Below are 43,353 nucleotides of genomic sequence, written 5' to 3' on the forward strand. Positions count from 1 at the left end.
AAACTGCGCCGGGCCGCGGAGCCTATTCCTCGGTTGGCATGTGCAGATACATCGACTGAATGCCGACCCGGCCCGGTCCGGTGAAGCGATTGACGATGAAATTCATGTTGGCGCCGAAAAACCCACTGGAAAGCCGGTCGATCTTGGTCTCCATCTTCACCGACACGTCCTTGAACAGCCAGCCGCCGGGCTCGATGTCGATGGTTTCGCCGGCGCCGAGCGTTTTCTCGAAGACGTTGCCATAGCCGTGCAGCCAGACGATGCCGTCGCCGGAATCGCCACGAAACCGGTCGATGAAGAAGCCGCTCTGGCCAAACAGCATCGTCGCCAGGCCGCGCACGCGTTCGAACGTGTAATCGACATTGCCGGTCGCCGCGAGAAACTGGTGCTCGCGCACCTGGACCTCCTCGCCGTGCCGAAGATGAATCGGCACGATATGGCCCGGCCCATCGCGGCTGAAGGCAATGATGCCAGCTCCCGACGCCTCGGTGACAAAAATCTGCATGCCGGCCATCATCCGCTTCAGCGCGCCTTTGAGCGACTTCAGACCGATCGTGATGGTGGAGTTCTTCCACAGCAGAATGTGATGCTCGAAATAGACCGGCATTCGCGTCACATCGACCGAAAGCACCGGCACCAGTTCGCCCGCAATATGATAGGTGACGCCACCAAAGGTTTCGTCCGACACTTCTGTCGGCATCAGTTCCGGCAAGCTTGGCATGAAATCCCCCTCGCGCCGTCGCGTCCCATCTCGTCATGCGGGTACGGATCGGCGAAGGCAGCCTTCATCGTCCAGGGGACGCAATCAAATCAAAAACACGCGATGGCCCGAGCGATCCGGAAGCCTATCCGATGGCCTTCTCGAGGATCAGCGCCGGCAGCCCGGAACTGCCGCCGCAATCGGCCGTCTTGCCAGCGGGCAGAAATCCTTGCGAACGATAGAAGGCGATGGCCGCTGCGTTTGCTTCTTCCACCTCAAGGCGCAGCTTTTGCGCCTCCGGAAAGCTGGCCTCGACCTCTTCCAGCAATGCTTGGCCAATGCCTTGCCGCTGGCAGTCGGGATGGACATAGAGCTGGTTCAACAGGACGATCTTCGTATCCGTGGTGGCAGCCGCAAAAGCCATGCCGCCAATGCGCTTGCCGTCGTCAGCCACGAGGAATTCGGAATTCGGCCGAACCAGCCGCGCCTTGAGCGCGGCGATCGAATGCCATTCATCGGTGATTTCGGCGACCCGCTCGACGCCGTAAATCACATCGTAAGTGGCGTGCCATGTCTCGACCAGCAGCGTGCGAATGGCAGCCAGATCGCGTTCCCCGGCGCTGCGGACGAACATCACCCTACTCGATGCCGAGCTTGGCCTTGACCAGATCGTTGACCGCCTGCGGGTTGGCCTTGCCGCCCGTGGCCTTCATCACCTGGCCGACGAACCAGCCGGCCATGGTCGGTTTGGCGCGCGCCTGCTCGACCTTGTCGGGATTGGCGGCGATAACCTCGTCGACAGCCTTCTCGATGGCGCCGGTGTCGGTGACCTGCTTCATGCCACGGCTTTCGACCAGCGCGCGCGGGTCGCCGCCCTCGTTCCAGACGATTTCGAACAGATCCTTGGCGATCTTGCCGGAGATGGTGCCTTCCTTGATCAGGTCGATGACCGCACCCAGCTGATCGGGTGTGACAGGAGCATTTTCAATGTCCTTGCCGGCCTTGTTCAGCTGGCCGAGCAGATCGTTGATGACCCAGTTGGCGGCAAGCTTGCCGTCACGCCCCGCTGCGACTTTTTCGAAATAGTCGGCGATCGGCTTTTCCGAAACCAGGATCGAGGCGTCGTAGACCGACAGGCCGAGCGAGGAGATCAGCCGCGCCTTCTTGTCATCGGGAAGTTCCGGCAGGTTCTTCGCCAGCGCATCGACATAGGCCTGGTCGAATTCCAGCGGTAAAAGGTCAGGATCCGGGAAATAGCGGTAGTCATGCGCCTCTTCCTTGGAACGCATGGAGCGCGTCTCGCCCTTGACGGCATCGAACAGCCGCGTTTCCTGGTCGATCTTGCCGCCATCCTCGAGAATGGCGATCTGCCGGCGCGCCTCGTATTCGATCGCCTGGCCGATGAAGCGGATCGAGTTGACGTTCTTGATCTCGCAGCGCGTGCCGAATTCACCGCCGGGCTTGCGCACCGAGACATTGACGTCGGCGCGCATCGAGCCTTCGTCCATATTGCCGTCACAGGTGCCGAGATAGCGCACGATGGTGCGCAGCTTGGTCACATAGGCCTTGGCCTCATCGGCCGAGCGCATGTCGGGCTTCGACACGATCTCCATCAGCGCCACGCCGGAGCGGTTGAGATCGACATAGGACATGGTCGGATGCTGGTCGTGCATCGACTTGCCGGCATCCTGCTCCAGATGCAGGCGCTCGATACCGACCTCGATGTCCTCGAACTCGCCCTGCCGGTCCGGCCCGACGGAGACGATGACCGTGCCCTCGCCGACGATCGGCTGCTTGAACTGCGAGATCTGATAGCCCTGCGGCAGATCGGGATAGAAGTAGTTTTTCCGGTCGAACACCGACTTGTGGTTGATCTGCGCCTTCAGCCCAAGGCCGGTGCGGATCGCCTGCTTGACGCATTCCTCATTGATGACGGGCAGCATGCCCGGCATTGCCGCGTCGACCAGGCTGACATTGGCGTTGGGCGCGGCACCGAAGGCCGTCGAGGCGCCCGAAAACAGCTTAGCCTCGGAAGTGACCTGCGCGTGCACTTCGAGGCCGATGATGATCTCCCAGTCGCCTGTGGCGCCCGGGATCAGGCGTTTGGCGTCGGGCGTGCGGGTATCGATGAGGGTCATGGCGGCCTGCGAATTGGAACTACGGCATATGCGCGAGCGCATATTTGGTGTGCAACTTCGCTAGTGCAAACCGCCAAAAGAGACAAGCGCCCAAAACATAGACGCAAGGCCGCAGGCCGGCCTTTTCAGCCGCTTGCCTCGAATTCTGGTTTCTCTCGCTCAAGCCGTGGCGATATAGGCTCGGATCTCGTCGGCCTCGCGCTCGACATCCTCGATGCGACGCTTGACCACGTCGCCGATGGAGATGATGCCGTCGAGCAACCCGTTCTTTTCAACCGGCAGATGGCGGAAACGGCCCTTGGTCATGATCTCCATGACCTCATTGACGGTGTGGTTCTCGTTGCAGATCTTCACCTTCGGCGTCATTGCCGAGCGCACGGCGATATCGAGGGCGGCAGCACCTTCCTTGGCGACGACCCGCACGATGTCGCGCTCGGAAAGAATGCCGACGATCTTGTGATCGCCATTGGTGATGACCAGCGCACCGATCTTGTGGTCGGCGAGCATACGAATGGCCTCGCTCAGCTTTTCGTTTGGCCCGAGCGTCAACACGTCGTGGCCTTTTTTCTCGAGAATTGCCTTAACGGTCATGGCGTCCTCCTCAATTTTTTGCTCGCCGGTTCCTGCCCTGGCCGGCTTTCACGTTCTGGTGAACATCGTGCGCCGTGATCGGTCGCATTTCAAGTGCGATGGTCACTGCTCGTGCTCGTGAACCTCCTGCTGTCGCCGATCGAAAAGACGCAGACCGAAGAAGCCGGCGACAAAGCCGCCAATATGCGCTTCCCAGGCGATCTGGCTGTCGACGCCGGGGGCGCCGAACAGGCCGGTGGCGAGATTGATGATCATCCACATGGCGAGGAAGGTCATGACGCTGCGCGAGCGCAGCACGGCTGATATCGACAGCGGCGCACCGGCAAAGGCGGCTTTGCCGGATGAACGGTCGATGCTGAAGCCAAAGCGCGCCGCGGCCCCCATCATGCCTGAAATCGCGCCCGAGGCGCCGACCAGCGGCGCCTGGCCGAGCGGATGCACAGCCCAGAACAGCACCACCGCCGCCAATCCGGTGGCGGCGAAGAACAGCGAAAACCAAAGCGTGCCAAAACGGTTCGCCAGCGGCGAGCCGAAAGCCGCCAGCCACACCATGTTGATGCCCAGATGCGCAAAACCGCCATGCAGGAAAGCATAGGTGAACGGGCTCGAAAACGCATAGAAATCAAGGTCGAACTGGCCGGAATAGCGGATCGGAATGAAGGCCGCGCGCACAAGCAGCGCATAGTCCTGCTCGTCGGTGAGCCCATAGACACGGATCAGGTGAACGATGGCGCAGACGCCGATCACCGCCAGCACCACGGGCGGCAGGTTGAACACCGGCTCGCGGCGCGGCTCCGGAGCAGGTTCCGCCAGCTCGGTTTCCGATGGGCTTACAGGTTCGCTCATACGCCTTGCACTCAGTTCGGGGATTGGACGTCGCGAGCTTTAGAGCAAGGAGGCTCAACTTGGAACAATTCAGTTTCCCGAGAGCCAATGCCCGGCAGGGGTCGCCGGTCATTTGCTAAAAACCAGGCAGGCAACAAGGCGGAAATGCTCCCGGAGTTGAAAAACTCGCAACCAGAGTTCTCGGAAGCGATGAGGCCGGTCCTAGAATGCAGCCGACCGATGTGTTCGTCGATGCCAATGGCATCGTCTACTCGCCGGGTTACGATGCCAAGCTGGCGATCATGGAGTATGAGAGAAGCGATTCCCGTCCACTCCCTTGCGCCGCTTGGCCAGGGAAACCCTGGCCGAACCCTTTCCCAACCTGTAACCGGCTGAAGCCACTTGTCCCTCCCCAGCTCTTCCATCACCGTCTCGGTTGCCGGGATCGAAAAATCCTTTGGGCCGACACGCGCGCTCGCCGGCGCCGATCTTGCCGTGGCGGCTGGCGAGGTCGTGGCGCTGATGGGCGCCAACGGCGCCGGCAAATCGACACTGGTGAAAATCCTTTCGGGTTCGCATACGCCCGACGCCGGGACGATCACGCTGAACGGCAGGGCCGCCACCTTCGCCTCGCCGAGCGCCGCCAAGGCGGCCGGCATCGCCACCGTGCACCAGGCGACCGACCAGGCAGGTGCTGCCGGCCTGACAGTTGCCGAGAACCTTTTGCTCGATGAACTTTGCGGCAGCACCGGGCGCCCGGCCGAACGCCAATTGATCGCCATCGCACGCGCTGTCGCGGCCAAGGCCTCCGTCCTGATCCTCGACGAGCCGACATCGAGCCTGTCGACCACGGAAGCCGACCGGCTGTTCGCCATCATCCGCCGGCTGCGCTCGACCGGCATGGCAATCCTCTACATCTCGCATCGGCTTGGCGACCTTGCCGCGATCGCCGACCGTGCCGTCGTCATGAGCGGCGGCCGCATCGTCGGTGCGTTTGCCAGGCCGATCGATTTCCCGGCCGCCGTTGCCACAATGATTGGCCGGACACTGGAAGCTGTCGTCCATGGCGGCAAGATCTCGACCGCGCCGGTCATCGCGTCCATCAAGGGCGCACAACTGATTGCAGGTGCGCGATCCTTTGACCTCGAGCTCCGCTCCGGCGAAGTCGTGGCCATCACCGGCACCCTCGGTTCGGGCAAGAGCCGGCTGCTGCGGCGCTGTTCGGCCTCGAAACATTGGCGCAAGGCAGCGTCGTGCTCGACGGCAAGCCGTGGCTTTCGAGCGGGCCGGCGCAATCGATCGAAAGCGGCGTGTTCATGGTCGCCGAGGATCGCTGGCAATCGTCGCTGCTGCCGCCCGAAATTCCCGGCGCCTCGATTCCGGCACCATCGCCCTGCCGCATCTGAAGCGCTGGTTTCCAGGCGGGCTGCTGCGAGAGAAGCGGGAGCGCAAGGTCGCCGTCGAGGCGATCGCCCGGCTCGGCATCAAGGCGCGCAGCCCCGACGACACGCTCGACGAGCTTTCCGGCGGCAACCAGCAGAAGGTCGTGCTCGCCCGCTGGCAGGCGGCACCGTGCCGGCTGCTGCTGCTCGACGAGCCGTTCCAGGGCGTCGATGTCGGCGCTCGCGCCGATCTGATCGCCGCGATACGCAGCAGCCAGAGCGGTTCGGCCACGCTGATCGCCACCAGCGACACCGAAGAGGCGCTGGAAGTTGGGGACCGCATCCTCGTCATGCGCAACCATTCACTTCATGAGGCCGCAGACGGCCATGGCTCGCTGACCGACCAGATCGGCAAGGTCGAGAGCGAAGAAGCCGGAGACCATCGATGACCGACCAGACGACAGCGCAGGCCGCGCCGCGCGCATCGCTTTTCCGCGAGATACGCCGCTATGCCCTGTTCGTGCTGCTGGCCCTGCTGGTCGTCGGCTTCTGGCATGTGCAGCCCGCCTTCATCCGCTCGGCCAATCTGTTCTCGATCCTGCAGGCGGTTTCGGTTGTGGCGATCCTCGGCGTCGGGGTTTCGATCACCATGGCGGCAGACGGCTTCGATCTCGGTTGGCAGCATCGCCGCATCGTCGGTGATGGCGGCAAGCTATGCCATGGTCGTCTGGCAATTGAACGCGACCGAGACCATGGTGCTGGTCTTGTTGATGGGCGCCTTCATCGGCCTCGCCAACGGGCTGTTGATCGTGCGCGTCGGCGTCGCCGATCTTCTCGCCACGCTGGCGACAATGTTCCTGCTCGCCGGCGTGCAACTGATCCCGACCGGCGGCCGCTCGATCACCGCCGGCATGGTGCTTCCCGACGGCTCATCGGCTCCTGGTGCTTACGATCCGGCTTTCCTGGTCCTCGGCCGTTCCAGGCTTTTCGACACGATTCCCCTGTCTGTCGTGGTCATGGCCGTCGTCGCCGTTCTCGCCTGGTTCCTGATGGAACGCACGCGCTGGGGGCGCGTCTTCTACGCCATCGGCGGCAATGAAACGGCCGCGCATCTTTCCGGCGCACCGACCAAGGCATACCGGCTCTGGGCCTATGTCCTGTCAGGCACGCTGGCTTCACTGGGAGGGCTGATTGTCGCCTCGCGTGTCGGCCGCGGCGACGTGTCGGCGGGCAATTCGTTGCTGCTCGACGCAGTCGCCGCGTCGCTGATCGGCTTTGCCGTTCTCGACAAGCGCCGCCCGCATGTGATCGGCACGGTGGTCGGCGCGATTTTCGTCGGCGTGCTGCTCAACGGCCTTACCATGCTGAACGCGCCCTATTACACGCAGGACTTCGTCAAAGGCGTCGTGCTGGTTGGCGCGCTGGCGCTGACTTTCGGCCTGGGCAAGAAGCGGTAACTCGAGCAATCCGGAAAAGTGCGTAGCGGTATTCCGCCCGGATCGCGCTCCAGCGCGGCGTCAGGCGATGACAGCACAGATCGCGTTGCCCTCGATGGCAGAGCCTGGGCGGCGACATATCTTCTCATCTTGGCCTCGACGGGTTTAGACTGCAAAAAATTCCTGACCCTTGTCGGCCAGGCCCACGCTCCGCCGTCCTTGATGAAAGGCATACAATCGGGAGGAGAAAATGCCGGAAAAAGTCCTGGTCCTCATCGGCACGAAAAAAGGCGCCTTCATCGCCGAGAGCGATGGCAAGCGCGGGTCGTGGAAGCTGCGGGGTCCGTTCTGCGAGCACTGGCCGATGAACCATGTCGTCGGCGACGCCGCGACCGGCACGATCTACGGCGCCGGCGGCAACGAATGGTTCGGTCCCGCGGTCTGGAAATCGAACGACCTTGGCGAAACCTGGACGCATTCCAGCGAAGGCTTGTCCTATGAGGCTGGCGAGGAGCCGATCAAGGCGGTGTGGAGCCTCGCCAGGCGCAACGGCAGCCTCTATGCCGGCGTGCAGCCGGCCGGCCTGTTTCGCTCCGACGACGACGGCGCCACCTGGAGCCACATCGAGGGCCTGCAGCATCACCCCAGCCGCAAGGACTGGAACCCGGGTGGCGCCGGTCTCATCCTCCATTCGATCGTCACGCACCCTAGAGACGAGGAGCAGATCTGGGTGGGCATCTCGTCCGCAGGCGTGTTCTACACCTGGGACGGCGGCAAGACGTGGGAGCCGCGCAACCGGGGCACCCGCGCAGACTTCCTGCCTGAAGGACAAAACTATCCAGAGTTCGGCCAGTGCGTGCACTGCCTGGTGATGGCACCCGGCAAGCCCGATCGGCTCTACCAGCAGAACCATTGCGGCATGTACCGCTCCGACGACGGCGGCAAGAACTGGCAGAGCATCGAGAAGGGCCTTCCCTCGACCTTCGGTTTTCCTGCGGCCACGCATCCGCGCGACGCCGACACGCTCTTCCTCCTGCCGCTCAACGGCGACAGTGCCGGCCGCTACGTGCCGGACGCGAAGGCGGCTGTCTGGAAGACGCAGGATGCGGGCGCCACCTGGTTGGACGAGCGCAAGGGCCTGCCGCAGGAGAACTGCTATGCGGGCGTGTTGCGGCAGGCCATGGCGACCGATAGCCTCGAGCCGGCCGGCGTCTACTTCGGCACCAGCGGCGGCTCGCTTTTCGCCAGTGCCAACGAAGGCGAAAACTGGTCGGAGATCGCTCAGCATCTGCCCACGATCCTGTCCGTCGAGGCGATGGTGGTGAGCGGGTAGGGCAAATGCCGAACGACACCGCCAGCAGCGTATCCCTCGTCGTCGCCCGGCTCCCGGGCGTGCTCATGGACCTGTTTCCCGGCGCGCCGCGCCGGGTCGAATTGCCGGCCTCGACCGTGAGGGAAATGATCGACGGGCTGGACGCTCTCTGGCCCGGCATGCGGGACCGCATGTGCGATTCCCGCCCGGCGATCCGCCGCCATATGAACGTCTTCGTCGATGGCGAGAAGGCAACCCTGGAAACCAGGCTCGCGCCCGGCACCGAGGTTTTTATCCTGACGGCGATCAGCGGCGGCTAGGCCAGGGAAGAAAAGTAGCCCGAGCCTCCCGCCCCCCTCGGCGTAAGCGAGGGAGGGGAGAAAAAAGGTCAGTTTGACGGGATCCAGCTTGCCGTCGCTGCGTCACTCTGGCCGAAAGCCGGAAGCTTGGCGTCGAGATCTTCGATCGTCTTGATGCGCGCCATTGGCAAATGTCGCTGTTAACTGGCCGCAGCGCGCCTCGATCGCGAATCATCGAGCGCGAATCAAAAAGAAGCCGTCCAAGGTTTCCCTTGAACGGCTGGTCGAGCCCCCTGCTCCCCTAAAACTCTCAACTGAAGTGCTGCCGATCGTCGCGAAACGACCGCTTCTGGAGTGGTTTTTATGTGCCACACACCCTGCCTGCGGGCAACGTAAACCACTTGTTAACCTTAACGGCCCCGACCCGTGAACAAGTGTTAACGCTGCTGGCACGCATCCTGCGACGCACCGCATGTAGGTCATCGGAGAGCGCCCTTTCTGTTCCCCGATGGGACACCAGAAGACAGAATGCGCGGAGCTGCTAGCATGAAACAGAACGGGTCGATCACACTGTTCCAATATTGGAACAGGCTGCGTGATGGGCGCTCTGCCCCGAAGCGTTCGGAAGTAGAGCCCGCTGATATCAAATCGCTGTTGGCCGACACCTTTATCCTGGAAAGGGATACCCGAGGTGAAGCCGTGTTTCGGCTTGCCGGCACCCGGCTTTGCGCCGTCTACGGGCGCGAACTCAAGGGCTTTTCCTTTCCCTCGCTGTGGCGCCAGAAGGACCAGCGGCTTGTCTCCAAGTTGTTCCATGGCGTTCTCGAGCAGAAATCCGTGGTGCTCATCACCTATGAGGGCCTCAGCCAAAACGGCCGTTCCAACCGCTTCGAACTGCTTGCCTTGCCGCTCGACGGCGGGATCGAAAATCCGCGCTGCCTGGGCGTGATCAGCGCCGTCGAAAAGCCCTTCTGGCTGGGGGCGGACCCGATCACCGACGCATTGATCGACGCGATCCGCGTCATCGATCCGGACAAGGACCCGATGTTCCTGAAAAACCGGCCGGAGATCGCCGTTCCCTCGCTTGTGCCGTCCGAATTCGACCCGCCGGAAACGATTTCGGCACTTGGCCGGGCGCGCCGCATCCGCCACCTGGTCGTGTTCGACGGCGGGCGCGAAGAATAACCCCAAATCTTAAAGCAGTGCGGCCGGCTTTTCCCCTTTGTTAACCTGCTTTCCTGTAGTTTTGCGGGTGAAGTTCCTCGCATCGGCGCGCAGGAATGCCAACGGGGTGTAGGCATGATGAGGTCAGCGGCGGTCGAGTCCGCGCCGTCCCGAGCCGAAAGGCGTAACTTTCAGCGCGTCCGTGTGAAGATCTACGGGCGCTTCATGCTGGAGGACCGCACCGAGCATCCGTGCCAGGTGATTGACATGTCGCCGGGCAATGTCGCGCTTCGCACCGATCGCGTCGGCATGCCGGGCGAAAAAGTCATTGCCTATATCGATCATATCGGCCGCATCGAGGGCGTGGTGACGCGCACCTCGCAGGACGGCTTTGCGATGACCGTCATCGCCTCGGACCGCAAGAAGGACAAGCTTGCCGCGCAGCTGACCTGGCTTGCCAACAAGCATGAACTCGATCTTCCAGAAGATCGCCGTCACGAACGCGTGGCGCCGCGTAACCCGACCAGCGTGCTTCAGCTCACCGACGGGCGCCAGTATCAGTGCCGCATCATCGACCTGTCGCTGTCGGGCGCTGCCATTGAGATCGACGTCAAGCCGGCGATCGGCATCCAGGTCATGCTGGGAACCATGCGCGGCCAGGTGGTGCGCCATTTCGAGGATGGCGTCGCCATCGAATTCGCCGTCATCCAGCGACCCGAAACACTCGATTCCGAATTCAACGCCCCGCGCTCCTGAGGCAGCGACATAGCGATCCAGCGAACCGGCCATTTCGGCCGGTTTTTTGTTGACCGGACATCCCGCCAAAGCCTGCCGTCGGCTCCAGCAATCCACACTCACCAGCGCCGTATCGGCGGCGGCGCGGGCACCCGGCTTGGTTAGAAATACCTGAAGAATTTTATACTCAAATAGCTCAAATTTTACGTTTATTCTACTGAGGTTTTACTCAAAATCTACTTCGGGTTTTTGCGTCAAATAAATCCACCCCTGTCATGGTCTTCTCAAACGGGGAGACTGAACAATGAACAAGACGAGGGGCAAGCTGTTGCTTATGGCAATAGCGATGCAGCTTTCCGCTTGGGGAACAGCGGAAGCGGCGCAACCAGCCTTCATGCACACTGGCGGCCGCACCACGCAGCCGGTCGGCCACTATGAGTTCTGCCAGAAGCTTCCGCAGGAATGCACCGAGCGGACGCCGAAGCAGGCGCCGGTCGAACTGACCCGCAAGCTGTGGGCGACGATCGTCAACATCAACAATTCGGTCAACACCCGGATCATCCCGCGCACCGACATGGAGCAGTGGGGCAAGGAAGAGGTCTGGTCCTATCCCGACAATGGCTTCGGCGATTGCGAGGACTATGCGCTGGAGAAGCGCCGCGAGTTGATGAGCGCCGGGGTCCCCGCCGGTAATCTGCTGATGACGGTGGCGCGCCAGCCGAATGGCGACGGCCATGCGGTGCTCACCGTTCGCACCAGCCTCGGCGAGTTCATTCTCGACAACCTGGAACCCAGGGTGCTGTCCTGGACCGACACCGACTACACCTACCTGAAGCGCCAATCGGACCAGAATTCGGGCGTTTGGGTGACGATCAACGACGGCCGCGCCGACGCAGTCGCCAGCGTCCGCTAGCACGCCAATGCAGAGGTCAAGCACGCCGCATAATGCGACGTGCCTAACGAGGAAGCCCGGTCGAGTCCCCACCCTCCCCGTCCCCAACGACCGGGTTTTAAGGAGCCGGCCCCGTCCCCGGGCCGGCTCCACCATTTCTGGCGGATGGCAGCGGTGCATCTAAGACGAGCACTGCCAGGAGTATCCGAAGACGCCTTTCCACGCGCGGGAGATCGAGGCACTATAGACCGTCAGTTTCGCCTTCTGGATCACCGCCATGTTGGAAATCCCGGAAGATCGATGTGAGCGCCATCGGCTGTACAAGGCCATCGACGATGCGTTCAAGGCCGGCGACTTCGAAGCCCTCGGCGCGGCCTTGGGCGGCTCGCCGCGCTGGTTCGAGGAACGCATGCCGTTCGAACTCGGCCTTGGCCATCCCATGGAATATGCCATCTACTGGAGCCCCGTCGGCTTCATCTCGACCTTGCTGGGTGCGGGCTCGGATCCGAACTATCAGGATCACGGCGGGTTTCCGGCGATCATCGCGGCGTTGTCGACCGACCGGGCAGACAGGCTGGAAATCGTCCGGGTGTTGATCGATGGCGGCGCCGATCCCAACATGCGGGGCGTGAACGACTGGACGCCGCTGCACTATGCAGTGGCCATCCGTAGTGTCGATGCAATCCGCCTGCTTTTGGCGGCCGGCGCCGACGCGACGCTCGAAACCCGCATCGATCACTATACGACGGCCCTCGAAGAAGCCGACAATGCCGGCTTTGAAGCCGGCGCTTCATTGCTGCGCGATGCATTGGCCGGGCGCGGCCCCGACAGAAGGTGAGTTGGGCGCAATGGACCGCCGGCGAGGATTGGCTGGGCCGGCGTCAGACCTCTCTCAGCCCGGCCTTGAACCGCTTGCCGTTGGCGACGTAATGCGCAGCCGACGCGCGCAACCTTGCGACGGCCGCATCGTCCAGCGTCCGGATCACCCGCGCGGGCGAGCCGACGATCAGCGAATTGTCGGGAAATTCCTTGCCTTCGGTGACCAGCGCGCCGGCGCCGACCAGCGAATTCTTGCCGATCCTGGCGCCGTTGAGCACGATGGCGCCCATGCCGATCAGGCTGTTGTCGCCGATCGTGCAGCCATGCAGCAGTGCGCGGTGGCCGATCGTACAGCCTTGTCCGATGGTCAGCGGAAAACCGGGATCGGTGTGCATCACCGTGTGTTCCTGGACATTGCTGTCGGCGCCGATGACGATCGGCTCGTTGTCGCCGCGGATGACGGCGCCGGACCAGAAGCCGGCGTTGCGGCCGACCCTTATGTCGCCGATCAGCGTCGCGTCGGGCGCGATCCAGTTGCTGTCGGCGTCCTCGAAGCTGGGCGCCTTTCCGTCGATCGCATAGGTCGGCATCGTCTGTCTCCGAATCGTCTCACACCGCGAGCTCGATGGAGCCTAGGAGCGTGCCTGCCCACGACGCAATGGCGATCAGCACGACACCCAAGGCCAGCGCCCAGGCGACAGCGGTGCAGCCGCAAGAAATCAGCGCCAGTGTCGAAATGCGCCCCTGCCGACGGGCGTCAAGCGCATCATTGACGAGCATGAACGGCCCCGCGCATGCGGTTGCAGCCAACGAGCGCACAATATGCGACGGCGACACATAGGGTTCGACGAAGGCAAGCCGGCGGCCTGAGATCAGCTCCATCGCCGATCCGACCAGGCCGCATGCGGTCACACCGACCGCAAAAGCGAAGAGAGTGAGTTCCACCGGGCTCATCTTTACCTTCCGTTTACCATGAAATCGCACAGTCGCATCCGATACGCGCGCTGCAAGAGCCATGCCGCGCTATGTGTGCCGCCCGAGGACACCTCCAAGGACATCCAGGGAGGACAGGCGGCCGATATTGGGGATTGCGATGAAGCAGGCTGCCACCGCCGATAGTCCGGAATTCGATATCGTCGATTCCAGGCTGATGAAGCGGGTGTTCTATGCCTTCGCGACGCTGGCACTGCTTTCGGTGGCGATCAGCCTGGGCGGCAAATGGTTCGGCCGTTCGATCGCCATGGCCGGCTATACCGACGACGCGACCATCCACAGGATCGTCATCGGCAACAACGTCATCGCCGTGCCGGCCAATGTCATCCGCTTCGATCAGGCGCGGCGCGACGGCGTCGCCTCGCGCCTCGATCTCTATCTGCGCTATCCCGAGATGGACGGCTACAGCGAAGCCGCCCGCGACGACTTCAACCACACCGGTCAGAGCAAGGACATTATCTTCCTGTCCTTGGAGCCGCAGATGATGTCGCGCGACATGAGCGGCCGCTTCGCGCCGATCTACAGTGCAATGATCGTCCCGCCCGGCACGCCCGGTCCCGGCGGCACGACGATTTACGCCTTCACCGAAAAATCAGGCTATCTCAACGAGGTGCTCGCCGTCGCCAGCCGGCCCGGCAAGACTCCCTTCGTGGCCCGTTGCCTGAGCGGCCCAAGCGCGGAAGAATCGTTGGCGCCATGCGAGCGCGACATCCAGGTGGGCGACAGCCTCGCCCTCACCTACCGCTTCCCCAAGGAGTTTCTGGACAACTGGCAGGCGCTCGACGCGGCGATCGCCACCAGGGCTGCGCAAGTCCTGAAGACCGCGCATTAGCGGCTCCTTCGTCATCCACGGACGGAGCGGGCGCAAAGCCGCGCGGACCCGAGTATCCCGTGCGGGCGGCGAAGCGATGCAGAATTTTGTTGTTGGAAAGCGGCAGAGGTCGTTTCGGGCCGCTGTACTCCTGCGCCGATGTCGCGGCATGGATCCCAGGGTCTTCGCGACGCCGCTGCGCGGCTGCTTCGCCCTGGGATGACGAAGGCGCGACGGACTGCCGCCAATCGCCGAAGTGCCGTCCTGGCTCAGGCCAGATCGATGTCGAGAATCGCCATCGAGAAATTGTAGTCGCCGTCATCCTCGTCCTTGAAGACGATGCCGAGAAACTCGTCGCCGACATAGACCTCGGCCGAATCGTCCTTGCGCGGCCGCGCCTTCACTTCGAGTTTGGGATTCTGGAAGACGCGCTTGAAATAGGCGTCCAGCTTTCTGATTTCGTCCGGCTTCAACAGTCTTCTCCGATCGTCGGGCTTGCTGGTTTGAACGCGCTTCTGACACGTCGACAATGGCGATGTAAAGGCAAGCCGGGCATATCGCACGGGAACCAGGCCCAGGCGCGTGCAGCCGGATTTCGGCGCCCGCGCCCGGGGAGCCGGAAAATCAGATGTCGAAGCTGACGACGTGGTCCATCGACTGCGACGGCAAAAGCTGGTCCATCTGCCGCGAAGGCTGGTCGCAGCCGGTCTCGCCGACGACGCGGGCCGGCACGCCGGCAACCGTCTTGTTGTGCGGCACCGGTGACAGCACCACCGACCCCGCCGCGATCTTCGAGCAATGGCCGATCTCGATGTTGCCGAGGATCTTGGCGCCGGCGCCGATCAGCACGCCGTAACGGATCTTGGGATGGCGGTCGCCGCCGGCCTTGCCGGTACCGCCCAGCGTCACGCCATGCAGGATCGACACGTCATCCTCGATCACCGCGGTCTCGCCGACGACGAGGCCGGTGGCGTGGTCGATGAAGATGCCCTTGCCGATGCGCGCGGCCGGATTGATGTCGGTCTGGAACACCGAGGATGAGCGGCTCTGCAGATAGAGCGCGAAATCCTTGCGGCCCTGGTTCCAAAGCCAATGCGCCAGCCGGTGCGTCTGGATGGCGTGAAAACCCTTGAAATACAGCACCGGCATGATGAAGCGGTCGCAGGCCGGATCACGGTCGTAATAGGCCTGGATGTCGACGCGCACGGTCGACGACCATTCCTTGTCGTCGGCCAGCATCGACTTGAAGGTCTGGCGGATGAGATCCGAACCGATGTCCTGATGGTCGAGACGCTCGGCCAGCCGGTGGATGACCGCTTCCTCGAGGCTCTCCTGGTTCAGGATCGTCGCATAGAGGAACGCCGCCAGCAGCGGATCGCGGTTGACCGCTTCCATCGCTTCATCGCGGATCGAACGCCAGATCGGATCGACCGGCTGCAATGCGCTGTGTCGGGAAATGCTGATGCTGTTCATCGACGTCTCGTCCTGCGTCCTGCCGGCTTGCCTATTGTCCGGCCGCACATATAAGCCAGATCATAGCATGATTGAACTCAATTTTCCTTAGTGCTTGGTCAAATGGATTTGGTTCACGGAAATTCAAGCCGCCATGGAAAACGAACCCTTGATCGACGCGCCACTGAAGCACGAGCTTTCCGCGCTCTACCGGGCCGAGGGCCGCCACTATCACAACCTCGCCCATATCGAGGCGATGCTGGCACTGGTCGCCGACTATCGCGCATTGCTGCACGACCCCGAGGCGGTCGAAGCGGCGATCTGGTTCCACGACGCCATCTATGACAGCCGGGCCAAGGACAACGAGGCCAGGAGTGCCGCACTGGCGGCGGAAAAACTCGCCGGTCGCACCAATGCGGAGCGATTGGATCAGATCGTGGCGATGATCGTGGCCACCGCAACGCATGAATTGCCCGGCCTTGCCGACAAGGAAGCCGACCGCGACGCTGCTCTCTTCCTCGATATGGACCTGTCGATCCTGGGAGCCTCACCGGAAGCCTTCGACGCCTACGAACAGGCGGTCCGCCGCGAATATGGCTGGGTGGAGGAGCCGATGTGGCGCGCAGGCCGTGGCGCGGTTCTGAAGACTTTCCTCGCTCGCCCGCGCATCTTCCACACGGAGGAATTCCGGCAGCGGTTCGAGCCCCAGGCCAGGCAAAACATGGCGCGGTCGCTCGAAGCGCTCAAGTCCTAATCCGGAAACGTCTCCACGCGCTGCCCATAGGCCGTGAACCCGGCGCAACGGTATGCGTACGGGTTAGCGAGAAGGCGCTCGAACTCGCCCACAGGCAGGCGCCAGGATGACGGAACGTTTGCCGAGCTTGCCTGTCGCGACGACGCCCGGCAGAGCCTCCGTACGTCTTCCCCATTGTGCCACTGTTCCCACCCCTCGCCGGTCGCCCAATCCCCGTCACCCAAAACTGCGCAGCGGTTCAGAGCGGATTTTCGGCATAAAACTCAAGCACCCGCTGCTTGAAGGCCTTGTCCCCGACAGCCAGCATGTGGTCGCGGCCCTCGATGTGAAAGGCTCTGGCGTTGGGCATCAGCGCCGCCAGTTCTTCCGGCGAGCCGCCAATGTCGTCCCTGGTGCCGACAGCAATCAGCGTCGGCTGGGCGATGCGCGCCATGTCGTCCTCGCTCAACAACTCCCGCGACTTGGCGATACAGGCGGCCAGCGCCAGGCGGTCGCTGTGTGTCTGGTCGGCGAAGGCGCGAAACGAGCGGCCGCGCGGATGGCTGGTGGCATCGGGATCGTCGGCAAGAAGGGCTGCGGCAATCGGATCCCAGTCGCCGACGCCATCGACCATGCCGATGCCGAGCCCACCGAAGACCAGTGTCGCCACCTTGTCCGGATCGGACAGCGCCAGAAACGCCGAAATGCGCGCACCCATCGAATAGCCCATGACATGAGCCCGCTCGATGCCGAGATGGTTGAGCAGAGCCGCTCCGTCCGACGCCATTTTGGCCGGCGTGTAATCAGCCTCGTCATAGCTTTTCGACGAGGCGCCATGGCCGCGATTGTCGAAGGCGATGGCGCGGTAGCCGGCATCGTTCAGCGTCTTGAACCAGCCGGGCGATACCCAGTTGACGTAATGGCTGGAGGCAAAGCCGTGGATCATCAGCACCGGGTCGCCCCGGCCCGAGGCCGGCTGACGATCGAGGAAGGCAAGGTCGAAACCATCATGGGAGAAAAACTGCATCAGTGGCCAGCCCGTTCAGCCGCCGACGCTCGGCGCATCGCCCTTGTCCGCCGGCGGCTTGCCAGGCCCGGACGCAGTGCCGATTGCCGGGTGGCGCAGCAGGTCGTTGTACTCGATGCCGTCCCTTGCGGCGGTGCCCGCCTTGAGTTCGAGCACGAAGCGTACCGGCAGGCCGGACGAGACGATCGCCTCGGATTGCGGTTCGCCTTTCTTGATCGCCCGGATCCTGCCGTCCTGGCCGACGAAGATCAGGTCGAGCGGCATCGGCGTGTTCTTCATCCAGAAGTTCACTTGCCCGACAGTCTCGAACACGAACAGCATGCCATGATCGTCGGCCATGTCCTCGCGGAACATCAGACCGGCCTCGCGCTCGGCGCCGGTATCGGCGACTTCGATGGAGAAGGAGCGTTCGCCGCCTTTCGTCACCGCGACCAACGGCGTCGGATCGACCGGCAGGATCATCGCCCGGCTGTCGGCGGCACTTGGTTCCTGCGAATAGAAATAGGCGCCGGTGGCGGCGGCAACGGCAATCACGGCGCAGATCGCACCCGCAGTCAGCCAGATCCTGTTAGCCATTCAAAGTCCTCTGCCGGGCATCGCCCTAATGCGAGACCGGCAAGGTTCCCATATCGGGGTGAATTTCGGCAGCCATAAGGCCTTTGTCGCCGCGTCCGAAGCGAACCAGCACGACCTGACCCGGTCTGAGCTCGGTGATGCCGTAGCGGCGCAGCGTCTCCATATGGACGAAAATATCCTCGGTGCCCTCGCCCCTGGTCAGGAAGCCGAACCCTTTGGTGCGGTTGAACCACTTGACCAGCGCCCGTTCGAGCCCGCTTTCCGGCGTCACCGAAATATGGGTGCGCGGCTCCTGCATCTCGGCCGGATGGATCGCCGTGGTGACATCCATCGACAGCACGCGGAACGCCTGCAAGCCGCGGTCGCCCTGCTTGACGAGACAAACGACCCGCGCGCCTTCCAATGCAGTCTGGAAGCCGTCCTTTCGAAGACATGTCACATGGAGGAGGATGTCGCCCGAAGAGCCGTCATCCGGAAGAATGAAACCGTAGCCCTTGGCCACGTCGAACCATTTGATGGCGCCGGCGATTTCAACGAGGTCGGCAGCGTCGCCGCTAGCGTCTCGATTCAAGGCGTCGTCAAGGCTCTCGTCCCGCCCCATGAAAGAGGCCTTTTCCCCCATAAGAATGCCCCCTTTTTTCAAGAACACCGCAACTGATTCTTGACATTAGATTAACACCGCGGCTTCCGGTCTGTGCAAGACCTGCCGTGCCTTTTTTCACGGTTCAATACAGGAATACCTGATTTGTTGTTTGCCGGCGCCACTGGCGGCCAGAACGGCGGCCTCCCAAACCGGACCACGATGGCGTTCTGCCTTTTGCTTGAGCACCGGATTTTTCCCGAAACCGGCCGCCGCTTTTCGGTCCGCGATTGCCCTTTGGCCGGGTGGCCCCTATGTTCCGCCGCGACGCAACATCCCGAGGAAACCACATGCGCTATCTCCACACCATGGTCCGTGTCGCCGATGTCGATGCTTCGCTCGATTTCTACTGCAACAAGCTTGGTCTCAAGGAAGTGCGCCGCTACGAAAACGAGCAGGGCCGCTTCACGCTGATCTTCCTCGCCGCCTCCGAAGATGAGCAAAGCGGCATTGCCGACAAGGCGCCGCTGATCGAACTGACCTACAATTGGGATCCGGAGGACTACAAGGGCGGCCGCAATTTCGGCCACCTCGCCTATGAGGTCGACGACATCTACGCTACCTGCCAACACCTGATGGACAATGGCGTCGTCATCAACCGGCCGCCGCGCGACGGCAACATGGCCTTCGTCAAGTCGCCGGATGGCATCTCGTTCGAGCTGTTGCAGAAGGGACCGGCCAAGCCCAAGGCCGAACCCTGGGCCTCGATGCCCAACACCGGCACCTGGTAGCGATCACGCCATTTTGAACGTAGGCGGCCGAGCGACAAGCCGGCCGTTTTTGCGTTTCGAGTGACGACACCTATCTACGCGGTCATCGCGCCAAGCCGACAGCCAGCGCCCAGAACGAGAGAGTTCATCCATGCCGTCCAGCCATGTCGATGTCGCCACCGAGCACGCCAGCCGCTACCTGCAGCAGTTGTGCAAGCATTGGGCGCACAAATTTCCCGTCGAGTTCAACCCGACCCACGGCACCATCGACCTGACGTCGCTGGGACGCACCGTCATGGATGCCGATGCAAGTGCGTTGCACATCACGGTGTCGACGGATGAAGGCGGATCGCTGGAGCGCCTGGAAAGTGTCGTTGCCGATCACATCAAGCGCTTCGCCTTCCGCGAGGAGCTGGCCTTCGACTGGAAGCGCACCCAGGCGGCTTGAGCGGCGGTCAGCCGCCGGCCTTGCCGGCCAGCCCCAGCAGCGCCAGCACCGAACGCCAGTTGCGCGCGGTGCCGGGCACTTTCAGCGTGCGCGGGATCAGCCCGGCGAACACGGATTTGCCGAGCCCGTCCGGTGCATGCAGGTACAGCACATCGCCCTTGATCTCGAAGCGTTCAGGACCGATGCACTTTTCCGCCAGCCGTGCGATCTCGTCGGCAGTCGGCTCGCGTTCCAGCACGTAGGCGTGGAGTTTGGTGTGTTCCGCGGCCACTTCGGGATAGGGGTTTTCGCTCACCAGCCGCTCGAACCATGAGAGATCGCGCACCATGATGCGCGAGTGAAATCCCCATTGCTTCTCGAAGGCTGCTTCGATCTGCTTCGTCAGAGTGGCTGCATCGCCCTTCGATGACCGGAAAACGGCGTTGCCGCTCTGCACATAGGTGGCGACGTCGGAAAAGCCGAGTTTCTCGAAAAGCGCCCGCAGCTCCGCCATCTTGACGATGCGGTTGCCGCCGACATTGATGCCGGAAAACAGCGCGACGAAGATTTTTCCCTTCCCGCTCATATGATGAACCCGGCCAAGGTCTCATTGTCGGTGATGTCCTGATACTGGACGCCCTCGGCCTCGAAATTCGCCTTGAGCAGATCGAAATTGCGACGGTCCTTGGTCTCGATGCCGATCAGCACCGAACCGAAATTGCGCGCCGATTTCTTCAGATATTCGAAGCGGGCAATGTCGTCGTCAGGCCCCAGCATGTCGAGGAAGTCGCGCAGCGCGCCCGGCCGCTGCGGAAAGCGGATGATGAAGTACTTCTTCAAGCCCTCGAAGCGCAGCGCCCTTTCCTTGACGTCCGGCAGCCGCTCGAAATCGAAATTGCCGCCCGAAACCACGGCGACGATGGTCTTGCCCCTGATCTCCTTCTTCGAGAAATCCTTGAGCGCATCGATCGTCAGCGCGCCGGCCGGTTCGAGCACCACGCCTTCGACATTCAACATCTCGATCATCGTCGCGCAGAGCCGGTTTTCCGGGATCAGCCGCACAGCGTCCGCAGCAAACTCCTTGAGGTGCCGCAACGGCTCGCGGCCGATCTCGGCCACCGCCGCGCCATCGACGAAATTGTCGACCTTGGCGAGCTTGATCCGCTTTCCCGCCGACAGGCTCTCGCGCAGGCTCGGCGCGCCGGCCGGTTCGCAGAAGACGAAGCGCGCGTCACGCCCCTGGTCGGCGAAATAATGGGTCACACCGGCGGCCAGACCGCCGCCGCCGACCGGCAGCATGATGATGTCTGGCATGCGCGCGCCCGGCATCTGGTCGGCGATTTCAAAGGCGACGGTCGCCTGCCCCTCGATGATGTCCTTGTGATCGAAAGGCGGCACCATATGCGCGCCCGTCGTTTCGGTGAATTCGAAGGCGGCGCGGTAGCAGTCGTCGAAAAAGTCGCCGACCAGCCTGACCTCGATGAATTCACCGCCGAACAGCCGCGTCTTGTCGATCTTCTGCTGCGGCGTCGTCACCGGCATGAACACCACGCCCTTTTTGCCGAAATGCCGGCAAACGAAGGCAAAACCCTGGGCATGATTACCGGCCGAGGCGCAGACGAACAGCTCGGCGTCGTTGCCGGCGGCAAGCGCCTTGCGAAAGAAGGTGAAGGCGCCGCGGATCTTGTAGGAGCGCACCGGCGTCAGGTCCTCGCGCTTCAACAGCACCCGCGCGCCGGTCTTCTTCGACAGATAGTCGTTTTCCTGCAGCGGTGTTTCGGGAAAGATCTGCCGGATTGCAGCAGTGGCGACAGCGACACGAGAAGAGAAACTGTTCATGGCAAGATCCCGGATCGCCTGTGCGCGAGTTTGATCCCCGCCTATTGCATATCCGGCCCCGCAAAGCCATTGTCCCGCGGACTACCCGCCCCTGCCGCGGGGCATTCCCAGAAACCTTGCAAGCACTTGAAGGCGTTTGTTCATGCCTGTCGCATCGGTTGCCCTGAAAACCATGTCGTTGCCGGAATTTGGCGAGCCGACGCTGATGCCGCTCGTTGCGCGCACCACCTACGAGGCGCGCATCGACGCGCTGGTAGCACGCGGCACCGCTTTGGGTTTCGAGGCCTTCGCCATCTATGGCGACCGCGAGCACGCAGCCAATGTCGCCTATCTCTGCGGCTACGATCCCCGTTTCGAGGAGACGCTGCTGGTCATCATTCCGGGCAAGCAGCCGAAACTTCTGGTCGGCAATGAGGGCTGGAGCTATGCCGAGATCTGCGACGGCCCTTACGAGCGCATCCTCTACCAGACTTTTTCGCTGCCGGCGCAGCCACGCGACCGCTCGGCGGCACTCCCCGACATCCTTGCCACTTGCGGTCTGAAAGCCGGCCAGCGTATCGGCGCCATCGGCTGGAAGCCGTTTGGCCCGGGCGATGCCGGCTTTGGCGAAACGGCGCTCGACCTGCCTTCCTTCATCGCCGACACGCTGCGCACGCTTGCAGGCGACAAGGGCGCGGTCCTCAACGCGGCCAACCTCTTGATGAACCCTGCCGACGGCCTGCGCGCCATAAACGAGGCCGACCAGCTGGCGTCATTCGAATTCGCCGCGACCTTTTCCTCGCAAGGCCTGCGCAACGTGCTTGGCGGCATCGAACCCGGCATGACCGAATTGCAGGCCACGAAGCTGATGGGCATCAACGGCCTGCCGCAATGCTGTCATCCGATGCTGTCGGCCGGCAAACGTGCCGCTTATGGCTTGCCCAGCCCGCGCCTCGACATCATCAAGCGCGGCGATCCGATCACCATGGCCTATGGCATCCAGGGCTCGCTCAACGCCCGCGCCGGTTTTCTGGCCGAGAGCGCTGCCGACCTTCCGCAAGGCATACGTGACTATGTCGAAAAACTGGTCGCGCCCTATTTCATCGCCGTTGTCGACTGGTATCAAACGGTCGGCATCGGCGTTGCCGGCGGCGCGCTGTGGAAAGCGGTGCACGATCGCATCGGCGACCCGTTCTTCGGCGTTTCGCTCAACCCCGGCCATCTCGTCCATATCGACGAATGGATGCATTCGCCGATTTTTGCCGGCTCCGACATCCCACTGAAATCGGGCATGGCGCTGCAGGTCGACATCATTCCGGCGACCGGCACGGACTATTTCACCACCAATATCGAGGACGGCATCGCGCTCGCCGATCAGGCGTTGCGCGAGGAGATCGCGGCACGCTATCCCGAGGCTTGGCGCCGCATCGAGGCGCGTCGCGCCTTTATGAGCGACGTGCTCGGCATCCGGCTCAAACCGGAAGTCCTGCCCTTCTCCAACATACCGGCGTTCCTGCCGCCATTTTGGCTTTCGCGCCACAGTGCGATGGCTGTCGCCAGACGCTGACCCCATTTCGGCTGGACACGACTTACTTCCGCCGCACTCTACCTGTCCGGGAGGTGTCGCGGGGGTGGATGGGCCTTTTGGCCTCAAAGTGAATTCTAAATGAATTCATCTTTCGATTGGAATGTCTAAGTGCCTATGAAGAAGATCCTTACCGTTGTCCTTGCCTTGCTCGTTGCCGGCTGTGCCAGCAATCAGACCCAGGAACTCCTCGGCAGCACGATGGTGTCCGCGCCGGTGACGGAAATCGCCGGCAATCACTCGATCTTCATCGCCACGACGCGCAAGCATTCCGACGATCCCAACAAGGTTTTTGACGGCGAGCGCTCGGCGACGCTCAACTATGCCCGCGTCACCGTCACCGTTCCGGGCATCCACCAGACCGGCCAGATCGAGCGGCGTTCCCGCGGCAAGTCGGACGACCCAGCGAAATACTTCATGGCTTCGGAGGTCGTCGGCTACGACGCCCAGCCGAAATTCTCCAGCGCGCTCAGCGCCGACATCGCGGCGCGCGGCGGCCGCGTCATGGTTTTTGTCCACGGTTACAACACCGGCTTCGATGACGCCGTCTATCGCGTCACCCAGATCGTCCACGATTCCGGCTACCCCGGCACGCCGGTGCTGTTTTCCTGGGCATCGGGCGCCCGGACCACCGACTATGTCTATGACAAGGAAAGCGCCAGCGTCGCCCGCGACCAGCTGGAAGTGACGCTGCGCATGCTGCAGCAGTCGGGCGCGCGGCGCATCGACATCGTCGCCCATTCGCTTGGGACCTGGGTCACCATGGAAACGCTGCGCCAGCTCGCCATCACGGGCGACCGCGATCTCGGCGGCAAGCTCGGTGACGTGGTGCTGGCATCGCCCGACATCGATGTCGACGTGTTCAAGAGCCAGATGCGGCGCTACGGCAAGCCGGATAAACCATTCATCCTGCTGCTCTCCGACGACGATCGGGCGCTCAGGCTCTCCGGCCTGATCGCCGGCTCGCGGCCGCGCGTCGGCGACTACAAGGACGCCGCCGACCTCGCCGCCTATGGCGTCACGGTCGTCGACCTCTCCAAGGTCAAGGGAACCGACAGCTTCAATCACACCAAGTTCGCCGACAATCCCGAACTGGTGAAGATGATTGGCCAGCGGCTGCGCGAGGATGACGGTTTTGCCAGCGACCAGACGGTGACAGAGCGTATCGTCCAGCTCGGCCAATAGGTGCGGCCGCAGCGGCCGCGCCTATCAACGATTGCCGCGCCATCTGATCAGTTTGAACTGGACCGGGCCGGCCTCTGGCTCTATCGACATAGAAAAGGCGTCATGCGCCAGCGGGAGCTCGCGTAACCGTGCGTTCGAAGACTGTCCTCGTCCTTGCCTTCGCGCTCGCCGTCACCGGCTGCGCCAACCAGAACACGCACGACCTTCTCAACAAGACGACGATCACCGCACCCGCCTCGGACATTGCGGCGACGCATGAGATCTTCGTCGCCACCACCCGTCAGCACGCGACGAAAGACCCGCGCCAGGTATTCGACGGCGATCGCTCGCTGACCACCAGCTACGCCCGCGTCGACGTGACCGTCCCCAAGGTCCATCAGGTCGGCGCCATCGAGCGGGCCAAGGGGTCCGCCAACAGCAATCCGGCCAAGGACTTCACCGCGACCGGCGTCACCCACTACGAAGACGCCCCGCAATTCGCCAATGCGGTCGGCGCCGACATCGCCATGCGTGGCGACCGCGCGCTGGTTTTCGTGCATGGCTTCAACAACGGTTTCGACGACGGCATCTACCGGCTGACGCAGATCGCGCACGACACCAAATATCCCGGTACGCCGGTGCTGTTCTCCTGGGCGTCAAGCGGCAAGGCCAGCGGTTATATCTACGACAAGGAAAGCGCCAACGCCGCGCGCGACGACCTCGAAGCGACGCTAAGGATGCTCGCCAAGACCCGGGTCAAGAGCATCGACATCATCGCCCATTCGATGGGAACCTGGGTGACGATGGAAGCACTGCGCCAGCTCGCCATCACCGGCGACCGCGATCTTGGCGGCAAGCTCGGCTATGTCATCCTGGCGTCGCCGGATATCGACGTCGACGTGTTCAAGAAGCAGATGATCCGCTACGGCAAGCCCAATAAGCCGTTCGCCGTCCTGCTTTCCGCCGACGATCGGGCTCTCAAGCTCTCGTCCCTGATCTCAGGCGACAAGCCGCGCGTCGGCGACTACGGCAATGCGGCCGACCTCGCCAGCTTCGGTGTATCGGTGGTCGACCTCAGCCAGACCAAGGGCGGCGACCGGCTGAACCACGCCAAGTTCGCCGACAACCCGATTCTCGTGCAATTGCTCGGTGACCGGCTGCGCACGCCGGCCGGCCTGGCGTCGGACGAACCCGACCCGGCACAGCTCAACAATATCGGCCAAGGCATCGGCAAGGCTGTCGGCTCCGTCGCCGAGATTGTCATCACGACGCCGTTCAAGGTGCTGACCATCGCCACTGGCGGGTGAACACCGGCCAAGGGATGTTGAGATTCGGGTCAGGCCGAGCCGGGACTGAACCGCCTCGGCATCGAACGTGAAAGGTGCTTCCCAGACGGCCCTTGAATCTGATGAAGGCCCTGGAGGTCGCCAGATTTCAAAGCAATTACAATAATTTATGAACCGGCCAACGCGAGTAGCGTCGTCCCAGAGGCGCGACTATTTTTTCGCCTTCTGCAACGAACTGCGAGGCGAAACCCATGTCGAACGAACAAGTGCGCTGGCTCTTGAAGGTCATCCAGCCCGAGGGCACCTTATCCTCCCTTCCCGGAGGGGCCAGCCTTGGCCAGGACGCTCATGCCGGACTCCTCGGCCTGCCGGTTGATATCTATGCGACCGAACTCGGCCGCATGCAAAAGGAGGCCTTCGAAGCGGCGCACGAGCTGCTTGCTGACCCAGCCGTGGCATCAATGGTCGATCGCCTTCCCCTGCGAAAAGGGGCCAAGGTAGTGGCGTTCGGCGACAGCTTGACGTCCGATCCTCAATCCTGGGCGGTAGTCCTGAGGGAAATGCTGGCCAGGCGCCGCGGTACCGACGGGATTTCGTTGACCATCAGCGCAGTCGCAGCCGAGACGACCACGCAGGGTCTCGTGCGGATCGCAAATGTCATCAATTCCCAGCCCGACTGGATACTCTTCCTCTTCGGTACGAATGACGCCCGCACGCAGGGCCCGCGCCCCACGAAGACGCTCGTCCATCATGAGGAGACCGCGCGCAACATTGCCGAGCTGCGGCAGCGCGTTTCCGCAGAGACCACGGCGAACTGCGTCTGGATTACTCCGCCAGCGGTCAATGAAGCGCAGGTGGCGGCGCATCGGGGCCTGGCCAGGTTCGGAGTTCGGTTCCGCAACGAAGACCTGGCGCGCGTCGCCAAGATCCTGCGCGAGGGTGACGGGCCGGTTATCGACGCCTTCTCAACGCTGGGCAGTCCCCCTCCTTGCGACCTGCTGATGGACGACGGTCTACATTTCACTGTGGCGGGCCAGAAGCGAATGGCTTTCGAGGTGATCCGTGGCTGGAGCAAGCTCCAGTGAAACATCTCATCATCGGCGCCACCGGAAACATCGGCTCCCGGGTAACCCAGCGCCTCGTCGATTGTGGAGCACGCCCGTCCGTTTTCGTGCGCAGCGCGAAGCGGGCCAGAGCCCTTTTCGGTGGCCATGTCGATATCCATACCGGAGACCTCGAAAAGCCAGGTCAGTCGCTGGCGACTGCGCTGGCCGGGGTCGACGGCATATTCCTCCTGACGGATGGACCGGATCTCGAGACGCGAGATCGCGCGGTCTCCCTCGCTGCCCGCCAGGCAGGCGTACGACATATCGTCAAGCTCTCGACGTTGGACGTGCGAACCGGGATAGGCACCGGTCCGTGGCATGCACGCGGCGAGGACGCCGTTCGGGAAAGCGGGGTGGCGTTCACATTCATTCAGGCGGCCGGATTCATGTCCAACGCGCTCGGTTGGTCAGAGTCCATCCGCCGCGAGGGCGTGCTGCGCTCGTCTGCGGGTTCGGGCAAGATCGCATTCATCCATCCCAACGACATCGCTGCCGTCGCCACGGCCGCCCTGACCACGCGCGACCACGACGACCAGGCACTGGTGATCACCGGCCGTCAGGCGCTGTCCTATGGGGAGATGGCGGCCACGATAGGCAGAGCCATCGGCAAGCCCGTCGGCTTCGAGGAAACATCCGACCGGCAGGCGTACACCGACGCCGTCGAATGGGCCGGCAAAGGCCCCTACGTCGATGCCCTTGTGGACATCTGGCGCGCGGTGCGCGAGGGCCGGCTTGACACGGCGACGGACGGGGTAAAACGAGTAACTGGGCGCGAACCAATCCCGTTCGCTCAGTGGGCCGCCGAGAACGCCGCGTCGTTTCAGTAGTGTTTCGGTGCGGTACCTTAAAAAGAATTCACGTAGACCAGTACGGTCCGGATCGCCTCGCTCCTGGCGGCATCGCGCGGGAGGTCGCGCGCCTGGTGAACCGATCCGTGCACCAGGGATTCCACCATGCGTGGAAGGACAAAAAGCATTCGCTCCGTCTCGTCGAGGCTGTATGGCTTTAGGTCGGCGCGTGACAGCACTTGCCCAAACGTGTGATGCAGCGCGTTCTTGAAGCCAAGAGCGCCCTCAGGAACGGCGGCCGAAACAATATCGTGCAGTTCCGCGCCATCCGCGTGCACGTTCACCAGACCTCGGACGAGTTCGCGCGTGAAATCCTGCAGCGGAGCCGAGGCGTAGTCAGCCGTCGTCTGCCCGATGAACTGCCGTACATCGTCGACGTGTCGGTCATGAAGGGCGGCGAAGATTGCGCGCTTGTCGGGGAAGTACTGATAAAGCGACCCGACGCTGACGCCGGCGGCCTCCGCGATGCGATTCGTGGTGATGGCCTGGGTCCCGTGACGCTTCACCACAAGTCGGACCGCCTCGAGCACGCAGTCCACGGTCTGCCGCGAGCGTTGCTGCTTCGGCTCGCGCCGCGCAAAGGTTCTTTTGGCCGTGGTCATGCTGCCTCGCCGTATCTAGTCGCCCAGCCGAACTCCAACACGGGACGTGTAACAGCGACCACGCCTCCGGGCAAAGCAATCCCAGTTTCTTGCATCGACATACCTAGACAAATAGATCGACCTTCTGGAAAGTCGTCACGTCGATCAGCCCGACATCGGAAATCCTAAGTTCCGGAATGACGACCAGCGCCAGCAGCGAGTGCTGCATGTAGGCGTTGTTCAGCGAACAGCCCATCTTGCGCATCGCCTCGGTGAGTTTCTCCGCCTTGGCCGCGACGATTTCCGCCCGCTCGTCCGACATCAGCCCGGCGATCGGCATTTCGACCAGCGCCAGTTCCTTGCCCTTGGAAAACAGCACCACGCCGCCGCCGACCTCGCCCAGCCGGTTCACGGCCAATGCCATATCCTGCTTGTTGGTGCCGACGACGATGATGTGGTGGCTGTCATGCGCCACACTCGACGCCATGGCGCAGTCGCCCATATAGCCGAAGCCGGAAACGAAGGCGTTGGTGACGCCGCCCGTGCCTTTGTGGCGCTCGACCAGCGCGATCTGGCAGACGTCGTTGCGGCGATCCATGGCGACCAGCCCGTCTTCCACCGCAAGATCGGCCTCCAGCGCCCGCGTCGGCGCCTGGTTCTCGATCACGCCGATGACCCGCACCCGCACCTCATTGGCGCCCTTGGGCGCCGCGATGTCGAAGTCACCGGACTTGAGCTTCTTGCCGAGCTTGACGGTGTTCTTGGCTGTCTTCGGATAGTTGTAAGCCGGAATGTCGATGTCGAGCTTGCCGCCCTTGGCCAGCCTGACGCCGCGCGCATAGACTTCGTCGATGGTCATCTCGGCCAGATCGGAAACGATCAGCAGATCGGCGAGCCGACCCGGCGCGATCGAACCGATCTCGCGCTCCAGCTTGAAATGCTGGGCGGTGTTGAGCGTCGCCATCTGGATCGCCGTCACCGGCTTCAGCCCCTGCTGAATGGCGTGCCGCACCACCCGGTCCATATGGCCTTCGTGGACCAGCGTGCCGGAATGGCTGTCGTCGGTGCACAGGATGAAATTGCGCGGGTCGAGCCCGCTTTCGGTCACCGCCTTGATCTGCGAGGCCACATCGTACCAGGCCGAGCCCAGCCGCAGCATCGCCTTCATGCCCTGGCGCACGCGGGCAATCGCGTCTTCGGCGCGTGTGCCCTCATGGTCGTCTTCCGGCCCGCCGGCGACATAGCCGTGGAATGGCAGGCCGAGATCGCGCGAGGCATAGTGCCCGCCGACCGTCTTGCCGGCTCTCACCGTCGCGGCGATCTCGCCCGACATGACCGGATCGTTGGCGACGACGCCGGGGAAATTCATCACCTCGCCGAGGCCGATGATATTTTCCCAGGTCATGGCCTCGGCGACATCGGCAACCGTCAGTTCGGCGCCGGCATGCTCGAGCCCCGGCGCCGAAGGCACGCAGGACGGCATCTGCACATGCACGTTGACCGGCATGGCGACAGCCTCGTCATGCATCAGTCGAACGCCAGGCAGTCCCAGCACATTGGCGATCTCGTGCGGGTCGATGAACATCGAGGTGGTGCCGTGCGGGATCACCGCGCGGCAGAACTCGGTCACCGTCACCATGCCGCTCTCGACATGCATGTGCGCATCGCACAGGCCCGGCACCAAATAGCGGCCGCCGGCATCGACCACCTTGGTGCCCTGGCCGATGGCGTGGCCGGCATTCGGCCCGCAATAGGCAAAGCGGCCGCCGGCAATGGCAATGTCGGTGCCGGCGATGATCTCGCCCGAATGGACGTTGACCCAGCGCCCGTTGCGGATGACCAGATCGGCAGGCTTGCGGCCCATCGCGACATCGACCAGATGCGTCGCCATCTCGGTCCACGGTTTGGGTTTCGTCACCTGCGCGGTCTTGGCCATGAAAAGACTCCTGTTTGCCCGACTGTGCCAAGCCGATGCGGTTTTGACCAGCGATTGCGTAACGCCAATCGGCTTGACGAAGGCTAGTCAGCCGTCACATCGACCGTGACTTTTGCGCCGCCGGACGAGATCCGTTCGGCCAGGCGCCTGAGTTCGCCCTTGGCGAATGTGCCGCTGACCATGATCTCACCGCCAAGGATCGGCTCGACCAGCCGCGGCGACATCACCACGGCGCCGTCGATGCTGAGATCGATGATGTTTCCGACATTCGCCCTGGTGAAGGCAGCAAATGTCCGCTTACTGTCCGGCGTCAATTTGAGGTTGAGCGCCACCTGTCCCGGCGCTGGGTCGCGCACGACATTCGCCTTGGCGATGGCAAGCGTCAGCGGCTTGGCCATCGCCACCCCGCAAGCACGCAGCACGATGGCGAGGCCGGCGATCAGGCGAAACAGGGTGAGCATCCGGTTTTTACCTTGCAGACCGCCGATCTTGCATGGCGGCGCTCTCGCGACAATGCCGCGGCAGGGCGTAAACCATGGCAACCCAAGATATCGGCCCCGGTCGAAATAGGATTCCGTTTTGCGGCAAATCGGGTTACCTTCAACCAGAAGTGTCATTCTGGAACCGACGTTCGGGAAACTCGATGCATCGCCTGACGCTCGCAAGTGCCGGTTTTCTAACCGCTTTGGCCGCGCCGGCTTTCGCCGCCGATCCAATGACCGACCTGCCGATGACAGCACCCGGCTTCGACTGGACCGGCTACTACGCCGGCCTGCAGGCCGGCTATGGCTGGGGCCAGTCCGACATATCGGTGACGGAAGGCGCGCCGTTTTCCATCACGCCCAGCATTGACGGCGGTTTCGTCGGCGGCCATGTCGCCGGGCTCTGGCAGTTCGACCAGGCGGTGCTCGGCGCCGTGGCCGACCTCAACTATTCCATGATCGACGGCACCGCGGTATCGGGCCTGGGCAGCACCTTTGGCACCGACATCAAGTGGTTCGGGTCGGTCGACGCCAAGGCCGGCTTCGCCATGAACCGCCTGCTGGTCTACGGCATTGGCGGCCTCGCTTTCGCCGGCATCGAAACGTCGCAAGTCGCGGGCGCGGCATTCGCCAGCACACGCACGAATGTCGGCTGGACCGTGGGTGCCGGCGTCGACTACGCGCTGACCGACAAGTTCATCGTCGGCGCGCAATATCGCTACTATGATTTCGGCTCCGAGCATTATGACGTTGCGGCCCCCTTCAACGATCGCGATCAGAACGTGAAGCTGAACACGGTCGGCATCAACTTGAGCTACAAGTTCTGAGCGCCGCAGGGTTCAGCCATCGCCACAGGCTTTTGTTCTAATACGCGAAAAAGGCCGTGCGATCACTGGTGCGGTCGGCGGCAATCGAACCAGTACGATCAGGGAAAAGCATCGTCGACATCTTACGCGGACGCATCGGACAACCCTGGCTGCGGCCCGACAGTCTGTTGGGGTGGGTTCGACTGACCGTCGGGCCTGACCGGCTTGGGGCTCTCGTTGGGGGGCAAGCCGGCTAAAACCGAACGTAATATTAGCAACCATGCAACAAAACCCTGTTCGGACGTTTTCCCCCGCTAATGGCTGGGCAGCTTTGATACTTGCGCAATCGCTAAAATAATGAAAGCTTTAGCTTGGGGCCCGTTGGGGAACGGGAAGCGGATTGGGGCAATGTATTTTCCGCAGTTTCTAGTGGGAATGCTGACGACGACGGGCGTCGTCGGAGCTTGGGCCTATGCGGCCACAGGATCAATCTGGAAGGCTGTCGCGTGGGGCATCATCGCCGCGGTTTTGTTGCAGGTCGGGTACTTCTCGCTCGTGTTCAGGCTTGTCTATGGGCGGCGAGACACCAAGCAGGCGGTGGAAGAGACCACTGCGGACACAACCAAACAAGCTGTCGTTCCGAATCGACCGCTGCATAGAGACGGTCGCAAAAAAGGGCTGACTTAGGTCGAATCGAGCCTGCCCCAGTACCCGGCAATAGCCAGCAGGCTAAATCCAACCGCTGTTTATCGCCTGGCTGCGATCACTTCCCTGCGCCCCGGACGACGCACGAGGCCTTGCTTCGACGGTTAAGCACATCCCCGGCAAGTGTGCGTCGTTCATCCGAAGCAACGGGACTGGGCCGGCGGCAGCGCCGGACCGATGGTCCTAAACGATGAGCTGTTGGGTCCGGCAGCCTTTGGGGAGGGACCGCCTCAGGCCGCCGGACCTCACCGGCGGTTAGCACACCGGCTGAACCTACATGCGCCTGGACTGACGGCCAGTCAGCATCTCCAATAGGCCTAGGAGAGCAATAAACTGCCCATTGCCCTTACAACTCTTGGCGTAACTGTCGGAGGAAAGGCGCCGGCCAAGCCTGACGCGCCATCAAGCATTTTCATGCTCGTGATGCGAGAGGCTAGCCACAAGAGCGATGCGGCAGGCGGTTATCTCTCAAATTCAGCATGGTGCGGACGCCGGGAATCGAACCCGGATAGCCGTAGCTGAGGGATTTTAAGTCTCTTTCTAGGCGTCTACTCTTGGGTATCCATATGGCCGCAAGGCCTTGTGGATTAAGGAAAGACCGAGGGTTTACAGTCCCTATTTGTTCCTTTACGTTCCCTTGCGTAGACATGAAGCGGCTACCCGCTCGGCTACCCAAGGGGAAAACGCAAATGCCAATCCTTTCCGACAATTTCGTTACCAGTGCCACCCTGCCCCGCGATCGTGACGAACTGGTCATTCGCGACAGCAAGCTCGCCGGTTTCGCTCTCAGGCTCCGCCGAAAGGCCGATGGCAAGCCGTCAAAGACCTTCCTCGTGTTTCAGGAGCTTCCAGGCCGCGACGGCGCCCGCAAGCGTCGCAAGATCATCATCGGCGATCATGCAACCTATCCAGCCGAGAAAGCGCGCGCCGAGGCTCAGAGCATGCTCCAGGCGATTGATAGGGGCGACGATCCAGCAGCAGTTCGGGCAGCGAAAAAGGCGCAACCGATATTCGAGGATCTCATCAAGGATTTTGAGGCGACGCATATCGAGAAGAAAAAGCCCGAGACGCGCAAGGACTATCGCGGGCGCATCCGGCGCAATCTCTTGCCGACTTTCAAAGGCCGACGCGTGGCCGACATTACCGCCGAGATGGTGCGGTCTTTCCATGCCAAGAAACACGGCAACCCGACCGACGCAAATCGATCGCTGGCGGTGCTGTCCGTCATGATGGGCCGCGCCATGGAACTCGGCTGGCGCCAGGATAATCCCTGCATGGGTGTTCGGAGAAACAAGGAAAGCGCGCGGGAGGAATGGCTTGACGAAACGGACCTTCCCAAGTTCGTCAAGGCGCTCTCGGCTGTCAGTGGTCCCCATGCCGATCTAATCCGGTTCCTGACCGTCTCGGGTTGGCGTGTCTCGGAAGGGCGATTGATGACATGGGACATGGTGGACTTGCAACGCCTTGTCGTTCGGCTTCCCGACACCAAGACCGGCGCATCTGCCCGCGCGCTCTCGACCGATGGCGCGACCATCATCGATCAGCAAGCGCACCGCATCGGCTATGTCTTTTCGGGACGGAAGGGAACGCAGGCGGTTTCCTACAAGCGCCTCCGCGAAGTCCTGACTGGCGTTTGCGAGGCGGCAGAGATCAAGGCCATCACGCCTCACGCATTGCGCCACACAGCCGCGACATGGGCCGCTCTGTCTGGTGCGGAAGCGCACGAGCTACGGGAGGCGTTCGGCTGGAAGACGTTGGCGATGACCGGCCGCTATGTCGCGCGCGCTGAGAGCCTTGGCCGACGCGGTGCGCAACGTGCCGCCGACGCAATGAACGTGCTCCAGAAGCCGGCGGCAGATGTGAAGGAACTCGGCCGGTGAGCGGAAAATGGGAAATCGGAGCGGACGGGTGGCCGGTCTCGCCCGACCATCCGGCAAATCGCCCTGACGCGCTGACGCTCGAGGATCGAAGGAAGCAGTTCTTTGCGAAGCGAATGGCGGTATTGGACAGAGCTTGGCGTGAGGGTAAGAGCCCAAGGGCGTTGGCTGACACGCTGAGGCTGTGCGGTCAATATGGCCGGCCGTTGCCGGATTGGACCACGCAAGCGTTGTTGGCGCTTCTGTGCGCAGGCAAGTTTCCAACGGGACCCGGCAGGCTGGGAAACGACAAGGCGACTGATCGTCAGAACCGCATCCATTATGAGCGATGGAGCGCCGTCATGGAGGTTAAGGACAGGTGGGATGATCTGCCAGAGTTGTATGGAGAGGGGCGGTTCACACTGGAGAAGGCGCGCGCCAAAGCCGTCGAACTCCTAGCCAACACTGACGCCGCAGGCGACGAAGATGCAGTCAAGAAAAGCTATCAGATCGTCGAGCGGCTTTTCAAAAATGGAGACGGCGCGATATTTTACTTTTGAGAGTTTTGGGTAACAAATAGCTCGCATTTCGTACCGTGAGCCGCTGAAAACATCGGTATATCTAGGTGGTCGCTTTCACCCCGAAGGCGACGCACAGGGCAGGATGTCCCTAATCGTCGCCTTCCAACATAGGCGACGAAAAAATGGAACAAGCCAACACTGACACAGCTAGGGCGTTCAATGTCCGCCTGAGCTTCTGGGCAGCTTCCGGCCTGAGCGGCGCTGCCCTCTACGAAGCTCTCGCGACCGACGACACCCTCCCCGCTTTCTTCTCCCCTGCCGACGTGGCCGCAATTCAAGGCGTCCAACTTGGTGCCGTCAAGAAGGCTCGCCACCGTAGAACCGGCCCTGAGTACATCAGGCTGACCGGAAAGGCCGTCAAATATCCGCGCGTGGATTACTGCCGGCACCTGGCCTCCAAATTCGTTCGGAGGGCGGCGTAGATGGAACAGCAGGATCGCGAACCCGATGAGGCTGTAAACCTCGCTGCTGATTACCTGCGACGGCACCGGAACGACCCCCGCGACAAGGCGATCGTGCCCGACCTCACGACCCGCTTCGGCATCACGGCCGTCCAAGCGGTTGAAGCCATCAGGTTGAGCCACAAGGGGGGCGCCGATGCGACCGCCAACTGATAGGCATGGCTCGACCGGCAGGGGAAAACCGATCGAGCTTTTGGGAGAAGAGTCAGGGGCGAACCTAGACCGTAATACTATTACATCATCGCCGAAAGTCTATCAAGCCATAACGATCGCCCAACGCCGGGCAAGCGCGCCAGCGCTCACGGCTGAGCGCGCACGGGAACTGCTTCTGTACGATCCCGAGACGGGCGCGCTGACGTGGCGTACTGCCAGAGGCTGCCGTCTTGGAGCGCTGGCCGGGACGCGCACGGTCGATGGATACACTCAGGTCGAAATTGATTATCGCCTGTACCGTGCCCATCGCGTGATCTGGCTCATGCAAACTGGAAAGTGGCCGAAGCAATTGCTCGACCATCGTAACGGGATGCGCGCGGACAATCGGTGGAAGAATCTCCGCGAGGCCACTCCGCTTCAGAACGCGAGGAATAGGCGGCCCGGCAAGGACAATTCAAGCGGCACGGTCGGCGTTTCCTTCGTCAGCAGCCTGCAGCGCTGGGAAGCCTACATCGGTCTGAACAACCGCTGTCTTAGCCTTGGCCGGTTTGTTGACAAGGAGAAGGCTATCTCGGCACGGCGACAGGCCGAACAGCACCACTTCGGCGAGTTCGCCGCGAATCCAGAAGGGCGGGCTCGCAATGGCTGACAAAGGCCGCGCTCGGAAAGGCAAGCGCACCACGATCGGCGGCCAGTTTGCCTGGCGGCTGATCGAGATGCTCGAGTCCCCTGCATATCGAGCGCTGAGCCTTTCGGCGCATCGTGTTCTCGCTCGGCTCGAAATTGAGGTGGCGCGGCACGGCGGCAATGACAATGGCGCCTTGCCCTGCACCTTCGACGACTTCGCTGCCTACGGCGTCAGCCGGCGCCTTATCGCGCCGGCGATTCGCGAGGTTGTGGCGTTGGGGTTCGTGGCCATCACAGAGCGCGGAAGAGCAGGAAATGCGGAGTGGCGGCGACCCAATATCTACCGGCTCACCTATCGGCATACGACCACAACAGAACCGACCGACGACTGGCGGAAGATCGAGACGGCCGAGGCTGCCGAGGCTTTAGCTGAGAAGGCCCGAAAAACAAAACTCCAGGCCCACAAAGTGAACCACACATTGGGGCTGAAAGTGAACCGCTCGCAGCCTGTTCTTGGGGCTGAAAGTGATACTACAGGCCATAGTGTAGAAAGTGATCTACGTTCTATATCTCGGGGGCACAACGGTTCCCTGCCCGGCACGCGTAGGCCCATCCAACAGGCCAGCGTGTCCGGGCAGCAGAGCGCCGACGCTGAGCCCATCGGAGAAATCACAAGCGCTCTGGCGTCGAATCTCCAAAGACGTGGCTGGACAGAAAAACGGCGGGCGCGCACATGAACGCCTTCTCTGCCCAGAAAGCAAACCGCTCTCAGCTTTCTGTAGAAAGCACGGGCATCCGGGGGCGCGCGGCATGATCTCGTCGCTCATCCTCACCATTCTGGCCTTCGCCACAGTTCTGGCCGTGGTCTTCGGGTTGACCTGATGGGTCGCGGGCGCCCACCGATCGGCACGGCGCAAGAACGCCTTGAGCGTCGGCGCCGGCTCGGCCGCGAGCGCGGGGAGCGTCGCAAAGCGCGTGAGGCCAGAGGCGGGATCGTCCTTCCGCTCGAAATAGATCACGTCCTTGTCGGCCTGATGCTCGAGGCCGGCGCGGTCGATGAGGTCGGCAGTCGCAACCGAAACCGTCTAGCCAAGGCAATAGTTCGAATAGCGACTAACGCGTTAATCGAGGCCGTTGCTTCTGGGCGTAAATTGAAACTTGAACAGGAGGAGCACCATGCTCGCAAGGACACCAAAGGCGACAGAAATGGACTTCGCCAACATTCTGAAGATACCACCGAAGCCAGCGGCGATCGCCGAGGCGGAGCGAGTTTGGCGCGAGTCGGTCGCAGAGCTTGAGGCCGCTCGCGCCAAGCATCGCGAGATGCACCGCCAATACTTTGGCCAGCAGCCGGGCATGCCGCCGACAATCACCGCCGCTGAAGTCGACAAGGCCGGCCAGGAGATCGAGCCTTACCTGAAGCGCGAGCGTGAAGCGCTGGCCCTGCTTGAGACACACCGCGCGGCTTTTGACGCGGAGTTCGCGGCTCTCAAGCCCAAGATCGATGCCTACCGCAACGCGATCGGGCAGAAGCTCGACGAGCTCGAAGACCTGCTCGGGATCGGCGTGCTGTTCTACGCGGCTTCGGTGCAGGCGAACGTAAAGCTTCCCAGCAAGCTCCCAGGCCGATGCCAAGGCATGCTGCAGCACGGCGTCGCAATGACGCGGAAGATTCTGAACGGCGCCGACTGAGCAAACGGAGATCGAAAATGTACTTGACCAGAGACATGTCCAGCGTGGGGAAGATGCAGCGACCCACAGTGCCGAAGACTGCGGCCCCGTTGAAGCCGGTGTATCTCACCAGCGTCCGGCCGCAAGCGAAGCCCGTTCGCGTCGTCAAGCTCTACGATCCGAAGAAGAAGGCGGACGATCTTTACTGGATCCGTCGCCTGGAGCGCGCTGGCTTGACCGAACACAACTCCAAGGCCGTTGCGCTCATGAAATCGAACTATCAGCGCCGTTACGGCGAGCGGGTCTGAACACCTCATTCGCGACGATGGAAGCACTGACGGTTGAAGCACTGATGGCCGATCTAGACACCCACATTGCAGGCGAGCTTTCCGTGCTGCAGGCGCGCGGCGCTGATCGTCACCAGATCGAGGTGCGGCACAAGGAACTGTGCGACTGGGCAATGAACCAGTGTGCGCAGGCCGAGCTAGCCAGGCCGATCGATCTCTATCCCGTCGTTCTCACAGACGAGATGGCGACTGTGCGCGCAATGTGGACGCAGGTTCTCCCTGAAGTTACCGCAGCGATCAAGGCCGGCATGTCTCTCGAATGGATTGCAGTCGTTCGGTGTGAAGACGGCTTCACACTGCATATGCAAATCGACATCGCCGAAGACATCGACCTGATGATCTGGGCTTCGTCTGACTTCTACAGGCATTTCGATCCCGAGATATGGGCCGAAGCCTTGGAGAGCATTGCTGTCGACTACAACGCCGGCATCGAGGTCGCTGATATGTACCCACAAGCCCTTGCCGACGCTGTTGAACCTCCTGGGCCTTGGAGGAGAGTGTTTTGAAGCGCGCAGCATGGGGGGCGGAGGGTCAGCCGAAAAGCAAAACAAAACCGCACACCGGTCCCGGAGCACAACACGCAATAACGTCCAGAATTTTGTCGAAGGTTGAACTATTCTGATGGGTGTAAGAGGCCGAAAATCCACAGCCGAAATGTCGATCTCATCGAAGGTCGACGGCAAGTTTTTGCTGCCGCCTGAGGGCATGAGCCAGGCAGAGACCGACGTTTGGCTGGACGTTGTCCGCTGCCTCCCTGTCGATTTCATTGCAAGAGAATCGGCTGAGTTGCTGGCGGCCTATTGCCGGCACGCTGTCTCGACGCGCGACATCTCGACAATGATCGCCCGTTTCAACCCGAAATGGCTGAAGGTCGATGGCGGGATTGCGAGATACGAAAAGCTGTTGCGAATGCGTTCCGTTGAAAGCCGGGCGATGCTCGCCTGCGCGCGAAGCCTTCGCCTGACCTCACAAAGCAGGGTCGACCCGAAAACTGCCGGCCGCGCTCGCCGCAATGGAATGCTGCCCAGCTATTACGATCTCGATCAAAAAGACGAGTTTTTCGATGATTGAAAGACCGGGATTCCAGCGCACGCCGAACTTTCCTCCGAGAAGCTTTCTGAAGCCCGGTGAGAAAGCGGACGGTTCGCACCTCAATGCTGTCGATCGGGAAGCGCTGGAGCGCTGTGTGGAAATTGCGTGCCAGGATAAGCGCGCGGGCCGCGCCGAACAGATCGAATGGATGATCGCCACCAACGGTGGCGGTTGGTTCGAGGCGGCCATTTTCGCAAGCTTCTGCTGCCAGATGAATTCATTGCGTTTGAAGCCGTGGGAATCCCCGCCGGTCCATGGTCGCGAAGAAGACCCGAAATCATGGCGGCTTTTGCAGCGGATGCTGAAGCTGGGCATTTCGCAATTCGAGCCTGACCCGGCAGCAGCATTGATGAGGGCGAAGCAATGATGTGGAAGATCCGGCAAGAGCTAGAGGCGGCTTGCAAATGAGGCTGGACCCAGGACATCCTGGCCTAGTTGTCGATCGAGATCAGACCTGCGGGCCCGGTCGAGGCGAAAGTCTCTTGGATGCTGCTTACAACCTGATCCGTATAGCGGCCATTATTTGCCACAAGGTCCAGTGCGAAGAACACGAAAACTGCAGCAAGGATCAACAGAACTGGTCGCATCGGAAACCCTTTCCACCCGTTACCCCTGGTGGCCTCCACACGCCGTGCGGTAAGCATGATCCTGCTTTCAGCGAAATACAAGCATGCGCTAATACACGATGGCGAGATGATTTCGGATGCGTGACAGCGAACTATCGAGCGCCCCTAATGAGCGTGATCCAGTAGTCTGGTCACCGCGCCCTTAACGGTCAGCGATCATGGTCGGGTTATCTATCCGGTGTGCTAGCTGGCGATTGCCAGTCCGGCCGCTATTCCCAAGCCGATAGCGAGTCCCAGGACGAGCTTGCCGGCCAGATCGAGGGCGATGACGCGGACGGCGACGCGCATGTCTGTGCGGGGCTGCGAGAGGGCTCTGGAGAGGTCATCAAATACCGTGTCCATGCGCCGATACTAGATCGGATCGCGGCGAATGTGAATCCCAGCTTCATGGTGTTATCGCACCAGTGCTTAGCGGCTGCTAATTTAAGCCGCACTGGCGTGGCTCCAGGCGCCCGCGAGTCAATCAATGATGATGTGTCCCTCGACATCGTCGTCGATGCTCATCCCACTCAAGCGCCCATGCGAAAAGTGGCACTGGGCCGAATGATGGACGAATGTGCCGTGGTCGTCCCGCGTAGCGTACTCAATCCTAGTGATACGCCCCGCGAAATCTTCCTCGGCATGCAAGAGCCGATAGCCGTCGTAAGGGCGAACGCTTCTGAATTTTCTGCTTACTGCCGAAACGGTCCTGAGCGCCGAAATCATCCCGACTGCCGACACGCAAACAGGTATCATGCTCCAGCTCCCGACATCGGCGTGAGCAGATAGAGCCGCCGTTACGAATAGTGCTGCTAGGCAAACGCGCTTCACTAGTGTGCTCCGACGCCGATGAAGCGCGGGCAGCCGTCTACAGCGTAGCTCGGCGTCGTAAACGTCCCGATGCCCGTGAAGTAGTGACACACAACCCCGTCAGCCGCTTTCTCTTGGTGATAGAGAACCCCTGTCGATGTCGCGAGCATCGCGCCAACGACCACGGCGGAAGAGACCGCGATCACCAATAGGATCAACGCGCAAATCTCGATCGCTCTATGTGACCAAGGCGCGGGCGGCGGCGGAGGTGCTGGAGCCCACAGCCGCTCGCCAAATGGTAACTCCGCAGCGAGACGCGCAGCCTTTCTCTCTCGTTTCATATCCAGCCGCTGCTGAGCGAATTGCTGCCGGGTCTGTTCGGATGACGAGAGCGAGTTGTCCAGGAGCCAGGCTTTGTATTTGCCGGCGTGGACGCTCACCCTGATAGCGGGAAAGCCTTGGCGGCGTTGCTCAGATTCAGACGCTTTGAAATTCTCCCACCACTCCTCCCATGTTGGCGGCAGATCACCAACTTCCGAAAGCTTGAGGATGAGAGCGTAGTCACGAGGGCCGTAGACCGGGGCGGCCGGCCATTGACTGGTGTCCGTCATCGTCTCGCCTTGCGCCAGCCGGCCGCGCGCGCCTCAGCCTCCGAGCAAAACCATTGCTCTCCGAACTCAGGACGAATGACAGTGTCATCGTAAAACATTTGGCCAGGCACGTGGTAAATGCGCTCGCCGGTGTTGATCGAGATGTTCCCCTTGATGTCGCAGCCGGCCGCGCCGCCGCCAGTGATGCCGTCAAGCAGACCGGCAGGGACGAGACTCGCCACAGTGTCGAGGCTGCTCGGGCTTACCGTGAGAAAAGCGGCCAGGGGAACCAATACCAACGGAAAGAGGTATCGCAGTCGCCACAATCGAAGCCGCCGCCTCCTGGCGTTTCTTCGCCAGCGGTCGGCCTGGTTGGCACCCTCATGACGCTGGACTTTGCCCACGCCCCTTCTCCCCGATGGGAGAATGCTGCCATTCAACCGTTGAGTCCATACATCAGACAACGCTAGACTGTCGGGCCGCTGTTGTTCTTGATCCGGGCCAGGCCGTGAAAATTCTTCGACCGAGATCCAAGCCCAAGAAGGCCTATCCGAACAGCGATCGGTTCGGAGAGGACGGCCGGCGCCTCTATAGCGCCCATGACGCCGCCAGAACCGCGAAGTCTGCCAAGGCCGAGACGTTTGCCAAGGCAATCGAGGCTGCGAGTAAGGGAAACAAACAGATTCCTCCCGTCAAACGGCGGCGCCGAACACTACTCGTAGGCGGCGCCTCTCTCGCTGCGGTTTTGGGCTTTTTGATGTACTTGATAGGCGCGGGCTAGACCCCGGCCCCCGGGAACCCCCAAGCGGGCGCCAGGACGCGCGAGGTGCTTCGGCGGGCTTCCCCTGTGCGCTTTTACAAAAGGAGCTGACCCGCTTCATGCGACCGCCCTTCGGTCCGTCAACACGTAAGACGTCGGGCAAGGCGACCTTTCAGGGCAGCGGGATCGGCTTGTCGCTGAGTGTGCGCAAGTATGCGATCAGGTTGACCCGTTCGGTCTCGTCCGGGACGCCAGGCGTCTCCATGGAAACGCCCGGCGTAGTGGCCATGGGCTCAAGCAAAAATTTGTTCAGGTCCTCGACCGTCCACACACCCTCCCAGCCCAGCAGGGTGTCAGAGTAACGTATAGTTGCAAGAGATGCTTTGTCGCGGCCAACGACGTTCCACAAATTCGGTATCGTTCGGTTCCTTCCTTGTGGCTCAGCACCGTGGCAATGGTCACATGATAAGCGGACAAAGGAGGTTCGGCCTTTCTCCACGTCGGCAAAAGCCAACTTCATCGAGATCGGGGCTGGAGTTGGCAAGACGACGCCGTGCGACATGAGATAGTCAGCAACTTCGCGTTGTTCCGAGCGTGTTGCCAGATGGAGTGGTGTCTTGCCGTCCTCTGCCCTCGCATTCACGTCCGCGCCGGCCCCGACCAGTGCCTTCACGCAGTCAAGACAACCGAGATTGACGGCGATATGAAGGGCGGGTTGGCCGCCGCCTTCGGAATTTGGATTTGCGCCCCCATCCAGCAATAGATTTAAGAGAGCGATCTTGTCCTTCCCCATAGCCGCCATCAGCGGGGAACCCAAAGCCGTCTGAGCGTTGACGTCCGCACCACGTTCCATGAGCAGTTTTGCTGCTTGGATGTGGCCCGTAAAGACCGCTAAATAGAGCGGCGTTGCGCTTCCATCACTCTCATCTACACCGGCGCCCGCATCGAGCGCTGCCGTGATAGCCGCGACATCACCGTTCATAGCGGCGTCGTGAATGTCGGCGGCATGCGATGCAAACGGGATGTGTGCAAGCAGTAGCAGTATGAAAAGCAAGAACCCGCGCATTTCGGCACCCCTTTGAAACCGGAGGACTCGGCACGCTTCGAGAAGGCGCGGAGCTTAGTGCGAATGCTTAATCGCGGCAATGTATTTCAGTAACTGCTAACGGAACGGAACAACTCTGCGATATTGAATCAAATTCGAGTTGCGGGAGTTCCGAGGCAGGCAAGCCGGCATTCGCCCTAATGGCAGAGCGAGGCACAGGGCGCTATGTCGGAAGCGCCTTCATCACCTTGAACCGCGAAATGCGCGAACGGCTCTGGAAGCGTGTCCAGGACCACGCAGGGACGGCGCCAAAGGGCATGAAGCGGCCGGCGACGCAATGGGTCAAGCCGGGGCTCGTTGCGACTGTGAAGCACCTGCGCGGCGAGGAAGACCTGCGGCATGCCTCGCTGCAGGATTTTCGGGAAGCGGATTGACCCTTATTTGTGCTTCTCGACGAATGCTTTGCATGGGAGGGATAGCTGATCGATCATGCTTTGAAGATCACATTGGCCAATTGGTTTCCCTGGGCAAAGCCGTTTGTAGCCCCGTGGGTCGGTCAAAATCCCCCGGGTATGGTCACTTGAAACTCCCCCACCTGATGATCACCGGCAGCGCTACTGAACAGCGGTAGCCGGTAAGGCAGGACGTTTATTTTCATCCCCTTTCATACAGCGAGGGGACCGGGAGTTGAACGTCTTGAAGGCACATCTGCAAAGCACCGTACTAACATTACTTGATCGCAACACCAGCCAGCGCGAGATTCAAAGGCTAACGGG

At 61.9% G+C, this 43,353-nt stretch carries 51 protein-coding genes and 2 pseudogenes (1 of these 53 running past the window's edge); 32 read left to right on the plus strand and 21 right to left on the minus strand.

The features are described 5' to 3' along the window. Nucleotide 1 carries a 1-nt sliver of a helix-turn-helix transcriptional regulator gene (locus tag AC1D0N_RS26825; protein ID WP_477249008.1) on the plus strand. Its footprint begins 1,160 nt before the window's first position, so only 1 of the gene's 1,161 nt is visible here; its start codon lies off the left edge, out of view; its stop codon straddles the left edge of the window (only 1 of its three bases is visible, at nt 1). Nucleotides 2–22: 21 nt separating this feature from the next. Here the strand turns inward: AC1D0N_RS26825 and AC1D0N_RS26830 are convergent, their stop codons facing one another. The 5 genes from AC1D0N_RS26830 to AC1D0N_RS26850 form a co-directional block, all read right to left on the minus strand. Further along, entirely contained in the window at nt 23–721 is a 699-nt protein-coding gene (locus AC1D0N_RS26830; protein ID WP_477249010.1) for an AIM24 family protein, read from the minus strand. A 124-nt stretch (nt 722–845) separates the two neighbouring features. Further along, the gene (locus AC1D0N_RS26835; protein ID WP_477249012.1) at nt 846–1,334 is read right to left on the minus strand and encodes an N-acetyltransferase family protein; all 489 of its coding nucleotides are present in this window, start codon (nt 1,332–1,334) and stop codon (nt 846–848) included. 4 nt (nt 1,335–1,338) lie between these two features. Then, on the minus strand, nt 1,339–2,838 hold the full coding sequence (gatB, locus tag AC1D0N_RS26840; protein ID WP_477249014.1) for an Asp-tRNA(Asn)/Glu-tRNA(Gln) amidotransferase subunit GatB: 1,500 nt from the start codon (nt 2,836–2,838) through the stop codon (nt 1,339–1,341). Between the two features lie 159 nt (nt 2,839–2,997). Then, nucleotides 2,998–3,429: a CBS domain-containing protein gene (locus AC1D0N_RS26845; protein ID WP_477249016.1), complete on the minus strand. Its 432-nt coding sequence runs from the start codon at nt 3,427–3,429 to the stop codon at nt 2,998–3,000. A gap of 102 nt (nt 3,430–3,531) precedes the next feature. Then, the gene (locus AC1D0N_RS26850) at nt 3,532–4,275 is read right to left on the minus strand and encodes a rhomboid family intramembrane serine protease (RefSeq protein WP_477249018.1); all 744 of its coding nucleotides are present in this window, start codon (nt 4,273–4,275) and stop codon (nt 3,532–3,534) included. Between the two features lie 402 nt (nt 4,276–4,677). Between AC1D0N_RS26850 and AC1D0N_RS26855 the strand changes: the two are divergent. The 8 genes and pseudogenes from AC1D0N_RS26855 (at nt 4,678) to AC1D0N_RS26890 (ending at nt 12,312) form a co-directional block, all read left to right on the plus strand. After that, a pseudogene (locus AC1D0N_RS26855) lies at nt 4,678–6,085 on the plus strand (sugar ABC transporter ATP-binding protein). Beyond that, nucleotides 6,082–7,093 (plus strand): annotated as a pseudogene (locus tag AC1D0N_RS26860) (ABC transporter permease). The pseudogenes AC1D0N_RS26855 and AC1D0N_RS26860 overlap by 4 nt, the downstream one beginning before the upstream one ends. 229 nt (nt 7,094–7,322) lie before the next feature. After that, nucleotides 7,323–8,405: a WD40/YVTN/BNR-like repeat-containing protein gene (locus AC1D0N_RS26865; protein WP_477249020.1), complete on the plus strand. Its 1,083-nt coding sequence runs from the start codon at nt 7,323–7,325 to the stop codon at nt 8,403–8,405. A 5-nt stretch (nt 8,406–8,410) separates the two neighbouring features. Next, nucleotides 8,411–8,704 carry a MoaD/ThiS family protein gene (locus tag AC1D0N_RS26870; RefSeq protein ID WP_477249022.1) on the plus strand — a complete coding sequence of 98 codons (294 nt, stop codon included), beginning with the start codon at nt 8,411–8,413 and terminating at the stop codon, nt 8,702–8,704. 525 nt (nt 8,705–9,229) lie between these two features. After that, nucleotides 9,230–9,868: a PAS domain-containing protein gene (locus AC1D0N_RS26875; protein WP_477249024.1), complete on the plus strand. Its 639-nt coding sequence runs from the start codon at nt 9,230–9,232 to the stop codon at nt 9,866–9,868. Between the two features lie 117 nt (nt 9,869–9,985). Beyond that, nucleotides 9,986–10,603 carry a PilZ domain-containing protein gene (locus AC1D0N_RS26880; protein WP_477249105.1) on the plus strand — a complete coding sequence of 206 codons (618 nt, stop codon included), beginning with the start codon at nt 9,986–9,988 and terminating at the stop codon, nt 10,601–10,603. Between the two features lie 283 nt (nt 10,604–10,886). Beyond that, on the plus strand, nt 10,887–11,495 hold the full coding sequence (locus AC1D0N_RS26885; protein WP_477249026.1) for a transglutaminase-like cysteine peptidase: 609 nt from the start codon (nt 10,887–10,889) through the stop codon (nt 11,493–11,495). Nucleotides 11,496–11,751: 256 nt separating this feature from the next. After that, nucleotides 11,752–12,312 carry an ankyrin repeat domain-containing protein gene (locus tag AC1D0N_RS26890; RefSeq protein WP_477249028.1) on the plus strand — a complete coding sequence of 187 codons (561 nt, stop codon included), beginning with the start codon at nt 11,752–11,754 and terminating at the stop codon, nt 12,310–12,312. A gap of 43 nt (nt 12,313–12,355) precedes the next feature. Here the strand turns inward: AC1D0N_RS26890 and AC1D0N_RS26895 are convergent, their stop codons facing one another. Then, on the minus strand, nt 12,356–12,883 hold the full coding sequence (locus AC1D0N_RS26895; protein ID WP_477249030.1) for a gamma carbonic anhydrase family protein: 528 nt from the start codon (nt 12,881–12,883) through the stop codon (nt 12,356–12,358). Between the two features lie 19 nt (nt 12,884–12,902). Further along, on the minus strand, nt 12,903–13,247 hold the full coding sequence (locus AC1D0N_RS26900; protein ID WP_477249032.1) for a DUF6949 family protein: 345 nt from the start codon (nt 13,245–13,247) through the stop codon (nt 12,903–12,905). A gap of 139 nt (nt 13,248–13,386) precedes the next feature. Between AC1D0N_RS26900 and AC1D0N_RS26905 the strand changes: the two genes are divergently transcribed. After that, complete coding sequence (locus AC1D0N_RS26905) at nt 13,387–14,118, plus strand: hypothetical protein (protein ID WP_477249034.1); 732 nt, start codon at nt 13,387–13,389, stop codon at nt 14,116–14,118. 248 nt (nt 14,119–14,366) lie between these two features. Here the strand turns inward: AC1D0N_RS26905 and AC1D0N_RS26910 are convergent, their stop codons facing one another. Both AC1D0N_RS26910 and cysE read right to left on the minus strand, forming a co-directional pair. Continuing rightward, complete coding sequence (locus AC1D0N_RS26910; protein ID WP_013531334.1) at nt 14,367–14,570, minus strand: DUF3126 family protein; 204 nt, start codon at nt 14,568–14,570, stop codon at nt 14,367–14,369. Between the two features lie 151 nt (nt 14,571–14,721). Next, nucleotides 14,722–15,570 carry a serine O-acetyltransferase gene (gene cysE, locus AC1D0N_RS26915; protein WP_477249039.1) on the minus strand — a complete coding sequence of 283 codons (849 nt, stop codon included), beginning with the start codon at nt 15,568–15,570 and terminating at the stop codon, nt 14,722–14,724. A 133-nt stretch (nt 15,571–15,703) separates the two neighbouring features. Between cysE and AC1D0N_RS26920 the strand changes: the two genes are divergently transcribed. Further along, complete coding sequence (locus tag AC1D0N_RS26920) at nt 15,704–16,303, plus strand: HD domain-containing protein (protein ID WP_477249041.1); 600 nt, start codon at nt 15,704–15,706, stop codon at nt 16,301–16,303. A gap of 238 nt (nt 16,304–16,541) precedes the next feature. On the opposite strand, the gene AC1D0N_RS26925 is transcribed toward AC1D0N_RS26920, so the two are convergent. The 3 genes from AC1D0N_RS26925 to AC1D0N_RS26935 are packed head-to-tail and all read right to left on the minus strand — an operon-like array spanning nt 16,542 to nt 18,507. Next, nucleotides 16,542–17,309: an alpha/beta fold hydrolase gene (locus AC1D0N_RS26925; RefSeq protein ID WP_477249043.1), complete on the minus strand. Its 768-nt coding sequence runs from the start codon at nt 17,307–17,309 to the stop codon at nt 16,542–16,544. A gap of 15 nt (nt 17,310–17,324) precedes the next feature. Then, the gene (locus tag AC1D0N_RS26930) at nt 17,325–17,885 is read right to left on the minus strand and encodes a DUF192 domain-containing protein (RefSeq protein WP_477249045.1); all 561 of its coding nucleotides are present in this window, start codon (nt 17,883–17,885) and stop codon (nt 17,325–17,327) included. Between the two features lie 25 nt (nt 17,886–17,910). Next, entirely contained in the window at nt 17,911–18,507 is a 597-nt protein-coding gene (locus AC1D0N_RS26935; RefSeq protein WP_477249047.1) for a cold-shock protein, read from the minus strand. Between the two features lie 308 nt (nt 18,508–18,815). Here AC1D0N_RS26935 and AC1D0N_RS26940 point away from each other — a divergent pair, with 308 nt between their 5' ends. Continuing rightward, on the plus strand, nt 18,816–19,256 hold the full coding sequence (locus AC1D0N_RS26940; RefSeq protein ID WP_352439918.1) for a VOC family protein: 441 nt from the start codon (nt 18,816–18,818) through the stop codon (nt 19,254–19,256). Nucleotides 19,257–19,386: 130 nt separating this feature from the next. After that, nucleotides 19,387–19,683 (plus strand): DUF2218 domain-containing protein, encoded by a 297-nt coding sequence (locus AC1D0N_RS26945; RefSeq protein ID WP_477249050.1) that lies wholly within the window; start codon nt 19,387–19,389, stop codon nt 19,681–19,683. A gap of 7 nt (nt 19,684–19,690) precedes the next feature. Here the strand turns inward: AC1D0N_RS26945 and AC1D0N_RS26950 are convergent, their stop codons facing one another. Continuing rightward, nucleotides 19,691–20,248, minus strand: coding sequence for a DUF1697 domain-containing protein (locus AC1D0N_RS26950; RefSeq protein ID WP_477249052.1), 558 nt, complete (start codon nt 20,246–20,248; stop codon nt 19,691–19,693). Further along, on the minus strand, nt 20,245–21,501 hold the full coding sequence (gene ilvA, locus AC1D0N_RS26955; protein ID WP_477249054.1) for a threonine ammonia-lyase IlvA: 1,257 nt from the start codon (nt 21,499–21,501) through the stop codon (nt 20,245–20,247). The genes AC1D0N_RS26950 and ilvA overlap by 4 nt, the downstream gene beginning before the upstream one ends. A gap of 142 nt (nt 21,502–21,643) precedes the next feature. On the opposite strand from ilvA, the gene AC1D0N_RS26960 reads away from it, so the two are divergent. From AC1D0N_RS26960 to AC1D0N_RS26980, 5 genes are all read left to right on the plus strand, one after another. Beyond that, entirely contained in the window at nt 21,644–23,047 is a 1,404-nt protein-coding gene (locus AC1D0N_RS26960; protein ID WP_477249056.1) for an aminopeptidase P family N-terminal domain-containing protein, read from the plus strand. 135 nt (nt 23,048–23,182) lie between these two features. After that, on the plus strand, nt 23,183–24,250 hold the full coding sequence (locus tag AC1D0N_RS26965; protein ID WP_477249107.1) for an alpha/beta hydrolase: 1,068 nt from the start codon (nt 23,183–23,185) through the stop codon (nt 24,248–24,250). Between the two features lie 128 nt (nt 24,251–24,378). Beyond that, the gene (locus AC1D0N_RS26970) at nt 24,379–25,536 is read left to right on the plus strand and encodes an alpha/beta hydrolase (RefSeq protein WP_477249058.1); all 1,158 of its coding nucleotides are present in this window, start codon (nt 24,379–24,381) and stop codon (nt 25,534–25,536) included. Between the two features lie 230 nt (nt 25,537–25,766). Continuing rightward, nucleotides 25,767–26,600 (plus strand): SGNH/GDSL hydrolase family protein, encoded by an 834-nt coding sequence (locus AC1D0N_RS26975; RefSeq protein ID WP_477249060.1) that lies wholly within the window; start codon nt 25,767–25,769, stop codon nt 26,598–26,600. Next, complete coding sequence (locus AC1D0N_RS26980; protein ID WP_477249062.1) at nt 26,597–27,448, plus strand: NAD(P)H-binding protein; 852 nt, start codon at nt 26,597–26,599, stop codon at nt 27,446–27,448. The genes AC1D0N_RS26975 and AC1D0N_RS26980 overlap by 4 nt, the downstream gene beginning before the upstream one ends. Before the next feature lie 17 nt (nt 27,449–27,465). Here AC1D0N_RS26980 and AC1D0N_RS26985 read toward each other — a convergent pair whose 3' ends face one another. The 3 genes from AC1D0N_RS26985 to AC1D0N_RS26995 form a co-directional block, all read right to left on the minus strand. Then, nucleotides 27,466–28,071: a TetR/AcrR family transcriptional regulator gene (locus tag AC1D0N_RS26985; RefSeq protein ID WP_477249064.1), complete on the minus strand. Its 606-nt coding sequence runs from the start codon at nt 28,069–28,071 to the stop codon at nt 27,466–27,468. A 103-nt stretch (nt 28,072–28,174) separates the two neighbouring features. After that, nucleotides 28,175–29,986 carry an adenine deaminase gene (ade, locus tag AC1D0N_RS26990; protein WP_477249066.1) on the minus strand — a complete coding sequence of 604 codons (1,812 nt, stop codon included), beginning with the start codon at nt 29,984–29,986 and terminating at the stop codon, nt 28,175–28,177. A gap of 83 nt (nt 29,987–30,069) precedes the next feature. Next, a complete protein-coding gene (locus tag AC1D0N_RS26995; RefSeq protein WP_477249068.1) occupies nt 30,070–30,447 on the minus strand; it encodes a SecDF P1 head subdomain-containing protein in 378 nt (125 codons plus the stop codon). Nucleotides 30,448–30,629: 182 nt separating this feature from the next. Between AC1D0N_RS26995 and AC1D0N_RS27000 the strand changes: the two genes are divergently transcribed. The 13 genes from AC1D0N_RS27000 to AC1D0N_RS27060 all read left to right on the plus strand — a co-directional run bounded on the left by AC1D0N_RS27000 (nt 30,630) and on the right by AC1D0N_RS27060 (nt 39,134). Next, complete coding sequence (locus tag AC1D0N_RS27000; RefSeq protein WP_477249070.1) at nt 30,630–31,295, plus strand: outer membrane protein; 666 nt, start codon at nt 30,630–30,632, stop codon at nt 31,293–31,295. A gap of 387 nt (nt 31,296–31,682) precedes the next feature. Continuing rightward, entirely contained in the window at nt 31,683–31,961 is a 279-nt protein-coding gene (locus AC1D0N_RS27005) for a hypothetical protein (protein ID WP_477249072.1), read from the plus strand. 707 nt (nt 31,962–32,668) lie between these two features. Then, nucleotides 32,669–33,859 (plus strand): tyrosine-type recombinase/integrase, encoded by a 1,191-nt coding sequence (locus AC1D0N_RS27010; protein WP_477249074.1) that lies wholly within the window; start codon nt 32,669–32,671, stop codon nt 33,857–33,859. Further along, nucleotides 33,856–34,395, plus strand: a complete 540-nt coding sequence (locus AC1D0N_RS27015; protein WP_477249076.1) for a hypothetical protein — start codon at nt 33,856–33,858, stop codon at nt 34,393–34,395. The genes AC1D0N_RS27010 and AC1D0N_RS27015 overlap by 4 nt, the downstream gene beginning before the upstream one ends. A gap of 143 nt (nt 34,396–34,538) precedes the next feature. Next, on the plus strand, nt 34,539–34,838 hold the full coding sequence (locus tag AC1D0N_RS27020; RefSeq protein ID WP_477249078.1) for a hypothetical protein: 300 nt from the start codon (nt 34,539–34,541) through the stop codon (nt 34,836–34,838). Next, nucleotides 34,839–35,030: a hypothetical protein gene (locus tag AC1D0N_RS27025; RefSeq protein ID WP_477249080.1), complete on the plus strand. Its 192-nt coding sequence runs from the start codon at nt 34,839–34,841 to the stop codon at nt 35,028–35,030. Then, nucleotides 35,014–35,679, plus strand: coding sequence for an HNH endonuclease signature motif containing protein (locus tag AC1D0N_RS27030; RefSeq protein WP_477249082.1), 666 nt, complete (start codon nt 35,014–35,016; stop codon nt 35,677–35,679). The genes AC1D0N_RS27025 and AC1D0N_RS27030 overlap by 17 nt, the downstream gene beginning before the upstream one ends. Further along, complete coding sequence (locus tag AC1D0N_RS27035) at nt 35,672–36,394, plus strand: hypothetical protein (protein ID WP_477249084.1); 723 nt, start codon at nt 35,672–35,674, stop codon at nt 36,392–36,394. Before AC1D0N_RS27030 ends, AC1D0N_RS27035 begins: the two co-directional genes overlap by 8 nt. A 469-nt stretch (nt 36,395–36,863) precedes the next feature. Beyond that, entirely contained in the window at nt 36,864–37,349 is a 486-nt protein-coding gene (locus AC1D0N_RS27040) for a hypothetical protein (RefSeq protein ID WP_477249086.1), read from the plus strand. Between the two features lie 17 nt (nt 37,350–37,366). Continuing rightward, a complete protein-coding gene (locus AC1D0N_RS27045) occupies nt 37,367–37,636 on the plus strand; it encodes a hypothetical protein (protein ID WP_477249087.1) in 270 nt (89 codons plus the stop codon). A gap of 17 nt (nt 37,637–37,653) precedes the next feature. After that, nucleotides 37,654–38,181 (plus strand): hypothetical protein, encoded by a 528-nt coding sequence (locus AC1D0N_RS27050; RefSeq protein WP_477249089.1) that lies wholly within the window; start codon nt 37,654–37,656, stop codon nt 38,179–38,181. Nucleotides 38,182–38,512: 331 nt separating this feature from the next. Beyond that, nucleotides 38,513–38,746, plus strand: a complete 234-nt coding sequence (locus tag AC1D0N_RS27055; RefSeq protein ID WP_477249091.1) for a hypothetical protein — start codon at nt 38,513–38,515, stop codon at nt 38,744–38,746. Then, on the plus strand, nt 38,739–39,134 hold the full coding sequence (locus AC1D0N_RS27060; RefSeq protein ID WP_477249093.1) for a hypothetical protein: 396 nt from the start codon (nt 38,739–38,741) through the stop codon (nt 39,132–39,134). Before AC1D0N_RS27055 ends, AC1D0N_RS27060 begins: the two co-directional genes overlap by 8 nt. A 442-nt stretch (nt 39,135–39,576) precedes the next feature. On the opposite strand, the gene AC1D0N_RS27065 is transcribed toward AC1D0N_RS27060, so the two are convergent. The 4 genes from AC1D0N_RS27065 to AC1D0N_RS27080 all read right to left on the minus strand — a co-directional run bounded on the left by AC1D0N_RS27065 (nt 39,577) and on the right by AC1D0N_RS27080 (nt 42,598). Further along, nucleotides 39,577–39,735: a hypothetical protein gene (locus AC1D0N_RS27065; protein WP_477249095.1), complete on the minus strand. Its 159-nt coding sequence runs from the start codon at nt 39,733–39,735 to the stop codon at nt 39,577–39,579. Between the two features lie 467 nt (nt 39,736–40,202). Continuing rightward, nucleotides 40,203–40,793 (minus strand): hypothetical protein, encoded by a 591-nt coding sequence (locus tag AC1D0N_RS27070; protein ID WP_477249097.1) that lies wholly within the window; start codon nt 40,791–40,793, stop codon nt 40,203–40,205. Next, the gene (locus tag AC1D0N_RS27075) at nt 40,790–41,176 is read right to left on the minus strand and encodes a sunset domain-containing protein (protein ID WP_477249099.1); all 387 of its coding nucleotides are present in this window, start codon (nt 41,174–41,176) and stop codon (nt 40,790–40,792) included. The genes AC1D0N_RS27070 and AC1D0N_RS27075 overlap by 4 nt, the downstream gene beginning before the upstream one ends. 528 nt (nt 41,177–41,704) lie before the next feature. Next, a complete protein-coding gene (locus AC1D0N_RS27080; RefSeq protein WP_477249101.1) occupies nt 41,705–42,598 on the minus strand; it encodes an ankyrin repeat domain-containing protein in 894 nt (297 codons plus the stop codon). 179 nt (nt 42,599–42,777) lie between these two features. Here AC1D0N_RS27080 and AC1D0N_RS27085 point away from each other — a divergent pair, with 179 nt between their 5' ends. Further along, nucleotides 42,778–43,011 carry an ATP dependent DNA ligase gene (locus tag AC1D0N_RS27085; protein WP_477249103.1) on the plus strand — a complete coding sequence of 78 codons (234 nt, stop codon included), beginning with the start codon at nt 42,778–42,780 and terminating at the stop codon, nt 43,009–43,011. The last annotated feature ends 342 nt before the right edge of the window (nt 43,012–43,353 follow it).

It is taken from the genome of Mesorhizobium sp. P2_E10, from assembly GCF_056404235.1.

Coding starts and splice junctions, on each gene's coding strand:
- AC1D0N_RS26890 (WP_477249028.1), top strand. CDS start 11,752: ATGTTGGAAATCCCGGAAGATCGATGTGAGCGCCATCGGCTGTACAAG.
- AC1D0N_RS27000 (WP_477249070.1), top strand. CDS start 30,630: ATGCATCGCCTGACGCTCGCAAGTGCCGGTTTTCTAACCGCTTTGGCC.
- AC1D0N_RS27085 (WP_477249103.1), top strand. CDS start 42,778: ATGGCAGAGCGAGGCACAGGGCGCTATGTCGGAAGCGCCTTCATCACC.
- AC1D0N_RS26920 (WP_477249041.1), top strand. CDS start 15,704: ATGGAAAACGAACCCTTGATCGACGCGCCACTGAAGCACGAGCTTTCC.
- AC1D0N_RS27050 (WP_477249089.1), top strand. CDS start 37,654: ATGGAAGCACTGACGGTTGAAGCACTGATGGCCGATCTAGACACCCAC.
- AC1D0N_RS26960 (WP_477249056.1), top strand. CDS start 21,644: ATGCCTGTCGCATCGGTTGCCCTGAAAACCATGTCGTTGCCGGAATTT.
- AC1D0N_RS26845 (WP_477249016.1), bottom strand. CDS start 3,429: ATGACCGTTAAGGCAATTCTCGAGAAAAAAGGCCACGACGTGTTGACG.
- AC1D0N_RS26950 (WP_477249052.1), bottom strand. CDS start 20,248: ATGAGCGGGAAGGGAAAAATCTTCGTCGCGCTGTTTTCCGGCATCAAT.
- AC1D0N_RS26885 (WP_477249026.1), top strand. CDS start 10,887: ATGAACAAGACGAGGGGCAAGCTGTTGCTTATGGCAATAGCGATGCAG.
- AC1D0N_RS27080 (WP_477249101.1), bottom strand. CDS start 42,598: ATGCGCGGGTTCTTGCTTTTCATACTGCTACTGCTTGCACACATCCCG.
- AC1D0N_RS26835 (WP_477249012.1), bottom strand. CDS start 1,334: ATGTTCGTCCGCAGCGCCGGGGAACGCGATCTGGCTGCCATTCGCACG.
- AC1D0N_RS26830 (WP_477249010.1), bottom strand. CDS start 721: ATGCCAAGCTTGCCGGAACTGATGCCGACAGAAGTGTCGGACGAAACC.
- AC1D0N_RS26945 (WP_477249050.1), top strand. CDS start 19,387: ATGCCGTCCAGCCATGTCGATGTCGCCACCGAGCACGCCAGCCGCTAC.
- AC1D0N_RS26900 (WP_477249032.1), bottom strand. CDS start 13,247: ATGAGCCCGGTGGAACTCACTCTCTTCGCTTTTGCGGTCGGTGTGACC.
- AC1D0N_RS27030 (WP_477249082.1), top strand. CDS start 35,014: ATGCGACCGCCAACTGATAGGCATGGCTCGACCGGCAGGGGAAAACCG.
- AC1D0N_RS27005 (WP_477249072.1), top strand. CDS start 31,683: ATGTATTTTCCGCAGTTTCTAGTGGGAATGCTGACGACGACGGGCGTC.
- ade (WP_477249066.1), bottom strand. CDS start 29,986: ATGGCCAAGACCGCGCAGGTGACGAAACCCAAACCGTGGACCGAGATG.
- AC1D0N_RS27010 (WP_477249074.1), top strand. CDS start 32,669: ATGCCAATCCTTTCCGACAATTTCGTTACCAGTGCCACCCTGCCCCGC.
- AC1D0N_RS26895 (WP_477249030.1), bottom strand. CDS start 12,883: ATGCCGACCTATGCGATCGACGGAAAGGCGCCCAGCTTCGAGGACGCC.
- AC1D0N_RS26850 (WP_477249018.1), bottom strand. CDS start 4,275: ATGAGCGAACCTGTAAGCCCATCGGAAACCGAGCTGGCGGAACCTGCT.
- AC1D0N_RS26935 (WP_477249047.1), bottom strand. CDS start 18,507: ATGGGGGAAAAGGCCTCTTTCATGGGGCGGGACGAGAGCCTTGACGAC.
- AC1D0N_RS26965 (WP_477249107.1), top strand. CDS start 23,183: ATGAAGAAGATCCTTACCGTTGTCCTTGCCTTGCTCGTTGCCGGCTGT.
- AC1D0N_RS27070 (WP_477249097.1), bottom strand. CDS start 40,793: ATGACGGACACCAGTCAATGGCCGGCCGCCCCGGTCTACGGCCCTCGT.
- AC1D0N_RS26930 (WP_477249045.1), bottom strand. CDS start 17,885: ATGGCTAACAGGATCTGGCTGACTGCGGGTGCGATCTGCGCCGTGATT.
- ilvA (WP_477249054.1), bottom strand. CDS start 21,501: ATGAACAGTTTCTCTTCTCGTGTCGCTGTCGCCACTGCTGCAATCCGG.
- AC1D0N_RS26865 (WP_477249020.1), top strand. CDS start 7,323: ATGCCGGAAAAAGTCCTGGTCCTCATCGGCACGAAAAAAGGCGCCTTC.
- AC1D0N_RS27045 (WP_477249087.1), top strand. CDS start 37,367: ATGTACTTGACCAGAGACATGTCCAGCGTGGGGAAGATGCAGCGACCC.
- cysE (WP_477249039.1), bottom strand. CDS start 15,570: ATGAACAGCATCAGCATTTCCCGACACAGCGCATTGCAGCCGGTCGAT.
- AC1D0N_RS26880 (WP_477249105.1), top strand. CDS start 9,986: ATGAGGTCAGCGGCGGTCGAGTCCGCGCCGTCCCGAGCCGAAAGGCGT.
- AC1D0N_RS26875 (WP_477249024.1), top strand. CDS start 9,230: ATGAAACAGAACGGGTCGATCACACTGTTCCAATATTGGAACAGGCTG.
- AC1D0N_RS27035 (WP_477249084.1), top strand. CDS start 35,672: ATGGCTGACAAAGGCCGCGCTCGGAAAGGCAAGCGCACCACGATCGGC.
- AC1D0N_RS27020 (WP_477249078.1), top strand. CDS start 34,539: ATGGAACAAGCCAACACTGACACAGCTAGGGCGTTCAATGTCCGCCTG.
- AC1D0N_RS26985 (WP_477249064.1), bottom strand. CDS start 28,071: ATGACCACGGCCAAAAGAACCTTTGCGCGGCGCGAGCCGAAGCAGCAA.
- AC1D0N_RS27040 (WP_477249086.1), top strand. CDS start 36,864: ATGGACTTCGCCAACATTCTGAAGATACCACCGAAGCCAGCGGCGATC.
- AC1D0N_RS27055 (WP_477249091.1), top strand. CDS start 38,513: ATGATCGCCCGTTTCAACCCGAAATGGCTGAAGGTCGATGGCGGGATT.
- AC1D0N_RS26940 (WP_352439918.1), top strand. CDS start 18,816: ATGCGCTATCTCCACACCATGGTCCGTGTCGCCGATGTCGATGCTTCG.
- AC1D0N_RS26995 (WP_477249068.1), bottom strand. CDS start 30,447: ATGCTCACCCTGTTTCGCCTGATCGCCGGCCTCGCCATCGTGCTGCGT.
- AC1D0N_RS27065 (WP_477249095.1), bottom strand. CDS start 39,735: ATGGACACGGTATTTGATGACCTCTCCAGAGCCCTCTCGCAGCCCCGC.
- AC1D0N_RS26975 (WP_477249060.1), top strand. CDS start 25,767: ATGTCGAACGAACAAGTGCGCTGGCTCTTGAAGGTCATCCAGCCCGAG.
- AC1D0N_RS26905 (WP_477249034.1), top strand. CDS start 13,387: ATGAAGCAGGCTGCCACCGCCGATAGTCCGGAATTCGATATCGTCGAT.
- AC1D0N_RS27025 (WP_477249080.1), top strand. CDS start 34,839: ATGGAACAGCAGGATCGCGAACCCGATGAGGCTGTAAACCTCGCTGCT.
- AC1D0N_RS27060 (WP_477249093.1), top strand. CDS start 38,739: ATGATTGAAAGACCGGGATTCCAGCGCACGCCGAACTTTCCTCCGAGA.
- AC1D0N_RS26925 (WP_477249043.1), bottom strand. CDS start 17,309: ATGCAGTTTTTCTCCCATGATGGTTTCGACCTTGCCTTCCTCGATCGT.
- gatB (WP_477249014.1), bottom strand. CDS start 2,838: ATGACCCTCATCGATACCCGCACGCCCGACGCCAAACGCCTGATCCCG.
- AC1D0N_RS26870 (WP_477249022.1), top strand. CDS start 8,411: ATGCCGAACGACACCGCCAGCAGCGTATCCCTCGTCGTCGCCCGGCTC.